The following is a 55,898-nucleotide window of genomic DNA, read 5'->3' as shown; positions in this document are numbered from 1 at the left end:
CCGTGGAGGTCCTGCACGCCAACGGCCAGGACAACGACGAGCGGGTCCTGACCCTGGACGCGGACGCCGTGGTGGAGACCGTGGCCAAGATGCGCCGGATGTCCCGCTGGAACGCCGCGCAGGAGCGGTTCACGGTGAACAAGGTGGCCGTGATCGTCGCCCGGGACGCCCAGGGCGAGCGGGTGTGGGTGCGCGGAGAGGCCGCCCCGATCCGGGTGGACTTCACCGGCGCCCCGATCGCGGAGGACGCCCCCGCCGAGGCCGGCACCGTGGACATGGCCGCCGTCCTGGCCGCCACCCGGCCGCTGCGCCGCCGCGCGGAGGTCCAGCGCGTCATCGACAACCGCACCAACGCCATGGCCCAGAGCGCCCCGGCCGCGACCCCGGTCCAGGAGCCCGCCCCGGCCCCCGTGGTCGAGGAGACCCCGGAGCCCGCCCCGATCGAGGAGGACGTCACCTACGACGCCCCGCAGTGGCGCACGCTCAAGGGCCTGGAGGCACCGTTCCAGCTCTACGGCACCCGGTCGGGCAAGTGGTTCCGCCCCTCCGGCGACCGCAAGCAGTGCACCGGGGACCCGCTGGACATCGTCCGCACCTGGGTTGCGACCGGCGCCCGCTACGCCCAGGACGCGGCCGGCGACACGCACAGCCTCGGTGGCACGGCCACCCGCTACTGGATCGCCACCCCCACCGCCTGACCACCCGGCACCGCCACGGACGCCCCGCCTCGCCCGCCGAGGACGGGGCGACCGGCCGTTCAGGGGTGTTCAGAGGTGTTCAGCGAACACCGGCGAACAGTGCCGAACACCGCACCGGTGACGCCCGGATGACCCGCCCGGGTGAAAGGCCCCGCACCCCCTTCTTGCAACTTGACGTTGCATCCTCATGTTGCAACACTATGGGTATCGGGAAGGGCGAGGGGCCTGGACCAGACGGAAGGACGACGGGATGAACAGCACCGCCAAGACCGCGCAGATGATGGCCCGCCTCGCCGACGCCGAGACCGCCGCGAAGGTCGCCGGCCGCGAGGAGACCCGCACCGCCACCCGCGCCGACCGCGCCGCCGCCCGCCTGACCGCCGCCCGCACCGCCGCCGCCACGGCCCGCCGCGAGCTGCGCACCGCGATCCGCACCGGCAAGGGCCAGGCCGCCGCCGAGCGCCGCGTGGAGCGTCTGACCGCCCGCTGCGCCACCCTGGCCACCGTCGCCCAGGACGCCAAGGCCGAGGCCACCGCCGCCCGCCGCGCCGCGCGCACCGCGACCCGCCGCCTGGACACCCTCGCCCGCCGCGCCGCCCGCAGCGCCGCCCACACCGTGAGCGAGATCGCCGAGCGCCTGGGCCGCACCGCCCTGACCGCCGCCCCGGCCGCCGACCCGGTCCTGCCCGCCGAGGAGCTGCCCGCCGTCGAGGAGATCGAGGAGCACGCCGACCGCTTCGCGGAGCTGGACGCGAAGGCCAAGACCTACGCGAAGGCCGCCGACGCCGAGAAGAAGTGGCTGCGACAGATCCCGGTGGGCACCTTCGGCCGCGTGACCGTCGCCCGCACCCCCGGCGGCAGCGTCCTGGACGGCGACCAGGTCGCCCTGGACTACGCGGACCAGGGCCTGATCCCGCCGCGTAAGGGCCGGAAGGACACGTTCAAGGTCGCCGTGGCCGCCGCCCCGGCCCCCCTGGTCCTCGCCCCCGCCGCCTGACCCACCCCGTCCGGCCGGGCCCCGCACCGGGGCCCGGTCCCCCCACCCTCCGGAGAGGACACCCGCCATGACGACCCAGACCTTCACCTTCCCGTCCGGCGCCACCGTGGAGCTGCCCCAGGGCATGACCGTGTGCCAGAGCCCGCAGACCGTCACCTACGACTGCGCGCGGGTGGTGCCGGTGGCCAAGACTCCCGCCGGACGGTCGGTGTTCACCTCCTTCTCCTGCGCCGCCTACTCCCGCGCAGCCGACGTCCTGAGCCAGCGCAAGGAGGTGGCCGAGCGCGAGCGTTACGTGCACCTCGCGGCGAGCAGGGGCCGGCGAACCGACCGGCTGGAGGAGTACCGGGACCACCACGCCCGGGTCCTCGACCGGACGCTCGCGGAGTACGCGCGCGACCCGGCCCCCTGTACCTGCGCCTGACCCACCCCGGCCGGGCGCCCCACCGCGCCCGGCCCTCACCCCGAGGAACGGAGAGCCCCCGATGTCGCACCTGCCCCGCACGATCCCGGCCGCCGCGCTGGACAGCCTGACCGCCGCCCTGGCCGCTGCCGGTCTGGAACTGGGCCCGATCAAGCCCGGTACCCGGGTCACCCGCACCGTCCAGCACGCGGGCGCCTGCTGGGAGCTGACGTACATGGGCGCCCGGTACGGGTGGCGCCTCGTCGGCCCCGGCGCGGAGCATGGCGTCGGCGTGCTGGACGGCGAGGAGGCCGCGGAGCGCATCACCGCCCCGCCGGCCGTGGAGCTCCCGGCCCGCACGGTCCACGTGCGTATCGGCACCCACCGCACGGCCTACCACCCGGACTCCGCCTGCCCGGCCTTGAACGGCAAGCCCGAGATGTACCGGGGCCAGGAGGTCATGCCCGAGCACCATGCGCAGGCGCGCGGCCTGGTCCTGTGCGGCCAATGCGACGCCCTCCTGACCACCGTCCCCCGCACGTACGCCGGAGTGCCCGTGCCGGCGATGGTGCGCGGGTCCTGGACCGCCCCGCTCGCGGACGGGTGGCGCCTGGGCGTCCGCTCGACCCTCGCCGCCTCCTGACCACCCCACACCCCCACCGCCGAGAGGACCCACCATGGTTGCCGCCCTGTACTCCGTGAGCGCCGTCCGGATCGAGAACGGCGAGCGCGCCGCCCTGCTGCGCTTCGACACCACCACCGCGCTCCCGGACCTGCCGGAGCTGCTGGCCGCGTACGCCGCCCACTACGCGGACCAGGACGACGTCCTGGTGGACGTGTCCGCCGCCCCCGCCGCCTGACCCGCCCCGGGCCGGGCGTCCCCTCCGCCCGGCCCTTCCGGCACGCACCCCCATGTCGCAACTTGACGTTGCAACATGAGGGTGCAACCATGTGTGTGGAGGGAGGCACCGAGCCCCCCGGAACCAGGAGCAGCGCCATGACGACGTACATCGACGCCCGTTACGTGTCCGCCGAGCTCAAGCGCCAGCTGACCGCCGCCTTCCCCGGCGCGAAGTTCTCCGTCCGCCGGGGGAAGGGCACCGGGTCCGCGAGCATCGACGTGACGTGGACGGACGGCCCGTCCGACACCGACGTCGCCGCCATCGCCCGCCCCATGCAGGGGTCCTCCTGGAACGGCTACGACGAGCGTTACGAGTCGACCGGCAACGAGGTGACCGTCACCATCGACGGCAAGCGCGTCACCGGGAAGCCCGTGGTCGACCACATGAGCCTCCACCAGGAGGTGTCCGACGAGGCGCGCGCCGAGGCCCTGGCCCTGTGGAAGGCCGCCAACGGCGAGGACACCGACACCCAGGCCACGAACGGCGGCTTCACCTGCGAAGGCGAGTTCATCGGCGGGTCCTGGGGTGTGAACCAGGTGCTCGACATTGCCCGGAAGGTGGTCCTGCCGCGCCGCTGGAAGGCCGCCCAAGAGGCCGCGGCCGTTGCCGCCCCGGAGCCCGCCGCCCCGGCCGAGCCCGCCCCCGCCGCGCTGTTCGGCCCCGGCATCGACGCGACCCACACCGAGGAGGAGGGCATCGTCGTGCGCGGCACCCGCCGGGGCGACGGGTCCGCGCCCGTGCTGCGCGACCAGGGTCTGAAGTGGCACCGGAAGGAGGGGTACTGGTACCTCCCCGGCACCCGGGGCGCGGCCGGCGCCGAGCGGCTGGACGCAGTCCGCGACGCGCTCCGCGCGGCCGGCCTGTTCCCGGCCCCGACGGGGGTCCTCGAGGCGGCGCCCGCCGCCGACCCGGCCGAGGAGGCGCCCGCCGTCGAGGAGGTCGCCAGCGACGCCCCGGCCGAGGAGCCGGGCAACGGCCTGGAGGCTGGGGCGCACCGGATCACGAACACCGGGGAGGGCATCGACGGGCCCGGCAGCGCGTACGCGTTCCGGTGCCTGGTGTGCGACAAGCGGGCCCGCCTCGTGGAGTTCGGGGACTTCCCGTGCACCGACGAGGCGGAGGACGCCTACCTGCTGGAGGTGGCCGCGCGCCTGCTGGACGACGTCGGCCTCCGGGGCGCGGACGTGTTCCACGTGATCGGTGGCCCGGAGGACACGGCCCCGCTGCAGAGCCGCGCGGAGGCGACCCGGTTCCTGGCCGCTCAGCTCCAGTTCGGGGCCACGCATCACTGGTACGAGGGGGAGCTGAGGCTGGCCCGGGGTGGCAGGACGGCGGCCTACATCAAGCCCGCCCCGGCCCCGCAGCCCTGCGACCAGCGGGCGCCGGAGACGTACCGGGGCGTGCCCGTGCCGGCGCACGTGGCCGGTGCCTGGGGTGAGCAGGGGGCGGGGGCCGCGTGGCGTGAGGGGGTGGACGCGGCCCTGACGTTCGCGGTCCTGGCCCGCGCCGCCAACTGACCCCACCCGACACTCCGAAGCACCACGTTGCAACTTGACGTTGCAACGTGGTGTTGTCATTATGTGGGGGTGAGGACGCGCACCGCGCCCCCGCCCCCACCTGCGAAGGAGCCCCCGTGGCACTGATGACCGCCCCCACCACCCCGACCGTGGCCATCGCCCGCGAGCTGCGCCGCCTCGGCCTGGCCCAGGGCGCCGGGAAGGACTTCCGGGTCACCGGCCACTACGTCAACGGGGAGCGCAGCCACACCTACGTGCTGCTGCTCACCCGGCACGCGCAGGAGGTCGTCACCGCGAACGCGGACCTGATCGAGGAGCGCATCGGCGAGGGCCCGTTCCCGTTCCGGGTGTCCGTCCGGTACTTCGGCACCGACCGGCCGACCGCGAGCATCGCCAACGCGGGCGACCGCGTCCGGGAGACCCCGGCCGCCGCCGAGGAGCCCGCCCCGGCCGTCGAGGAGGCGCCGGCCGCCGCGCCCGCCGCCCCGGCCGCCCAGTTCCGCACCGGCGACATCGTGGCCGTGGACGGGCGCCCCGGCGACTGGGAGCTGATGACCCCGGCCGGGGATGCCTGGGAGGTCGAGCCCGCCCAGGACGGGGACCGGGAGCGCACCATCGTCCCGGCCGCCGCGCTGCGCCCCCTCGCCGATGCCCCGCACGTCCGCCGGGGTGACCTGGTGATGCAGAACTACGCGGAGCAGTGGCAGGCCGCCGTGGTGGGCAACGTGTACCGCCTCGGCCGGTGGGTCGCGGTCAAGGCCCACCCCGCCACCGAGCACGCCCCGGCCTGGACTCAGTTGGACGACGTGGAGAGCCTGGTCGTGGTCACCGCCGAGCAGGTGGAGAGCGCCGTCCGGCTGGACGTGGTGGCCGGCGACCACCGGGGCCGGATCATCCAGGCCGTGGTCACCCGCCACGCGGGGAAGTTCCGGGTGACGTGCTCGTGCAAGGACGGCCTTGAGGTGTGCCGGACCGGCCGTCAGGTCGGATGGTGCAGCAGCCTGGAGGCCGCCCGGGAGCTGTGGGAGTGGCACGCCGCCGGGAGCGTGGGCCCGGCCCCGGCCGACCGCCTGCCCGCGCCTGCCGCCCCCGCACCCCTCCCGGTGAGCGAGACCCCCGGGGAGGAGCTGCCGACCCCGCACGCCCCCGCCGAGCCGGTCCCGGCCGTCGACTACCGGGAGCGGTACCGGCAGGAGGAGCAGGCGAAGGCCCTGGGGTGGTCCACCCGGCACGCGGACGCCGTCCGCTGGGCCGCGGCCGGGGAGCTGCTGCGCGCCGAGGACGGCAGCGCGCGCCGTGTGGCCCCCGGCAGGGCCGGGCGCAGGGTGGCCGCGGCCCTCCTGCCCCCGCTGGTCGCGGCCGGGTTCCTCGCCGACGTCGAGCGGGACGGCGTGACCGGCGTCGAGCCGACCCCGGACGGCCGCCGCGCCCTGCTGGTGTGGGACCTCCACCGGCCGGAGCCCGTGGAGCGCCCGCGCAAGAAGGAGGGTCTGCCGCTGCAACCCCTGCGGGGTGGACAGGAGGCCGCGCGCCGCTCGGCAGCGTTCCGGGCCGACGAGCAGCGGCGCCGGGTGGAGCGGGAGCGCTGGTACGCGGAGTTCGAGCAGCGGCAGGCCGCCGAGGCGTGGGAGGACCGGCTGTGGGACGCCTGGGCGCGCGTCGCCGGCATCACATACCGACTCGGTCGTAAGCGGCCCCCGGGGTGGGCCCCGACCGACGAGGAGGCCCGCCTCCACGGCCTGGATGCGGAGGTCGTCGCGGCACTGCGCGCGGAGGCGCCGGCCGCCGTCGAGGACGAGGGCCACCCGGCGGACGGGGAGCACCCCCGGCGCCACCCCGACACGCCCCACACATCCCCACGTTGCAACTTGACGTTGCAACGTGGGAGTGCAAATATCGGGGTGTCGGGGAGGGCAGACAGCCCGACCAGGAAGGGGAACGGCCATGAGCCGCACGATCCGGATTACCGGCACCGAGGACGCCGTCGCGACGACCGCCCCGGCCGCGCCCGCCGACGCGGAGGAGATCACCACCGACCCGGCGGGGGTCCCGCACCGCGCGCACGGCGCGTGCACCGCGACGTGGCGCCGGGTGCCGGTGAGCCGCAACCGCCCGGAGCTGGGCACCGCGACGGAGTTCGGACACAAGGAGTGCCGCGAGCCCGCCGCCGTCGACCGGTTCGTCCAGGTCGCCCAGAGCGGCCGGTACCGCCCCGTCTACGCCTGCCCGGCCCACGCCCGCAGCTGACCCGCCGGGCCCCGCCGCTCCCCCACCGGGGAGGGCGCCGGGCTCCCGCCCACCACCACCAGCAGCCACCCGGAGGACGACATGCGCACCGTGACCGCCCACACCCTGTCCCAGTTCACCGGCCCCGCCGGCACCGCCGGCCTGTCCTTCCGCGACGTAACGGTTCTCCTGGTGCGCATGACCGCCGCCCAAGTCCAGGGATGGAAGTGGATCGGCGACGAGTGGGCGGGCGAGGACCCCGTGGAGGGCTACGAGGTCCGCGACACCACCGGCGCCCTCCTCGGGGCGGTCCTGCCGATGGGCCACCGCGCGACCCGCCTGCACGCGGAGTTCTACGACCCGCAGGTGGACGACTTCTTCCCGGCCGGGGAGACGAACGCCGCCGTCATGACCCAGGGCATTGCCCGCGTCATCGACGCCCGCACCCGCCACGTCGGCACCGTCCCGGCCGGGGGCGGCTTCGACCTGGACGAGCCCCGCTACGTCCACCCCTGCTGGATCGGCACCTGCCCGCCGGACTGCCCGCTGTGTGACTGCGGCTGGTGGGAGCGCCAGGGCGCCCGCCCCCGCCGCCTCCAGCCCGCCAGGAGCTAACCCGCCCCGCCCTCCACGCCGGGCGCCCCCGCGCCCGGCCCCCCACACCGCACCGCCAGGAGGACCCGTGTTCCGAGAGACCATCCAGCACTCCACCGGAGTCACCGAGGGCACCGCGAGCGAGCAGCACGCCACGATGCTGCTGACCTCCGCCGTCCGCCGGGGCTACGACGTCGAGTTCACCCCGGCCGGGGGCGCGCTCATCACCTGGACCCGCCGCCTGTTCGGCGCCACCGAGAACGGCGTCGTCCGCGCAGAGAGGTCCATCAGCCTGGAGCCGCTCATGCCGGTCGGCGCCCTGTCCGCGACGACCCGCATTGACCTGGACCTGGTCGCCGGCGACCCTCGCGCCCGGTACGCGGAGAACGACGGCCGCCGGGTAATCGCTGGCCTCACGTGGGAGATCCCCGCATTCACCACCGCACGCCTCCGCGCCCGGGGCCTGGTGGTCGAGGACGGGGACCGGCTCCGCCTGTCCCTGACGGCCCGCCTGGGGCTCCTCGCCCAGGCTCACCGCACCCGCACAACCGACCCGCGCGGCTGGTACCGGCCGTCCGCCGGCGACCCGTACGGCGCGGCCGGGCTCAACCGCCCCGGCGGCCGGGCCGGGATGCTCCGGGACGGCAGCAGCTCGGCGACGTGCGCGTGCGGCGCCCTGTCCGGGTGGGGCGGGGACCGGGACGAGGCCCGTCGACTGACGCGCGATCACCGGCGCGCCGTCGCGACCTCGTTCGTTGCCGAGCACCTCGCCCGCGTCCCGGCCCCGGCCCGGTGCAACTGCGGCGGATGCGCGGAGTGCATGACCGGCTGACCCCCTAGTAACCGTCCCGCCAACGTCACCCGCGTGCCCTTTGTTGCAACTTGACGTTGCAACATAAGGATGCAAGTATCGAGACATGAGGGAGGGGCACACAGCCCGCCCCGGAAAGGACCGCCATGACCATCACCGCCACCGCCCGCGACGCCGCCACCCGCGCCCGCGCCCTGGCCTACGTCGTCCTTAGCCGCACCCCCCTCCACCGCGCCCAGGACGTGCTGATGCAGATGGTGACGCTGCTGGACACCGCCGCCGACGCGTTCGAGACCGAGGACGCCCCGGTCATGGACGGCATCACGATCACCAACACCACCCCCTTCGACGCCGCGATGGCCCTCCTGGAGTGCCAGGCCCTGGCCGAGGACAACCCGGCCGCCGGCATCGCGGACGCGGTCTTCTACTACGTCACCGCCCCCATCGGCCGCCGCCCGGTGGAGCTGCCCGCGCTCAACCCGGTGAGCCCGCAGCTCGCCCGGCAGGAGATCAGCCTCCTGACCCGCATCGCCCTGGCCGTCCACGACCTGGACGCCAGCAGCCCCGCCGACGAGACCACCCGCATCGCGTACCTGAGCGTCCTGGTGGACCTGCACCGCCAGTTCGCCCGCCTCGCGGCCACCGTCGCCGTGGACAACGCCCGCCCCTGCAACCGCCGCTGACCCCCCCCCGGGCTGCCCCACCCCGGGGCGGCCCGCCCCCGCCACCGCAGAACGGAGCAGGACCATGCGCACCTACGCCACCGCCCAGCACACCGGCACCGACCCCGGCCAGTGCGACGCCACCGCCGTCCGCACCGCCCCGGACGGAACCCGCGCGTACGTCCTCCTGGACGGCATCGGCCGCCGCGAGTCGACGCACCGCTGGGCCCTCGGCGCCGCCCGCCAGATCGCCGGCACCGCCGCCCGCCTCGGGGACGCGGAGGCCGGTCTGCGGAAGGTCTACAACCTGTGCCGGGAGGACGCCATCCATTACGGCTCCCGCCACAAGGCCGCGGCCGTGGTCGCCGTCAGGGCCCCCGGTAAGCCCCTGACGGTGGCCTGGTGCGGCGACTCCCGCGCGTACCTGCTGGAGCGCGGGATCGCGGTGCGCCTCACCGACGACCACAACAAGCGCCGCGTGTACCCGCCCACCGCCACCTATCCGTACGGCGGCGACCGGAACCACATCACCTCCTGCCTCGGCGCGGAGGCCACCGACGAGGACGTGACCAACCGCTACGGCCACCCCGCGATCGAGACTCGCACGCGGGAGATCACCGGCCCTTGCCGCCTGCTGCTCGCCTCGGACGGCGCGTACGAGCCCCACGAGGACGCCGGGCACTGCCTCTACACCGAGTGCGACGGCGACGACCTGATCCCCACCGTGCGGGACCTGGTGAACCTCGCCGTGGACACCGCCGTCAAGACCAGCCGCGCCCTGGACCCGAACCGGGTCTACGCGGACAACGCGACCGCCCTCCTAGCCGACCTGCGCCCCTGACCCCTTGTCCGGACAGTGTCCGGGCCTGTCCGCCCCCAGGACGGACAGGCCCGGTCACCCGCCCGAGCACCATGGACGAAAGGCGCCACGCATGGCAACGATCAAGATCAGCCACACCCCGGAAGACGGCACCCTGGTGGACGGCGACACCGTCAAGGGTGACGGCACCGGCGACATCCTGAAGCGCTACGGCTTCACCTGGTTCCGCTCCCTCCGGCAGTACGGCCACCGCAACAGCCGCGACCGCGCCCCGCGCGTCGTCGCCATGGAGGCCGCGGCCGAGGAGCTGCGCGCCGCCGGCCACACGGTCACCGTCGAGATCGCCGAGGAGGTCCGCCCCAACGACGTCGTGCGCGCCGACAAGCACGAGCGCCTGGAGGACCGCCGCGAGGCCCTGACCGCCAAGGGGGACAAGCTCACCCAGGAGGCCGAGGCCCTGAGGCGCCGGTCCGACGCCATGGTCGAGCACCTCCCGCTGGGACAGCCGGTCATGCCCGGCCCGCGCGGGCGCGCGCACCGCCGCCTCCTCGACCGCAGCATCGACACCGCGATCCGCTCGGCCCACACCGCCCAGGAGGCCGAGCGGATGCCCTCCCGGGTCGAGGGGTCCCGCCGCGCCGAGGCGTACAAGGAGCGCCCCGACGTCACCGCCCGCCGCGTTGACCGCCTGGAGACCGAGCTGCGCGCCCTGGACCGCCGCATGGCGAGCCTGTCCCTGTACCCGCAGACCGGCTCCGACGCGCTGCGCCGCCAGTACGAGGGAGAGCGCGCCGTCCTGGTCGAGCGGATCGCCGGCGACCGCGCCGTCCTCGACGCCGCCCGGGAGGCCGGGACGTTCGGCCGCTACTCCAAGGAGAGCGTCCACCGCGACGACCGGGTGAAGATCCGGGGCCAGTGGCGCACGGTCGCCCGCGCCAACGGCAAGACCGTGAGCGTGACGACCGGCTACTCCTGGACGGACCGCTACGGCTGGGAAGAGGTCAAGGACGTGCGCTGCCCCCACGTCCAGGACACCCCGGACAGCTGACCGGACCACGGGGCGGACGGTGCCCGGACACTGTCCGCCCCGGTTGTCCGGGGGTTGTCCTGAACAACTCCGAACAACTCCCGGGACACCCCCTGTCCGGACACTGTCCGCCCTGTCCCACCAGCAGGAACGCCCGCGCGCGGACACCCCGTCACCCTCCTGTTCCCTACCTGTCCGCCCCTGCCCGGACACCGAGTCCGGACCCGTGAAAGGACCCGAACGTGACCCTCCTGACCGTCGCCCTCCTGGCCGCTGCCTGGTGGTTCTGGAAGTGGCACCGCACCCGCACGAGGACCGGGGCCGGCGCCTCGGCCGCCGCTCGCGCCCGGCAGCTTCGGACCCCCCTGGTCCGCCTCGCCGACGCCGTCGGCATCGACACACGGGCCGGTCGGCAGGCACGCAACTGGAAGGCCGGAGCCGTGGGCGAGGAGCGCGCCGCCGCGCGCCTGGAGCCCCTCGTCAGGCAGGGCTGGACGCTGCGCTACGACCGCGCCCTCCCGCCCGGCGAGGGACCGGCCAACGTGGACGCCCTCGCGATCTCGCCCAACGGCGGCGTGTTCGTCCTGGACCCCAAGCTGTGGACCAGCCGCTACCCCGTGACCGTGCGCGTCGGCCGCGTGTGGCACGGGGACCAGGATGTCTCCGACCGCGTCACCAGCGCCCGGGACGAGGCCGCGGCCGTCGCGCGCGCCCTCGGCGTGCCGGTCGCCGCGATCGTCGCCGTCGAGGGCGCGCCCCTCGTCGGCCCCCACGGGCGGCCGGCGAGCGAGCTCGTGTTCCGGAACGTGCGCATCGTGCCGGCGGACGTGCTCCCGGCCGTCCTGCGGGAGGCCGCGCGCATCCCCGGGCAGCGGCGCGCCGCCGACCTGGTGGCCGCAGCCGACCGTGCGCTGCCGCCGTACACCCGCCGCTAACGGCGGCCTCCTCGCCCGCACCGCGCCCCACGCCCGGTGCGGGCTTCCCTGTGCCTGACCTGCCCGGACATCCCCGCAATGCAACTTGACATTGCAACCTCATGTTGCAAATATGGGTGTGTTGGAGCCCGCACCACCAGGCAGGGAGCAGCGCCATGGACTACCGCGAGACCACGGTCACCGTGTACGGCACGACCCGCACCGTGCGCACCGAGCGCACCGGCACCGTCCGCCAGATGGAGACCGCCCACACCCGCGCCGTCCGCGCCACCCTGGAGGAGCTGCACGCCGCCGGGAAGGGCAAGGCGCTGGCCGCGGCCAAGCGCGCCGCCCGCGACGCCGACGCGAAGGCCCGTAACCACCACAGCGGCCCGGACCTCATCGCCGCCCAGGACGCACACCGCGCCGTCGCCCGCATCGAGAAGCGCAAGTTCGAGGCCCCGTCCTTCCCCAACTTCAAGGCCATGACCCGCCCGCACCCCCCGGTGAAGTTCGACCTGGACCCCACCGACGCCCTGTTCGCCGACTGCCACGAGTTCATCGACCCCGACGCCCCGACCGAGGAGCCCCCGGCCGTCGAGGAGCCGCGCACCCCGATGGGCGCCCAGAACTTCCTGGCCTCCCTCCTCGCCTCCGTCCAGCCGCCCGCCCCCGTCGAGGAGCCGGCCGCCGAGGACCCCCTGGACCTGGAGGCGTTCCTGAACGACTTCTTCGACCCCGCCAAGTAGCCACCCCCGGGGCGGCCCACCGGCCGCCCCCGCCCGGCTAGCCTGACCCGACCGCACGACAACAAGGAGCTGACCATGGGAGCCCAGCAGGAGCCCACCGAGGCCATGGGCCAGTACCGGACGGAGATCCGGGGGGAGTCCTTCTACCTCACCGTCTCCGGCCCGACTGCCGAGTTCGCTCCGGAGCGCGTCGACCGTCACGTCCTCCGAATCCCCGTCGACCACGCCCCCCACATCCTGGCCGCGCTGGACCAGGTGACCGCACACAAGGGCTGGACGGGCTGGACCGGCATCCCCCGCACGGACGCACTCACCGTTGGTCGCGTCGGGGACGTTCTCGAACTGCGCCTTCCGGGGGCCGTCTACGCCCAGTCCTGGGACGACGAGGGCGGACGCGACACGTCCATCTCCACGGAGATCGCATACGCCGACGTCGCCCACCTCCACGCGCTGCTCACCCTGCACACCTGACCCGCAGTAGCCCGACTCCCGAGGGCCCGCACGCGCACACAGTCGTGTGCGGGCCCCTTGCCATCCCACAGGACGGCCACCCCCGCCGCGGCCTGCCAGTCCGGCCACGGGAAGCAGGCGCGCGTCTGCCCTTATCCTTCTGCGCCCTCTCGACCCGCGACCAGGGGATAAGCCCATGACCCAGGCCACCTACGTCCGCACCGACACGATCCCGCTCGCCCAGCTCGTGCCGTTCCCCGGCAACGCCAAACGCGGCGACGTCGGGACCATCCTCACCAGCCTGTGCCGGAACGGGCAGTACCGCTCCCTGGTCGTCCGGGAGGTCGAGCCGGACCGGTACGTCATCCTCACCGGCAACCACACCACTCAGGCCCTGGCCGCCCACGGCCCCGGCGACTGCGGCATGACCGTCAAGGTCGGGGAGGAGGAACGCCCCTGCGGAGTGTGCGGCAATGAGATGTGGGATCCGGTCGCCCGCTGCGAGATCGTCCAGTGCGATGAGGAGACTGCCCGCCGTATCAACCTCGTGGACAACCGCTCGGCGGACCTGGGCACGTACGACGATCAGGCCCTCGCGGAGCTGATCGCTGGCCTGGATGACGTCCACGGCACCGGCTACACGGACGAGGACCTGGCCGACCTGCTGACCGCCATCGAGGAGGCCGCCGAGGAGGAGGAGCCGCCCGAGGAGCAGCCGGCCCCGGCCGCCACGGCCGGCGCCCCGGACACCGTCACCTCCGCCACCCCGGCCGCGGCCGGTGACTCCACCCCGCCCACGCCCCCGCCCCCCGGGCACGTGATCATGACGCTGACCTACCTCCCCCCGGACCGCGACGAGGCTGCCCGGCTGGTGTCCGTCGCCCGGGAGATGTTCCCGGCCGAGGGAGCCCCGGAGATCGTGCTCCGCGCGCTGCGCACCCTCGCGGCCGTCCTGGACTCCCGGCACGCCCACGACGGCGTGGTCACCGTCTCCGCGCTGCTCAAGGCCGCCGGGGTCGAACCCTCATGACCGCCGTAGCCCTGGAAGCGCCCCAGGTTCGCCGGCGACTGCGGCGCCCGCAGCGGCTGCTCACCCAGAACAGCGAGCTGCGCGAGGAACACATCTGGAACTGGACCCTGCCGGCCCTGGCCACCCGTCTTCGGGATGGACGGGTCGTCAAGACCTGTCCAGCGGCCGGGGTCTGTGCACAGGCTTGTTACGCGCGGAACGGTACGTACAACTTCCCCGGCGTCATCGACCGCCACCAGGCGAACCTGGCCTACGTGCTGGACGACCTGCCCGGGTGGCAGCGCCAGATGGCCGCCGAGCTCGCGCACCCGCGCCATCGAGGCGGCTGGATCCGCATTCACGACGCCGGCGACTTCTTCAGCGACCACTATCTGTCCGCGTGGCTGCGCCTGATCGCGTTCCGCCCGGCCGTGAACTTCTACGCCTACACGAAGGAGGTGAGCCGCTTCCGTCGCCTCGTGGAGCCGGCCCCGCCCCGGAACTTCCGTTGGGTGTTCAGTTACGGGGGCATGGAGGACCACCTGATCCGGCCGGGCGACCGCGTCGCGGACGTCTTCCCGGATGAGGCCGCCATCCTGTCCGCCGGCTACCACTCCCAGGACGCGAGCGACCTCCTGGCCGTCCTCGGCCCGGCGCCGGTCGGCATCCCGGCAAACAACATTCCCCAGTTCAAGCGGCGTATGGGTGACCGGTCCTTCCGCCAGTGGCAGGCCGAGCGCGACGCGAGGCGCCGAGGCCGCTGACTCCCGACCGTCCGGAGATGTTTTCCAGTCACGCCCCTGTTGCTGTGGCTGAAACCGGTGCCATGCTGAACGCGCGCCGCCCGAGCCTCCCCCCGGCCGGGCAGGTGCATTGGCCTCGCCGTGCCTGACCAGCACGCGGGGCCGCGCCGCCTCCCGGTCCTCCCCTCGGGAGGCCAGGCGCATGTCCGGCCCGGCCCGTCGATGGGTTCCGGTTGCCGATGCGAAGGTGATCAACTCCCTTTCTGATCAGTGGAAATAGTCACCCCAGGAGGCCGGTCCGCCCCTCCGCTTATCCTCTTGCGCTGCCATCACGCGACGAGGGGACCAGGGCATGTCACAGGCCACGTACCAGGGGACGGCACTCGTGCCGCTCGCCGACCTCACCCCGTTCCCCGGTAACGCCAAGCGCGGCGACGTCGCCACCATCCTCGCCAGCCTGCGCCGCCACGGGCAGTACCGCTCCCTGGTCGTCCAGCACATCGAGCACGAGCCCGAGGTCGGCGTCGACCTGTCCAACCCCCGTACGCACGCGCCTCGCCGGCGCCTCGTCGTCCTCGCCGGCAACCACACGATGGCCGCCCTCGCGGAGCACGGCCCCGGCGACTGCCGACGCACCTTCCTCGACCAAGGCCAGCAACACCCCTGCGGCATCTGCGGAAACGACCCTGCATGGGAGCCAGCCGCCCGCTGCGAGCTGGTCGCGTGCGACGAGGACACCGCCCGCCGCATCAACCTCGTGGACAACCGCGCGGCCGACCTGGGCGGCTACGACGCGGACGCCCTGGCCGAGCTGCTGTCCTTCCTGGACGACGACTACGGGGCCACCGGCTACCAGGAAGCCGACGTGCTGCGCCTGCTCGCGCCGCCCCCGTCGCTGGAGGAGCTGGCCGACACCTACCGGCACCCGGAGGACGAGGACATGTGGCCCGTCCTGCGCTTCACCGTCCCCCCGGAGGCCCGGGACGACTTCTACGACCTCACCGCCACCTGCTCCAACCCCAACGACGACGCCACCCGGTTCCGCTACCTGCTGGACCGCGCCCGCGCCGCCCCCACCCCGTGACAGCCCGCGTCCTCGAGTCCGCCCACTACCAGCAGGAAAGAGCCCCGCATGACCGCACAGGCCACCTACGTCCGCACTGCCGACGTCGCCCTGGACGAGCTGACCCCGTTCCCGGGCAACGCCAAACGGGGCAACGTCGACACCATCCTGGAGAGCCTCCGCAGGAACGGGCAGTACCGCTCCCTGGTCGTGCGGGAGATCCCCGACGGCCCGCTGATCGTCCTGGCTGGCAACCACACCATGCAGGCCCTCGGCGCGCACGGCGCCGGCGACTGCGGCAAGACCGTCAAGACCAGCAGCAGCACCAGGCCGTGCGGCATCTGCCAGAACGACCCAACATGGCAACCCGGCGCCCGCTGCGAGATCGTCCAGTGCGACGAGGACACCGCCCGCCGCATCAACATCGTGGACAACCGTGCCGCCGACCTGGGCGGCTACGACTACGAGGCCCTGTCCGAACTCCTCGCCGGCCTGGACGACCTGGACGGCACCGGCTACACCCCGCGCGACGTCGAGGACATCACCGCCCTGCTCACCGCACCCCCGGACGAGCTCGCCGAACTCTCCGACCACCACGGCGAGCCCAACGAAGACATCTTCCGACCCAAGATCAGCATGACCGTGGACGCGGAAACCTTCGACCGGTGGCGCCTCGCGCTTGACGCCCACCCCGGCAAGGACGACGAGGCCAAGCTCGACGGCCTGCTGGACGAGATCGAGAGCACCCGGGCCGCGGCCGCCACAGCAGCGGAGGCCGGGGCGTGAGCGTCCACCTCGGCGGCCTGGACCAGGACTTCAAGGCCCTGACCTCCTTCGCGTTCTGGCGCACGAAGGACATGCGCGACTTCACCAACAAGCTGGCCACCCCGGTCAACATGATCTTCGGGGACTCCGGCGCCCACTCCGCGCGCACCATGGGCATCCACCTGACCCTGGAGGACTACGCCGCCTGGTGCCAGAAGTGGGACACCCAGCTCACCCTGTACGCCAACCTGGACGTCATCGGCGGCCCGGAGGCCACGTGGCGCAACCAGAAGGAACTGGAGCTCGTCCACGGCCTGGAGCCCATCCCCGTCTTCCACACCGGAGACCCATGGGAATGGCTGGAGCGCTACCTGGACGAGGGCTACACCTACATCGCCCTCGGCAAGCTCCTGGGCAACCCCGTCAACGAGGTCCTGCCGTGGATCGCGAAAGCCTTCAAGATCGCTGACGGCCGGGCGGTCTTCCACGGCTTCGGCATGACCGTGTGGCGAGCGCTGCGGGAGTTCCCGTTCTACAGCGTGGACTCCTCCACCTGGGGCTCCGGCTTCCGCTTCGGCGTGATCAAGCTGTTCGACCCAGCGAACGGCTCCTGGACCAACCTGATGATGCGCGACCGGGACGCCCTGCTCAAACACCGGGAGCTGGTCCGCGCCCACCACATCAGCCCGATGAGCCTCGCCACCCGGGCCACCTACAACCGCACCGACGCCACCGTGCTCGCGGCCGTCGCGTGGCGCCGCGCGGAGGAGTACATCCGCGCCCGCCACGGCCCCATCACCATCCCGCCCGGACCCCACAACCCCGTCACCCGGGGCGGCCCCCGGCAGGCACCCCCCGGCCTCCACCTGTACCTCGCCGAGGCCACCACCACGAATCTCTACCGAGCCGCGGCCGGCATCCAGGCCGCCCGACAGGAGGCCAACACCTCATGACCGGCACCTCCACCACCCCGCCGCCTGGCGACGGGCCGGCCCTCATCCGCACCGTGGACGTCGGCCCCTTCGCGATCTACTTCACCAACGTCAACAAGGCCATGGGCCTGCGTGCCCACTCCCACACCGGGTCCGTCACCGTCGTCTACGACACGATCGGCCGCCACGGCTACCCCTCCTTCGCCGAGACGAACGCCGCGCTGGAGCGCCGGATCCACGAGCTGACCCGCCGGGTGTTCAAGGACGCCACCAACGAGGACATCGCGGACCGCCTGTGGGCCCACCTGGACGGCTACGTGGCCCCGGAGTGGGAGCCCTGGGGCGGCCAGTACCGGCTGCGCGCCGTCCACCTGGACGTCATCGGCGTCCACGACGACATCGGCCATGACAACTCCACCACCCGCTACACCGTCGCCCGCCCGCACGAGCAGGGAGCCCAGTAATGCCGCACTCCGTGAGCGTCCGCCACAACTTCGAGACCGGCCACCGCCTGCCGCACCTGCCGGGGAAGTGCCAGAGCCTCCACGGCCACTCCTGGTGGGCCGAGGTCACCGCCGAGGCCCCGTCCCTCGCCGGCGGCCTGGTCGTGGAGTTCGGCCCGTTCAAGCAGCAGCTCCGCCGCTGGATCGACCAGCACCTGGACCACGGCCTCATGCTCGGCCCGGACGACCCGATGCTGCCCGTGCTCCAGCAGTACGGCATGAAGATCCACCAGGTGCCCGGCTGGCCCACCGTCGAGAACGTCGCCGGCCTCATCGCCCACGTCGCGCAGGACGCCCTCCAGGACCTGGTGCGCGCCCCCGGCGCCCGGGTCACGACCGTCCGCATCTCCGAGACCCACGTCAACGCCGCAACCTGGACGGCCCCGTGAGCACCGTGACGATCGCCCTGGACCACACCCTCGTCGTACGGGAGGTATTCGGACCCACCGTCCAGGGCGAGGGACCGAGCTGCGGCCGGCGCTGCGCGTTCATCCGCCTCGGCGGCTGCAACCTCACGTGCGATTGGTGCGACACCCCGGAGACCTGGGACGCCCGCCGCTTTGACCTCCGGGCCACCCTCACCCGCCGCACCGTCGAGGACATCACCACCCGGGCCCTGGACGGCCTCCCGGACCTCGTGGTCATCACCGGCGGAGAACCCCTGCTCCACCAGCAACAGGACGGATGGCGCTCCCTGCTCGGCACGCTCCGGGCCGCCGGAGTGGAGACCGAGGTCGAGACCAACGGCACCCAGGAGCCCGACGCGCTCACCGCCCAATGGGTCACCCGCTTCAACGTCTCGCCCAAGCTCGCCCACGCCGGCGACCCGGAGGACAAGCGCATCCGCCCGCAGGCCCTGCGCGCGCTCCATGACACCGGGAAGGCCGCGTTCAAGTTCGTGTGCCAGGCCGCGGCCGACGTCCAGGAAGTCCGGCAGTTCGCGGACACCCATGCCCTGGACCCGTCCCGGGTGTGGGTCATGCCCGAAGGCACCGACAGCCCGGCCCTGTGCGCCCGGCTTGCCGAGATCGCCGACCCCGCCATCGCGGCGGGCTTCAACATCACCACCCGCCTCCACGTGCACGCGTGGGGCGACGAGAAGGGACGATGATCATGACCGCCACGACCACCGCCGAGCTGTACGCGGGTAACCCCGCCGTCGCCCGCGCCGCCTACGTGGACGGCGTCCGCGCCTGGCTCGCCGGCCGCGGCCTCGACCCGGACAGCCCCGCCCTCGTGGACACCCCGGCCCGCATCCTGCGCGCCCTGGAGGAGATGACCGCCGGCTACGACGAGGACCCGGCCGTCCACCTCGCCCGCACCTTCCCCGTGGACCACGACGGCGGCCCCATCGTCGTCACCGGCGTGCCGTTCACCAGCCTCTGTGAGCACCACATGCTGGTGTTCACCGGGCACGCGGACATCGCCTACCAGCCCCGCCCCGGCGACCCCGTGGCCGGACTGTCCAAGCTTCCGCGCGTCCTGGACGTCTACGCCCGACGCCTCCAGACACAGGAACAGCTCACCCAGCAGGTCACCACCGCCCTAGACACCCACCTGTCCCCGGCCGGAGCCGCGTGCATCATCCGCTCCGAACACGGCTGCCTGGCCACCCGAGGCGCCCGCAAGCCCGGCTCCGTCATGGTCACCGCCTCCTACACCGGCGTCTTCCGCGACGACCCCACCGCGCGCGACGAGCTCCACCGCCTCATGGCCCGCTGACCGGGCGGACGTGCGAACCAATAGCGACATGCGAACGGAGGTCACCCGGTGAGCGCCAGCAAGGCCAAACGCGCCCAGGTAGCGGAGCGCCGGAAGAACGCCATTCAGATGGTGCTCGCCGGCCTGGACTACGAGACGATCGCCGAACGCCTCGGGTACGCGTCCCGGGGCGCAGCGCATACGGACGTGGACCGGGCACTTCGGGCCAACCTCGCGGACCTCAAGACGGAGGCCGGGACGCTGCGGGAGGTCCAGGCACGCCGCTATCACCGGCTGTTGGCCGCCGTGTGGCCCAAGGCTCTGAAAGGCGACCTCAGGGCCGTGGAGACGGCCGCCAAGCTGACGGACCGGGTGGTCAAGCTGTACGGCCTCGCGGAGCCGGACAAACTCGACCTGGACGTCACCGGGCAGGTCACTGCCGAGGACCTGATGGAGATCATCCGCAACGCCCCGGCGGGTGAGGACGGCGATGCTGACGCGTGACGCCGAGGCCGCGTACCGGCGGCTCTCCCGCGCGGACCGTATCCGGCTCGCTCGGGGGGCGTCGGCGGAGCTGCGCCCCCACCTCGCCGCCCTGGAGCGCCGTGTCCAGGCACAGGAGCGGTACATGTATCGTCCGGCGGCCTGGGCGCGGGAGGTCATCGACTGGCAAGGCGGGGAAGGCATCACCGCCTACCAGGGCGACATCATGGAGGCCCTGGCCGAGTACCGTCGCGTCGCCGCACGCGGACCGCATGGTCTGGGCAAGACCGGCATGGCCTCCATGGTCGTGCTCTGGTTCGCGACCACGAGGGACGCGGCCGGGGTGGACTGGAAGGTCCTCACCACCGCGAGCGCGTGGCGTCACCTGTCCGTCTACCTCTGGCCGGAGATCCACAAGTGGGCCCGCCGCATCCGGTGGGACGTCCTGGGCCGGCCGCCGTTCAACGACCTGACCGAGCTGCTGACCCAGAACCTCAAGATGGAGCACGGCGCCGCGTCCCCGGTGGCCTCCAACAAGGCCGAGCTGATCGAGGGCGCGCACGCCGACAGCCTGTTGTACCTGATCGATGAGGCCAAGATCGTCCCGGATGCGACCTGGGATGCGATCGAGGGCGCGTTCTCCGGTGGTCGCATGGACGGCTTTCCCGAGGCGTTCGCCCTGGCCATCTCCACCCCAGGCCCGACCACGGGCCGGTTCTACGACATCCACCGGCGCGCCCCCGGACTCGAGGACTGGTACACCAGGCACGTCACCCTCGCGGAGGCCGTCGCCGCTGGCCGTATCAGCGAGGACTGGGCGAGGCAGCGCGCCCGGCAGTGGGGCGAGGACTCCGCCCTGTACGCGAACCGCGTCCTGGGGGAGTTCCGGGCAGCGGACGAGGACAGCGTCATCCCGCTCGCCTGGCTGGAGGCGGCCGTGGAGCGCTGGCAGGCATGGGACGCGGCCGGCCGTCCGGAGGTGGAGGGCCGGCGCATCCTCGGCGTGGACGTCGCCCGGTCCGGTGCGGACTCCACCGTGTTCGTCCACCGTCGCGGCCTCCTCGTCGCGGAGCTGGTCGCGTACGACCGGCAGGACACCATGCAGACCACCGCCCGCGTCCAGGCCGCCGTGGGCGAGGACGGGGAGGAGGGGACCGGCCTGGTGCCCGTGGTCGACTCCATCGGCGTCGGTGGCGGCGTGGTGGACCGCCTCCGTGAACTCGGCGTGCCCGTCCTGGCGTACACAGGCGCCGCGAAGACCAAGCAGCGCACCAGAGACGGGGAGTGGGGGTTCACCAACGTACGGTCCGCCGCCTACTGGCGGATGCGGGAACTCCTCGACCCCGCGTTCGGCGCGGAGCTGATGCTGCCGCCGGACGACCTGCTGCTGTCCGACCTCACCACCCCCACGTGGGACGTGACCACGGGCGTGCCGCCGAAGATCCAGGTAGAGCGGAAGGAGGACGTCGTCGCCCGCCTCGGCCGCTCCCCGGACCGGGGCGACTCCGTGGTCATGTCCTTCTGGGCGGAGAACCTCGCCTACTCCACGATCCAGTCCCCGGCGCAGCGCGCCGGCCGGCCGACGGCCGCGGCCTCCCGGTACGGGCGCAGCTTCGGCGGTAGTACGGCCAGCGGGGTACGGCGCCGATAGCGCCCCTACTCCTCGCCCTGGGGCTCCTCCATCGACAGGTTGGGCAGGGCCTCCGCCATCCTCTGACCCTCACGAGCGAACTTGAGGAGCGCCGCCTCCATCCTCGTGAGATCGGGGGTGAGCTGGGTGAGCTGGGTGAGGCCCCGCAGCAAGCTCTCGAAATGCGGACTGGCGGCCATCCGGTCGAAGGCCCTCGCGGCCAGCAGAGCGTCCTCCGGGCTCAAGGCGGCTTCCGGCACCTTGAGGATGTCCTCGGGCGCGATGGGGGCGGGGGGCTTGGAGTCCAGGACCGTCAGGGCCTTGTCCGCCGTCGGGCTCAACAGGATCCGCGTCTCCCAGGCGTACGCGACGGGCTCGTCAACGTATGCCAGGTGGCTCTCCGCGAGCAGCCACCGCACCGACGCCGTGAACCAGTGGTGGCCGCCGACCTCTCGACCGCTCACCCTGAGCACCCTGTCCAGCGCCACCGCCGTGGGCTTCCAGGACGGCGACCCGTACGGGACCAGCCTGGGCAAACCCGATTCTGTTGTGAGGCGCGAGCCGCGTACCAGGTGGTAGCGCGTGGCGGCGGTTTTGGCGGCCTGCAAGACCGTCGTGCGGACGTCCTCAGTGTCGAGCAGTGCCTGAACGTCCGCGACGCGGGCGTCCAACTCCGTGGCGAACTTGGTCAGGACACCGTCGAGCGACGTGAACAGGAAGAACCGATGCTCCATGCCGTGGATGTCGCTGTCCATCGGCTCGGGGAAGGACGTGCCGTCACCGAAGTCCTCCGTGTTGTTGCTGACGAAGTACACCACCTCGTCAGGGTGGGCGCGCGCGTACTCGACTGCCGTCAGCCAGATCGCGGCGTCCCGAGCACCGGTCTTGTTCTTGCCGCTGTTGACGGTCTTGCACGGCGCGATCAGGTTCGTCTCCCGAAACATGGCCTGCTGGTAAGCCTCGGGGGACGTCTCGATGACGTCCGTGATAGAGGAGTACCGCTCTCGCCAGTGCTTGCGTACGTGCTCGGCCGACCACCTCTTGGGGTGGGCGATGTGCGCCCAGGGCGTGGCCTTCCGCAGCTGGTCCACAGCTGCCATGGCCGAGTCGTGCTTGTCGCGGTAGGCCAGGGCCTGCTGGGCAGCGAGCTCCTCGACGGCGATCCATGGGGCTGCCACGCGCTCGACACCCACAGCTCGGATGGCGCGGAGTACGTCGGCGGCGGGACCGCGCAACGAGGTCGACTTGAGGATGTTCGCGTCCAGGATGATCAAGGGGTGTGGCTCCGTCTTCCTCGGCTCCGAGTCGTACGGGCACACCCTCTCAACTTCTGATCATCGGGGTGGGGGGATTCGACGCCTCCCGGTCCTGGCCCGCTGTTCTGCCGGGCTACACCTTGCCGACCCACCCGGTCACCGGCGGACGCTCGCCGGCTGCCACCACGTAGTCCAGGACGTCACCGACGCGGTCGGCGTCCTCGCCGCGGCCGTCCTCTTCGAGCTGGGTGGACAGCATCCCGAGCACCGGCACGGCGTCCTCCGTGATCTCGCCCGTCGCGTACAGCCGCGAGATCGTGCCGCCATCCCGGTGCTCCCGGAGGATCGCGCGCACGTCGTCGTCAGTCAGGTCGCTCATGTGGCCAGGCTATGGCCGGTGAGCAGCAGCGCGCGGGGGTTGGCCGAAGGTCATCCCAGGGGTGGCTAGGACTCCTCGCCCAGCAGTTCCGCCGGCACGAACAGAACGCCCACCACGGGAAAGTGGGGGCCGGGACCGTAGGCGATGCCCTCCCGGCCCTCCTCCGTGTCCAGCTCCACCAGCCGCAACGGCTCCTCGTCGCAGGGCGCCGGGTGATCAGCCATGCATCCACGGTAGAGCGCCGACTCCGGCCAGGCAGGGCTTTACGCCCGTCAGAGGCAGCGCACCGGGGGCGCCGGCGGCCGCGGGGTGCGTAGTCCCGCGCCGTCCGGACACTGCATCGGCATCACCACCGACGCCCCAGACCGGCACCCTACTGACCCGCCGTGATCAGAACTCTCGTACTGACCAGGGCATTTGCCCCAGACCCCCGGTCCGAGGTGTGGCCTATGATGCTCCGCCGATAACCGGAGGACCGCATTCCGCCTGGGGGCGAACCATGATCGACCTGACCGCACTCGCCCTACTCGGCTTCGCCGGGTACCGGGCCACCCAGCTCGCCGTTCACGACACGATCCTCGACCCCGTCCGCGACCGGATGCACGCCTGGCACGAGCGCCGACCGGACTCCACCGCCCGGGAGTTCGTGATCGCCCTCATCTCCTGCGTCTACTGCATGGGCTGGTGGCTCTCCGGCGCGATCCTGGCCACCTACCTGCTGCTCACCGGCCAGTTCGATGACGCGCCGCTCCTCATCCACGGTCTGGAATGGTTCGCGGTCGCCGGCGCTGCCGTGTTCCTCAACCGCGTGGACGACACCCTCGGCCGGGTGGGCTGATGACGCAGCCGCACAAGACGCTCAAGGCCGCCGCCGCCCGGTACACCCAGCGCACCGCGAAGACCTCCGCCCAGAACCCGGCACGGGCCCGCCAGGAACAGGCGTGGTCCTTCTACCGCACCCCGGAGGTGCGCTCCTTCGCCAACTGGATCGGCAACGCGATGAGCGGGGCCCGCCTCTACGCGGGCCGCCTGGGGCCGGGCGACAGCATCGTCAGAGCGCCGGACAACCACCCGGCCACACGCATCGTCTCCGAGATCGCCGGCGGCCGGGACGGACAGTCCCACCTCCTGCGGGAGTACGGCCGGCACCTCGCGGTCGCCGGGGAGGGCTGGACCGTCATCCGCCCGCGTGAGGGCGCCCCGCCCACCTGGCACGTCGTCTCCGTCCTGGAGATGAGCAGCAAGGGCAAGGGCATGGAGGCCCAGATCGACGGCAGCCCGGTGCCCATCCCGGCCGCGGCCGACAACGGCACTGACGACGCGGCCAACTCCCTGGACCCCGTGGCCATCAGGGTCTGGGACCCGAGCCCCGAACGGCACCTGGAGGCCGACTCCCCGGTCCTGGCCAGCCTCAACGAACTGGAGGAGCTGCGCCTCCTCGGCGCCGCCGTCCGCGCCGTCACCCTGTCCCGGCTCATCGGTCGCGGCGTCCTGGTCGTGCCGAAGGGCACCCGCTTCCCCTCCACCCCCGTCCAGGGCAGCGAGGAGGACGACCTGATCGACGTGTTCATGGAGGTCGCGGAGACCGCGATCCGTGACCCGTCCAGCGCGGCCGCCACGGTGCCGATCATCCTGGAGGTGCCGGCCGAGATGGTGGGCCTGATCCAGCGCCTCACCTTCGAATCCGACTTTGACGAGTTGGCGATCAAGCTCCGCGAGGAGAACATCCGCCGCTTCGCCACGGCCGCCGACATCCCGGCGGAGTTCCTGCTCGGCCTGGGCGACGTCAACCACTGGGGCGCCTGGGAGCTCACCGCAGAAGCGATTCGCCTGGGCGTCGAGCCCCGGCTGTCCGTCGTCTCCCACGCCTACACCGAACACTGGCTGCGCCCCCTGCTGGAGAGCGAGAACGTCCAGGACGCCGAGGAGTGGTCCGTCTTCGCGGACTCCTCGCCCCTGCGCGTGCGCACCAACCGCAGCGAGACCGCGCTGCGCCTGTTCGAACTCGGCGCCATCTCCAGCCGCGCCCTCCGCCGGGAGACCGGGTTCGAGGAGGCCGACGCCCCCACCGCCGAGGAACGCGAGCGCACCGACGGCGACCAGGACCAGGATCAGGAGCAGGAGGACCGCACCGTGCCCACCCCGCTGCCCGTAGACGAGGCCCCCGGCGAGCCGGACACCCTCCCGGCCGCGGCCACCCCACGCCCCACCGACGGCGCCCTCGCCGCCGCCGACGGCCTGATCTGGGCCGCCCTGGCCGCCGCCGGCCGGAAGCTGGAACGTACCCCCGCCTGCCCCCGCAGCGAGCGCGCACGGGCCCGCGAGATCGACCCGGCCCAACTCCACACGCTGCTCACCATCGACACCGCACAGGTTGACCAGTGGCGACTGCTGGACGGCGCGTGGGCCCGCGTCCCGGAGATCGCCGCCCGCTATGGCCTGGACCCGGACTGCCTCACCGCGAGCCTGGACAACTACTGCCGGGAGCTGATCGCGGCCGGGGTGGTCCACACCTTCGACGTCGTGCCAGCCGCTATCGGCAGGTGCACGGCAAGGACGACAGCGGCATGAGCGGCCCCCACAAACCCCCCTCGGCGCCACCTGATGCCGTGCTGCCGCTCACCATCACGTCCACCACCCCCACGGAGGAGTGGTGCACGACGTGCAAGGCATACACCCGCCTCACGGGGGAGCTGCTGGCACTCACCACCTACGGCGTGACCGCCCTCGGCCCCTGGACGTACTGCGACATCTGCGATGACGACCCCACCACCCCGAACGACCGGAGGCCCACCCGTGGATGAGGCCCTGCAGCGCGCCCTGGACGCCGCCGAGGAGGACGTCGCCGAAGCTGTCGCCGCCGTCCTCGCCGAGGTGGCCGCCGAGTACGCCGACGCCCTGGACGCCGCGACGGAGCTGGTGGCCGCCCGGTTCTCCGTCTCCCGCATTGCCGCCATGTGGACCACCCGCGTGCCGCGCCTGGTGCGCCGGCTCCTCGGCGTCGCCCAGTCCGCCGCCGAGCAGGCCGCCGAGGACGTCGACACCCCGCTGCCGGATGGCTGGGACGACCTCCCGGCCCGCTACGACGAGGACACCCTCCCGCCACAGCTCGGGGACTACGTGGAGAGCACCGAGCACCTGCTGCGCGCGGTCGGGGACCGCCTCGCCGCCGTGGCGGTCGAGGAGCTGGCCGCCGGGGTCAACGCGGGCGAGGACGTGGAGCAGCTCCGCGCGCGGCTGCGGGCAGCGTTCGCCCGTGAGGGGGCGCAGCTCGGGGAGGTCCGCGAGGAGCGCATCGCCCGCACGGAGTCCGCGCGCGCCTGGAACATGGCCACCCTCGCCGCGGCCCAAGCCCTCACCGGCCCAGACCGACCCCTGGTCAAGCAGTGGCTGACCCGCCGTGACCCGGACGTACGCGACGCCCACGAGCGCATCAACGGCCAGCTCCGGCTCCTCGATGAGCCGTTCACGGTCGCCGGCGTCTCCATGGCCGCCCCCGGCGACCCGACCGCCCCGCCGGAGCTGGTCATCAACTGCCGCTGTGCCCTGGCACTCGCAAGAGCAGACCGGGCCGCGGCCTACGAACCGTCAGACCCCGAGCGGGGCCGAGCCTTCGATTCCGAGGAGAGCACCGTGCACCCTGTGACGGCTGCCGCCGACGGCAGCCACCGAACCGGCGCCATGATCGCGCTCATGCCCACCGAGGAGGACGCTGCTCGGCTCGCCCTCGATGGCGGGGAGCCACCGGAGCAGCTGCACCTGACCCTCTTCTTCCTCGGAGAGGGCGCCGACTGGAACAAGGACCAGCGGAACGAGCTGATCGCCAACCTCCGCACTCAGGCCCAGGAACACGGCCTCGCGGACGGCCTGGTCCACGGCCGCGCGTTCGGCGCCAACCACTGGAACGCCGGCACCGACACCCCGTCCTGGGTGTGGGCCGTGGGCGACGACCGCGACCGCCCGGACGGCACCCCCACCCTGGAGTCCGCCCGCTGGGCCGCCACGTACGCCCTTGAGGACCGGCACGGCCCGGACATCCCCGCCCAGCACTCACCTTGGCAGCCCCACGTATGCGCCGCCTACAGCGACGACGCGGCGCTCCTGGCCGCCCTGGAGGAGCGGCTCGGCCCCATCACCTTCGACCGGCTGCGCGTGGCGTTCGCCGACGACCACACCGATATCCCCATCGGCCCCACGGAGGCCCCCATGGAACCCACCGAGACCACGGCCGCCGGGATGCCGACGCGCTCCTGGTCCACCCCCGATGACACCGCCCTCGCCTTCGAGGGCGAGGAGACCGGCGACGGCCGGATCTTCGCCGCTGGCTCCCTGTACTGGGAGAAGGGCCCGGCCCCGCTCCAGTACGCGGACGAGATGCTGATGGGCCACGAGGGCGCGGAACTCGCCGGCTCGATCGAGTCCTTCGGCCGGGACGGCTCCCGCATCACCGGCAAGGGCGTGCTCTACACCAGCCGCCCGGCCGGAGCCGACGCCACCATGCTCCTGGAGGAAGGCGCGCCCCTGGGCGTGAGCGTCGACCTGGACGACGTCGACGTGGAATTCGTGGACCGCACCATGAGCGAGGACGAGGACGGGTTCCTCGTGCTGGCCGCCTCCCTGCCGTCCATGAGCGTCATGCGCCTGCCGGACGACGCGTGGATGATCACGGCTGCCACCGCCCCGGAGTGGACCGCCTCCGGGGCAGCCCTGTCCCGCGCCCAGCACGCCGTCCAGCTCATCACCGGCCCCGGCGGCACCGTCTCCGCCGACGCGCTGCGCGCCGCATTCACCACCACCGGCGTCCTCACGGCCGCGGCCGGCGACCCGGACGACCCGGACACCGGCGTCGTCGTCCACAGCGAGCGCACCGGGGACTTCCTACTGCGCATCACGAAGGGCCGGGTACGCGGGGCAACCCTCGTCGCCATGCCCGCCTACGACCGCGCCCGCATCGTCCTGGACCCCCTGGAGGACGAGGAGGACCAGGCCGCAGCCGCCGTGACCGCCGCCGCCCCCAGCGAGGCACACCAGCGCGTCGTGGCCTACGTGGCCGCCTCTCCCGTGCCGGTCGGCGCCCGGGAGGTCGCCACCGCTCTCGGGATCAGCATGGAGTCCGCGCGCGGCCACCTGTCCCGCGCCGTGGAGGCCGGCCGCCTCGTACGCCTGGCCCCGGGCCTGTACGTCGGCTCCTCCACCATCCCGGAAGGCCCCGAGGCCACGGCTGCCGCCCTCGCAGCAGACGGAGAGGACCCAGGGCTCACCGAGCTCGTCGCGTCCGCCTGGACCGCGATGCAGGACCTTCCGCCCATGCCCGCCGACTGGTTCCGGGAGCCGACCGACGAGGAGCTGCCCCCGGGCAGCGGCGGCGTGCACTACGCGGCCGGCCGCATCTTCGGATGGGTGGCCCAGGCCGGGGAGCCGCACGCCGGGATGCCCGGCCAGAACCTGACGATCGAGAGCCTGGGCGAGATCGACACGACCCACTTCCTGCGCGCCCGCTTCAAGCTGGACGACGGCAGCCTCGTGCGCGCGGGGGCGTTCACCATGAACGTCGGCCACCACCGCGACGGCGCGGAGTGCGAGACCGCGTCCTGCCAATGGGACGACACCCGTACGGTCGCCGGCATCGTCACCGTCGGCATGAACGAGCGCGGGCTCTGGTTCTCCGGCGCGGCGGCCCCGTGGCTTGCCGAGTGGGACCGCACGGTGTTCGCCGGGTGCCAGCCCAGCTACCACATGCGCCAGGGCTCCGGGGGGAAGTGGCAGCTCCGCGCGGTCCTGTCCGTCCCCGTACCCGGCCACTCCTCGCCGCTCCTGGCCTCCGTCGCGGAGCGCTCGAACCTGGCCCTCGCCGCGTCGGCCGCCGCCGTCGCGGACACCCCTGCGGACACTGTCCCCGGACACCCGGACACCCTGTCCGCGCCCCTGTCCGCCCGGCCCGTGTCCGCCATCCCTGACCAGCACGGACACCGCCCGGACACCGTGTCCGGACAGGGCGCGGAAGTGGTGGACGCCGTGGCCGCGCTGCTCACCAGCCCGGTGTTCCTGGACCAGTTCGCCGGCGCCCTCGCGGACCGTGAGGCCGAGCGCGCCGAGGAGGCACGGGCCGAGCTGGAACGGCTGACGGCCGCCGTCGCCCCGGCCCGTGAAGAGATCGCCGCCGGCGTCGCCGGCACCAACCCGAAGGGACAGAGCTGATGCCCTGCTCGTGCCAGAAGAACAAACAGCAGTACGAGGTCGTGGCCGAGAGCGGGAAGGTCGTGTTCACCAGCGCGTCCAAGCCCACGGCCGACACCGTCGCGAAGCGCTACCCGAACAGCGAGGTCCGGGCAAAGGCCAAGACCGACCCCACGACCGTGAAGTAGGGCCCGCCGCTTGACACCTGCCCGCCGGGTTGCCCGGAGGGCTAAGATTCACCGCAGACGACTGCTGGTTATGGGCCGGGTCTCCAGATCACATCAATGGAGATCCGTCCCATGGACCCGTTCGAGCTTCCCGAGGACATCACCGCACTCAACGACGAGGAGCTGAGCGAGCTCCTGGAGGGGGCGGTCGCCGCCTTCGACGCCCGGTCCACGTCCAGCGTTGTCACCCCGAAGGACCTGGAGCAGCTCCGCGCGCTGGCCGCTGGTGTCGAGAGCATCCGCGCCGAGCAGGCCGCCCGTCACGAGGCCGCCACCCAGGCCGCGGCCGAGATCGACGCCCTGGCCGCGCAGGTCCGCGGAGGTGACCCGGAGCCGGAGACCCCCGCCGAGCCCGCCGAGCCGGCCGAGCCCGTCGCCGCCGACCCCGCCCCCGAGGCTCCGGCCGAGCCGGCCGAGCCGGTCACCGCGACCGCCTCCCTCGTCACCCGGCCCGCGCTGGACCTCTCCCAGGTGCGTCGGCGTCAGCCTCGTGTCCTGCCCCCGCCGCCGGCCCCGGGCACGCACATCACGGCCGCCGTGGACGTCCCCGGCTACACCCCGGGCGCGGCTCTCAACTTCGATGACGTCGTGCGCGGTATCAACTCCCGCGCGACCGCGCTCAAGACGGCCGGCGGCGGCGTCGGCCAGGTCATCAGCTACCGGCACCCTTACCCGCAGGAGACCATCGTCACGGACTCCTCGTCCGCGCCCGAGGGCACGACGGTGGCCATGACCGCCTCCGCGCAGAACCGTCTCCCCAAGGGCGACCTCGTCGCCTCGGGCGGCTGGTGCGCCCCGTCCGAGACGCTGTACGAGCTGACGGACAGCTCCTGCCCGGACATGCTGTGGGACGCCCCGGAAATCCAGCTCGCCCGAGGCGGGCTCAGGTACTACAAGCCGCTGTCGCTGGACGTCTCGTCCATGACCTGGGTCCACACCGAGGCCGACGACATCGCCGGCAACACCAAGCCCTGCTTCCGCATCCCCTGTCCGGACCCGGTGGAGGTCCGCTGTGACGCGGTCGGCGTCTGCCTGGAGGCCGGCATCCTCACGGCCCGGCACTTCCCGGAGCTGATCGGGTGGTACCTGCGCAACGCGATGGTGGCCCACGAGATCCGGATCAGGCAGGTGCTTTTCCAGCAGGCCCTGGCCGCCGCGACCCCGGTCAGCGTCCCGGCCACCATGGGAGCCCTGTCGGCCGTCTACGCCGCCATCGCCCTCCAGGCCGCCGACATGATCGAGCGCCACAGCCTGTGCGAGACCACGGCGCTGGAGGTCGTCCTGCCGTGGTGGAGCCGGAACCTGTTCCTGGCCGACCTCGCGCGCCGCAACGGCGTCAGCGTGGACGAGGTCACCACGGCCCAGATCCAGGCCCTGTTCACCCCGCTCGGCGTGCGCATCCAGTGGGCGCGCGGCCTGTCCCCGGCCGTCCCGACCGACATCGGCGCCCCGTCTCCGGCGCTGGACTGGCCGTCCACCCTCAAGTTCCTCATCTACCCGGCCGGCAGCCTCGTCATCGGCCGCGGCGAGGAGGTCAACCTCGGCGTGATCCACGACAGCAGCAAGTTCGTCACCAACGACTACACGGCCCTCTTCGCGGAGGAGTGCATCGCCCTCGTGGACCGGTCCGTCGACACCCGCGTCGTCACCGTGCCCGTCTGCCCGAGCGGTGAGACCGGCGCTCAGACCGCCATCCTCTGCCTCGCCGACGAGAGCTGACCACCTCCGTCCCACAACCGCGTGCCGGGCCCTCTCGGGCCCGGCACCGCGCCTGACACCCCTGGAGGTGCGTGATGCCGTCCGCCGGCCTGCGCAGCTACGTAGAGGCGATCCCGGGCACGCCGCTGCCGCACGGCATCCTCGGCGCCTCATGCACGACCATCACCGACGTCACCGAGGACCGCATCCACGAGCTCAACGGGGTGGAGTGGCTGGCCCTGGGCTGCTGCCCCGTCCTGGACTGGCCCGACCCGTGCGACGAGGAGAGCCCCGGCGAGGAGTCGCCCGGCAGCCCGGCACAGAAGGAGTTCTGCCGTCCCACCACCGAACACGCTGCCCCCATCACGGTCTACGCCGGCTCGGAGTGCTCCACCCTCGGCTGGACCTACGCCGAAGCCCGAGCCCACGCCGAGGCCACCATGGCTCTGGGCGAACAGCACGCGCTGGAGGCCGCGTTCTGGCGGACCAAGCTCGCCATGGACGCCGTCGACCTGACCCCTGCCCAGGGCCCGGTGAGCGTCGCCCAGGGCGTGGCCGCGCTGGAGGGCTGCCTGGCGGCGTCCTACGGGGGTATCGGCACCCTCCACGTCCCGGCCGGCGTCGCCGCGCTGCTCGGCTGCTGCAACGTCCTGCGGGAGGACCCGGAGTCCGGTGCGCTGCGCACCCTCGCCGGGAACTGCGCGATCATCGGCGCCGGCTACTCCGCCGCCGGCCCGGGGAACATCCCGGCCGAGCCCGGCACCGCGTGGCTCTACATCACCGGCCCCCTGGTCATCCGCCGCGGCCCGGTGGACACCATCCCGGACCAGGCGGGTGCCTCCGTCAACTACCGCACCAACGACCGGAAAGTCCTCGTCGAGCGGACCTATGTGGTCGGCACGACGTGCACCGTGTGCGCGATCCAGGTGGTGACCTATGACTGACCTCATCCACGTCCAGCCCACCCCGGCGCAGCGGCGCGCGTTCGCACAGTGGGCGGTCGACCAGACCCCCAAGCTGCGCACCGTCGGCCCCAACGCGTTCGCCGTCCCGGCCGAGCTGTTCACCCAGGCCCCGGAGGAGATCCTGATCGGCTCCCTCGTTGACGGCCACCGGTACATCTCCCCCCAGGAGGACGCCCAGGAGGGGAGGGCGGCCCCCGGGGAGCTGCTGGGGGTGGCCACCCCGGAGGGACTGGCAGAGCCCGGCACGGGGGAGCCGAGGGACGCCGTGCCCGGCGAGCCGCTGCCGGAGGTACCCGCCTCCGCGTACGGCCCGGACTCCGTGCCCCTCGACGTGGCCGGCGACGAGGCCGAGGACAGCGACTCAAGCGACCAGTCCGCCGAACTCGCCCAAGACACCGGACCGTTCCCGTGCGACCTGTGCGAGCGGGAGTACGCGACCGAGCGCGGCCGGGACAGCCACCGCCGCCAGAAGCACCCGGAGGCGTAGCGGCCCCCTGGCGGATGGGACGCCCGCGACCAGGGGCACCGTCCATGCCCAGGCCATCGAGCCGTAAGGAGCACCATGCGCATCCTGGCCATCCTGCCGGTCTACGACCAGGTGCCCCCGGCAGGCGCACACGTCACCACGCGCGAGTACATCCAGCACCTGGCGGCAGCCGGTCACGCGGTCCACGTGGTGACCACCGTGAAGGATCCGACGGGCGAGCCGCGCACCGAGGGCGGCGTGCGGGTATGGCCGCTGCCGTACTGGCTGCGCGCTGTCCGCGTGGCGCAGCCCGATGTGGTGATCTCCCACCACCGGGACCGGAAGGCCGCGCGGATCGTTGCCCAGACGCCCGGTGTGCCGCACCTGCTGATGGTGCACGGTATGGCCGACGACCTGAACCTCGGTCGGCCGGCCCTGGCCTGGTACCCGTCCCATGCCTGCCGCGCCCACTACCCGCACCGAGGCCGTTCCATCGTCCTGCCGCCGCCGATCGACCCGGAGCGGTACCGCACCGTCCCCGGCGAGCTGGTGACCCTGAACGGCTCCACGGCCGCGAAGGGCGCCGACGTGGTCGCCCAGCTCGCCGGCCGGATGCCCGACACCCGATTCCTCGTCGTGCGCACCCCGCGACGCGACGACCCGCCGATGCCCGGGAACGTTGAACTGGTCGACCGCGCGGACCCGATGCAGGTGTACGCCCGCACACGCATCCTGCTCATGCCGTCCACGACGGAGTCGTACGGGCGCGTCGGCGCCGAGGCCATGCTGTCGGGTATCCCCGTTCTCGCCTCCCCGCTGCCCGGGGTGCAGGAAGCGCTGGGCACGGCCGCGACGTACATCGAGCGAGAGGACGTCACCAGGTGGGCGAGGGAGATCCGCCGGCTGTCCGGCCCGGCCGCCTACGCGGCAGCGTCCGCCGTGGCCGTTGCCCACAGCGAGACGCTCGACTACGCGGGCAGCCTGAGCGCCTTCGAGGAGGCGTGCGCCAGCCTGCTCCCCTCCCGACCGGCCAGAGCCCGCCACCACCAGAGCCCCCCGCGCACCCCCGCAGGCGCGGCCTCAGCCGGGCCTCCGCCGACGGCTGAGGTGGTGGCCTGGGTGCACTACGGCGTGCCCTACCGGCGTGCTGGCTCGGAGACCATGCTGCACACGATGATGCGGGCGTTGAAGGACGCGGGCACCAGTGTCCTGGTCATCTGCTCCGAGATGCCCGAGGCGCCCGCCGTGTGGGACGTGGACGGCGTCCCCTACGCCCAGCTCACCCCGGCCGCGGCCGAGGCAACGATCCGCCGTATGCGGCCCAGGGTCCTCGCCACGCACCACCACTTCGCCTCCGACGCGATCACCCTGTCCAAGAAGGTCGGGGCCCGGTCGGTACTGCTGCTGCACAACGACCACGAGCAGCCGGCCGTAGCGCTCGGCCCGGACCTGTGCGTCTATAACACCGACTGGGTGATGAAGTCGTTGGCCGCGCGCTACCCGCAGCTCGACCAGGCCCGCGCGCTGGTCATCCACCCCCCGGTGATCGTCGAGGAGCACCGGGCGCCGAAGACCGGCGACCACGTCACCCTGGTCAACCTGAATGCCAACAAGGGCGTCGCGACCTGGCGCGGGGCAGCGGCCCTCCTGGGCTCCCTGCCGTTCCTCGGGGTCACGGGCGCCCACGGCCGGCAGGTGACCCGCCACGCCCTCCGGAACATCCGAGTCATCCCGCAGACCTCCGACATGCGCCGGGATGTGTGGAGCCGGACGCGGGTCCTCACCGCGCCGAGCATCTACGAGTCGTTCGGCATGGCCGCCGTGGAAGCCCTGGCCTCCGGCATCCCGGTCATCGCCCACCCCACCCCCGGGCTCCGGGAAGCGCTCGGGGATGCCGGCACCTTCCTTGACCGGTCCGACGTCCGAGCCTGGGCGGCAGCGATCCGCACCCTGTACCACGACGGCCCCGCCCGCGACCGGATGGTGGCCGCGGCCCGCGCTCGCAGCGCGTTCCTCGCCGACCAGTCGCGTCACGAGCTGGAGCTGTGGGTGGAGGCCATCAGCACGCTCGGGGGCGGTACGAGGCCGCGCCTCCTCGCACCGGACGGCGCCCAGACCGAGGTGACCGCCCAGGAGCACCAGCAGTCCCAGGCCGCGGCGGAGGCCCAGAGCGCGGCCGGCTAGTGGGCCGAGCACGGCGCTCTGGCGCCAGCCGAATGAGCCGCGCGGTGCCGTCGGCCCTTCCCGACGGCACCGCGCACTTCGCGGCCAGGAGCAGCAAGGGGCGCGCGGCTATGCTGTTGACGTCGCCGCTGGTTGTGGGCCGGGCCGACCAACACGCAGAACTGTTGGAGGCCCGCAGTGCCCACTCCTCTGATCGCCAACGCCGACACCATCCGCGTCACCCGGCTCGACGGCTGTGGCCGCCCCGTCTGCGGCGTTGACAACGGCTTCACCTTCGACTGCTTCGCGAGCCTCTCCATGAACCCGAACACGGATGAGGGCGAGGACGTCGAGTACCGGGCCGCCAACGGCAGGATCTGCGGCTTCAAGCGCGGGTGCCCCAGCTTCCGCGGCTTCGACGTCGAATTGAGTTTCTTCGCCATCAGCCCCGAGTTCATCGAGATCACCACTGGCAACCCCGTGGTGTACGGCTACAACGGCCAGCCCATCGGCTACGACGACTGTTCCGTCCAGTGCAACAGCGGCTTCGCGATCGAGCTGTGGGCCGAGGTGCTGAGCGAGGACGCATGCGCCCCGGGCGGCGGGGACGGGGCGTGGATCTACTTCCTCCTGCCCTGGGTGACGAACGGGCAGCTCGGCGACATGGAGATCGGTTCCGAGTCTGTCTCCCTCACCCTCTCCGGCGCCACGCGCGCGGGCGGCGGGTGGGGCGTCGGCCCGTACGACGTCATGCCGATCGACGCCGCCGGCACGCCGGGCACCCTGCTCACCCCGCTCGGGTCGACCTGCCACCGCAGGACGTTCGTCACGACCGTGGCCCCGCCGGAGGCCGTCGGGGACTACACCCCGGTCGCCGGCGACATGTGCCTGGCCTCCTGACCGTGAACGCGCCGGACATCGTGGTTCCGGTGCGGGAGGGGGCCGTCAACGAGCAGCTTCGCTTTGCCCTCCGCTCGTGGGCGGCCCACCTGCCTCACGGCCGGGTGTGGCTGATCGGATACCGACCACGATGGGCGGCCGGTGTCGAGCACATCGCCACCAGGCAGACCGGAACGAAGTACCAGAACACCACCCTCGCCGTGCGCGCGGCCTGCCAGCACCCGGGGGTCTCCGACGTGTTCCTCCTCGCCAACGACGACATGTTCGTCATGCACCCCTTGCCGGACGGAATGCCGGTGCTCCACCGGGGCCCGGTCAAGGCTGTGGAGGCGTACTACGCGGCCCGAGCCTCCAGGCAGTACCTGCGGGGGATGCGGGAGACCAGGGCGCTCCTGGAGAGCCGCGGCCACCCCGAGCCGCTGTCCTACGAGCTCCACGTCCCGATGCCCGTCCAGAAGACCGCGATGCTCGCGGCACTCGAGGAAGCCAGGCACCTGGACGTGGTCCACAAGCGGACGCTCTACGGCAACCTCGCCGGCCTGGGCGGCAAGGAGATCCCGGACGTGAAGATCCTCCACCGCGCCCCCCACGGGTACGGCCCCAACAGCCGCTTCCTGTCCACCATGCCGGACTCCTTCGCGGCCGGGCACGTCGGCCAGTTCATCCGCCGCGCCTTCCCCGACCCGAGCCCGTACGAGACCCCCGGGAGACGCTGATGCCGCTGCAAGTCGGGCCGTGCGACCCGTGGGAGGTAGACCTGTGCTGCCAACTCCCGGAGGACCTGGACCAGGCGGTCATCGACCGGTGGACACGGGTGGCCTCCCAGACCCTTTGGCGGCTGTCCGGGATGCGGTGGGGACCGTGCCCGGTGACCGTGCGGCCGTGCCGCCGCTCCTGCCTGGACTCGGCGCCCGTCTCGTTCCAGGCCGAGGTGGGCACGGGCCCCTGGGTGCCGTACATCGGGACGGACGGCCTGTGGCGCAACGCGAGCGTCTGCGGCTGCATGTCCTCGTCGGACTGCTCCTGCGGGGAGCTGTGCGAGGTCAAGCTCCCCGGCCCCGTGTACGACGTCATCAGCGTCAACGTGGACGGCGAAGACCTCGTTCCGGAGGCTTACCGGGTGGACGCACCCGGCCGCCTGGTGCGCACGGACGGGGAGTGCTGGCCCACCTGCCAGGACATGGCCGCCCCGTCCGGGACGCCGGGCACGTTCACCGTGGAGTACCGGTGGGGGCTGCCGCTGGACGAGTCGGCCATCGCCGCCGTCTCGGAGCTGACCTGCCAGCTCATCCTGGCCTGTCTGCCCCCGGGCACGAAGGGGTGCGGGGAGTGCCGGCTGCCCGGCAACGTGACGAGGGTGGTCCGTAGAGGCGTCGAGATCGAGATGGTCGACCCCACGGTCATCTTCGCCGAGGGGCGCACCGGCCTGCCGCTGGTGGACCTGTGGCTCAAGACGGTCAACCCCCACGGCCTGGCCTCGCCCTCCCGCGTCTACAGCCCCGACTACCGGCGCCCGAGGGTGACGACATGGCCCTGAACCTGCTCGCCGTGCACGACCTCGCGGAGACCGTCCTGGGGTGCGTGTGCCAGGCCCTGGAAGAGACAGCCGCGACGGTCGAGGACCAACCTGGATGCCCCTGCCGTGCCTGCGTGGTCCCCGGCCCGCCCGCGTGGGACGGCTGCAATGACCCGTGCGGCGTGGACGGCCAGGGCGCCGGCGGACAGCTGACCGTCCACGTCGCCCGGATCTTCGCCACCAGCTCCTTCCCGGTGGACGACCGGGTGGTTCAGGGCGGGCGGAACTGCGCCCCGCCGGCCGCGACCGGGGTGGAGCTCGTCGTCACCCTGCTGCGCTGCGCTCCGGTCGTGGACGATCGCGGCTGCCCGCCCTCGTGCGAGGAGCTGGCGGCCGCGGCCCGGACGGTCCACCTGGACGCGGCCACGATCTACAACGCGCTGCTGTGCTGCCTGCCGACCACGGGCACCAGGCGCCGGGGCCCGATGTTCTTCCTCGGCGCCCAGCGCGTGCTGGAGCAAGAAGGCGGCTGCATGGGGGTGGAGCAGCGCGTCACGGTGGCACTGCCCGGCTGTGGGTGCCCGAGCGAGGAGACGTCACCGTGAAGATCAGCGACTTGATCCCGCGTTTGCACCGGATGTGGGAGGAGCACGGCGACCTGGACGTGCGGGCGTACGACTACTCGGATATCACTCCGAGCGCAGTGGAGACGCCCGAGGTTGAGTCCAACAAGCAGGGCGAGACGTACGTCCTACTTCGCCCGTAGAGGAGGTCTGCGGTGTCTGTTGAGGTAAGGATCGACCCAGGGCGGATCGTCCGGCTGCTGCGGCTGCGTGGAGGCATCGCGGAACGAGGGCTGCGCCGGCGAACGGAGCGCGTCGCCAACCTCGCGGAGCGGAAGGCACCCGGGTCCATGGGTGACTACGTGTCCTGGAAGATCGGGCAGGGGCCCAACGGCCTCCAGGGCGTGGTCACCTGTGACCACCCGGCGGTGCGGTTCGTGCTGGACGGCACCCGTCCGCACGTCATCCGGCCCCGTCGGGCGAAGGCGCTGCGCTTCGACATGGGCGGGCGCATGGTGTTCGCCAAGAAGGTCACCCACCCGGGGACGAGGGCGAACAACTTCCTGGCGGAGGCGTTGCGCGAGGGCCGGTAGGACGTGTCCGGTCGATCAAGTCCGACCGCTCGGCGATCGCCGTGGCTGGACCACCGGTCGGTGTGTCTGCGCTCTGCCGCTGATAACAGCAGCATGCATAGGATGCGCGCATGGGCATGCGGAAGATCATCGAGGACCTGGTGGAGGAAGCCGAACGGCAGATCCGTGATCAGGCGTGGGACCTGTCACCCACCGACCGTACCGTCGCCGCGAAGGCCGCCGCTGACCTCCACTCCGCCGTCGGTACCCCACAGTCCCAGCAGACCTTGACCGAGGTCGACCGACTGGAGCGCCTGCGCGAAGCACTCGCCGCACTGGCCATCGCCCTCGCTCACGTCCACGGACGGCTGGCCTGGTTCCTCGGCGCAGCCGCTACCGCTCTGACGCCCGTCCTGCACTGGCGAGCTCTGCCCGCCGGAGACGGCCCTACCTTCGGCGCCGTCCAGCCGGCCCCTCAGGAGTACAAGGAAGCCGAAGAGGCGATCCGCCGGCTCCAGAGAACCCTCGCCAGCATCAAAACCGCCTGAAAACATCCGGCCCAGCCAGGGAGCGTCGTGATCGCCCGTCTTGGCGGCTGCCGACGGCCCCGGCCCGGCCGCGGCTACCCTTCGGGGTACGCCGCTGGTTTTGGGCCGGGCGACCGCGCGGGAGTGGAAGGGCATACCCGTGGCCAACAAGAAGTTCGCGCTCAACACACAGCCGCACGAGGCCGAGATCGGCGACGACGTGACGCTGCTGTTCCTGCCCGAGGTGATGGGTGATGAGTTCCTGGACGCGTACGGGCGTCTCCAGGAGACGATCAAGAAGCTGAACATCGACCTGAGCGACGCGGTCAGCGTGGACCTGTCCGACGTCCGGGAGGCGAACGTCGCGCTCCGGGTGTTCCTCGCGTCCCTCATGCTGCCGGAGTCCGCCGAGCAGTTCGCCCGGTGGGAGGTCCGCGTCGGCGGAAAGACCGTTGGCTCCTACCGCGACCCGGAAGAGGCTCGGGAGGCGGCGGAGGGCCGGAAGGGCGGGAAGGTCGTGGACGCTGGTATGCGGCTGCCGGACCGCGTCCTGGTCGAGCTGATGGAGTGGGTAGTCGAGCTGTACGGAGGTGCGGGCGGCCAGCGCCCTCCTACGTCGTCGAACGCCTCTGCCTCAGCATCTCCCGGTCCTGGTCCGCGTGGGAGGGCCGCCTTGCCCTCCAAGGCGTCGACATCCACACGTGGCCGCTAAGGGTCATGCTCTCCGCCGCCGAGGCCGCGATCGATGACGCAGCCGAGGACGAGGCACAACGGGAGCGCAACCGCGCCGAGCTGTACGCGCCGCCCCGGGCGGCTGGTCCCGGCGGCCGGCGCATGAGGCCGCCACCTACCAGGCGCCTGGACCCATCCGGGGCCCAAGCCCTCATGGCCCAGCTCGCCGCCGAAGACGCACAACTCGCCGGACGGCGCACCGGCTAGTCTGGACATCGCCGCTGGTTTTGGGCCGGGCAACCACCGCACACGCGTGGGGTTGCCTTGGCCGAGGAAGAGGACTACGGCGTCGGCCGTATCCGCATCGAGCTGGACGATGCGGGTGCGGTCGCCGACGCACGGGACCTCGGCGCGCGAATCCAGAGAGCGCTAGACCGCAGCACCCGCACCGTCGGCGCGCAGATCCGGCGAAACGTCCAACGCGGGCTGAACGCGGCCGGCGCCGTCAGCGTCCAGGTCGAACCGGACGTACGGCGGTTCGGCCGGCTGCTCACCACGGGACTGCGCGGCCTGTCGGCCGTCAGCGTCCCCGTCACCCCGGACCTGTCCCGGTTCCGGGGGCTCCTCGTCGCCGGCCTCCGGGGCCTGGACGCCGTGGCGGTGCCAGTCACCCCCAACCTGTCCCGGTTCCGGACGCTCCTCGCCACCGGTGTCCGCGCCCTGGGCGCCGTCAACGTCCCGGTGGCCCCGGACCTGCGCCGCTTTGACCGGGAGCTGCTGCGCGGGCTGCGTGGCCTGGACGGGATCAACATCCCCGTCCTGCCAGACCTGAGCCGCTTCGACCGCGGACTCCTCCGGGGCCTGCGTGGCCTGGACGGGATCAACATCCCCGTCCTGCCGGACCTGGACCAGTTTGCGGAGCGAGTCCGCGCGGCCCTGGACGGCCAGGAGTTCACCATCCGGATCGTCCCGGACCTGGACGGCCTGGACGAGCGGATCCGGGCGCACAACGCGCCGGACATCAACGTCAACGCCGACGTCGACACCGGACGGTTCGGCCGCGCCCTGGGTGCCTTGGGCGGGATCGCCGGTCGGGTCGCTGGTGCCCTGGGCGGATTGCTCAAGATCGGCGCCATCGGCATCGCGGCAGCCGGCGCCGCGACGGCTGTCGGCGGGCTCGCCGCGGCCCTGGCCCCGGCGGTCGGCATCATCGCCGCGTACCCGGCGGTCATCCTCGGTTTCCAGGCCGCGCTCGGCGCGCTGCGCCTGGCCCTGATGGGCGTCAAGGAGGCTTTCGGCGCAGCGCTGACCGGCACGGCTAAGGAGTTCCAGAAGTCTCTGGAAGGACTGTCACCGGCAGCCCAGGCCGCAGCCCGGGAAGTACGCGCGCTCAAGCCCGCCGTCGAGGCACTCCGATCCTCGGTACAGGACGCGTTCTTCTCCCAGTTGAAGGGGGAGATCACTGCGGTTGCCGGGGCGCTGCGGGGGCCGCTGCAGAGCGGGCTGACGGGCATCGCCGAAGGCTGGGGGCGCGCCGCGCTCGGGGTGACCGGCTATCTCAAGGGCGTCCGGGGCGTCAGCAACATCAAGAGCATCCTCGGTGCGGCGGAGCAGGCCGTCGGCGGTCTGAGCTTGACCACGAACAAGCTGACCGCCGGGTTCCTCCAGATGGCTGCGGTCATCTCCGACCGGTTCGGCGCCGAGCTGGCGTCGGGAATCTCCGGCTTGGGCGAGAGGTTCGGGACGTTCCTCCAGCGGGCTGCACAGGGCGGCGACGCCGTGCGGTGGGTGGACCAGGCCCTCAACGCTTTCGCCCGGCTCGGGGACCTCCTGGGCAACGTCGGCTCGATCATCGCCGGTGTCTTCCGGGCCGGGGAAGTCTCGGGCGGCGGGTTCCTCGGCAACTTGCAGGAGATCACCCGGTCCATGGCGGAGTTCGTCAACTCCGCCCGTGGCCAGGAGGCCATCGCCGCCGTCTTCCGCACGGTGGCCACGGTCGCGGCCCAGCTCGGCCCCATCCTGGCCGCCCTGATCACCCAGGTCGGCGCCATCGCGCCAGCCCTCGCCCCCATCTTCACCGCGCTCGGGCCGGCGATCGTCGGACTGATCAACTCCCTCGGGCCAGCCCTGGCCCAGATCGCCCCGGCGCTCGCAACCGTCGGCTCGGCCCTGGCCGAGGCGTTCGCCGCCGTCGGCCCTGCCCTAGGCCCAGTCGGCGCCGGGATCGCGGCCGTGTTGCGGGCCTTGACCCCGCTGCTGCCGCTCGCCGGACAACTCGTCGCCACCCTGGCGGGCGCCCTGGCCCCCATCCTCCAGGCCCTCGCCGCAGCCCTCGCCCCGGTCATCTCGGCCCTGGTCAGCGCCCTGATGCCGGTTCTGCCGCCCATCACACAAGCCTTCGTTGCCCTCGCGACCGCGATCACCCCGCTCGCGGCCGTCCTGGGCCGGCAACTGGCCGCGCAGATCGGGGTCCTCTCCCCGCTGCTGGCGTCCGTCGCTGACGTCCTGCTCCAGGTCGCGACGGCCCTCGTCCCGGTCATCTCCGCTCTGACGGACGCGCTGCTGCCGGTCCTGCCGCCGATCATCGAGGCGTTCACGGCCGTCGTCCAGGCCGTCATGCCGCTCCTGCCGCCGATTGCGCAGCTCGTCGCGGCTCTCGCCCCGCTGGTGGTGCTGGCCATGCGGCTGTTGGCGCCGCTGCTGGCGGTCGCGGCCGGGTTCGCCTCCTGGGCCGTGATCAACACTGTGGTGCCGATCATCTCCGGGGTGGTCGGCGTCGTCGCCGGCCTGGTGTCCGGCCTCGCGTCCGCGATCACCTTCGTGGTCGGGCTGCCGGGCCGGATCGTCGCCGCCCTGGGCTCCCTGGCCTCCACGGTCAGCACGTTCTTCTCCAACCTGTTCACGTCGCTGGGCACGACCCTGACCAGCGGCTTCACCGCCGTGGTCGGCTTCTTCACCCGGCTCCCCGGGATGATCATGGCCGGACTGCGGGCGCTCCCGGGGCTGCTGGTCGACCTGTTCGTCAACGCCGTCGCCGCCGTGGGCATCGCCCTCTTGACCGCCGTCGCGGCGGTGATCTTCATCTTCACCGTGCTGCCGGGCCGGATCTACAACGCCCTGGCCTCCCTGGGCTCCCGGATGATGACCGCCTTCCGGAACGCGTTCAACTCGGCGCGCGCCGCGACCTCCTCGTTCCTGTCCTCGACGGCCACGTTCTTCGCCCAGCTCCCGGGCCGGGTGGGCTCGGCCCTGGCCGCACTGCCGGGGCGGGTCCGGTCGATGTTCACCTCCGCCGGCTCCTCGGCCCTGTCCGCGGCCCGCTCGCTCGGCTCCTCGGTCGTCTCGTTCTTTTCACAACTGCCCGGCCGGGTCGGGTCTGCCTTGTCGTCGGTCGGCTCCCGGATCGCGTCCGCGTTCCGCAGCGCGGTTGGCAGCGCGAGGAGCGCGGTTTCCTCGCTGATCTCCTCCGTGGTGGGGCTGTTCTCGACGCTGCCCGGCCGGATCGTCAACAGCCTGGGGAACATCGGCAGCCGCATCGTGAGCAAGATCAAGGGCGGGCTTCCCTCGGCGGTCCGCAACCTGTTGCCCTTCGCCAACGGCGGCATCGTCACCAGCCCGACGGCCGCACTGATCGGCGAGGCGGGCAAGGAGGTTGTCCTGCCGCTCACCAGGCCGGCCAGAGCCGTGGAGCTCGCCGAGAAGTCCGGGCTGCTGGACCTGCTCGCCAAGAGGGGCGTTATCGCCCGCGACGGGGGCGGAGGCGCCGGCGGCGTGAGCCGCACCGTCACCCACAACTGGAACATCAGCACGCCGGCACAGGACCCCCGCGTCCTGGCCGAGCACCTGTACGGCCAACTGGCCCGAGCGGCAGGGGTGTGACGTGATCAGCGATTACGCCGACTTCGGGTGTACGGAGATCATCAACTCCGCCAGGGCCGCGGCCTACGCGGAACCCTCCTGCCTGCTGACGAGCTGCAACACGTGCCCGGACATCGCGGCAGCGCTCAACGATGCCCCGTACGTGGACCCCGTGACCGACCCTGCGCCCTGGTATGACGCGGCCGTGCCGGAGTCCGCCGACTTCCTCGGCGTCATGGGGATGAACGTGGTCGGGTTCTCCCAGTCCACGCTGTCCCGCGACCCCGTCCAGCTCGTAGGCGACGGGGCCGCCCTCGGTATCGCGCGCCGCTCCCACCGCGAGATCACGTACACCGTCCTCCTCCTGGCCCTGGAGGAGTGCGCGCTGGCCTACGCCCTGGAGTGGCTGGCCTCTGCGCTGCGCGGTGCCCCCTGCGAGGGGAGTTGCGGCGGGGACGAGCTGGGGGTGTTCGCCTGCTGCCCGACCGGGGACGGCACCGGGGAGCTGCGCCATCTGTACGGCGTGGGGCTCATGAACGGCCCGCAGATCACCACCGTCCGGTACTACCCAGAGGGCATCATCGCGGAGGCCACGTTCACGCTCGCGGCGTCGGTCCCGTATATCTACCGCGAACCGCTCCAGACCCTCACGAACTGGGTGAACCTCGCCAGCGGTGACCTGGTGACGGTTGACCCGGACGAGATCTACGGGGACTGCGTGGAGGCAGCCCCGTGCCTCGAGGATCCGTTGTGCCCGCCTCCTCCGCTGCCGATCCGGGCACCGGTGCCCGTGGACGCGTGCTACCCGACCGGGTCGGCGAGTTTCCGCCGGTCCGTCGTCGCCTTGTCCCCCCAGGATCAACCGGAGTGGCTGGAGGCCGTGCCGGTCCTGGAGCTGGAGACCGGCGCGAGCGCGCTGCGCCGCCTTGTGGTGCGCTTCTGGGCCAACCCCCTGGGCGGGGACTGCCAGGAGGTTGCGGACCCCTGCGCGGCGTGCACGGACATCCAGATCCCTTACCTGCCGGCCGGGGCCAAGCTGATCGTTGACGGCCGTACGCAGACGGCAGAGGTGGAGTGCAACGCCGGATCGCTGGACGCCTCCACCAGCGAGCCGATCCTCTACGGGCCGTTGGGCCAGAGCTTCGAGTGGCCGGTCTTCTCGTGCCCGACCGGCGTGTGCATCGAGATCCTGTCCACCTCCGCGACGACGGCCGCGGACGCCCGTGCGCGGGTCCTCCTCGTTCCCCGATCGGACGTGGGCTGATGGCCACGCTTGGGTGCGCACAGGAGTACCGCGCCGTCATCCACTGGCGCGGCGGCAGCCTGCCGTTCACCTCGCCGGGCGTCTCCGCGCTCACGTCGGTCTCCTGGAACCGGACGCTCAACGACACGTCGGAGGCGTCCATCACGATCGCCAAGGGAGCGGCCGGCGCGGAGTGCTGCGCGCAGCTCGGGCAGATCGAACCCTTCGCGCACGACCTGTCCATCTACCGGGACAGTGAACTCGTCTGGCAGGGGCCCGTCTTCCGGGTGACGGAGAACCGTAGTCGCTTTCTGATCGAGGCGCGCGACGTCACGGAGTGGCTGGCCCGCACGGTCAACACCACGTTGCTGCGGTACGTCAGCACGAACCCGCTGGACGCAAAGCACCAGGGGCCGGTGCAGGAGATCGCGGAGTCGATCATCCGGGAGAACCTGCTGGGCGGGCTGTTCGCCTCCGGGCCGGACTGGCCGGGCATGGTCGACTACATCGTCCGCCAGGACGACACCGTGAACGCCCGGTACGAGAAGGACGGCAGTGCCGACACCGAGATCTGGATCGTGCCGATTCTGCGGATCTTGGACGAGGAGCTGGTTCCGCGCGGCCTGGAGTACACCACGGTCGGCCGCGCCCTCGTTCTCGGCAGGCCGCAGACGACCGCCGATCCAGCCCAGGCCCGCCTGACGCTTGACGCCTTCGCCGGCGACGTGGAGATCGTGCGGGACGGCACGAACGCGGCCTCCTTGGTCTGGGTCACCAACCAAGAAGACCAGGACATCACCGGCAGCCAGTACGGGGTGTCCGGTGTCGTCAGCGCCTACTACGGGCGCTTGGACCACCTCATCCGCACGACCGCCGAGGGTCTGACGGCGTACGACCTGTGGCAGCTCGCCCGAGGCTCCTACACCGGCCGCAACCCGGTGCCCACGTCGCTGCGCATCCCGGACGGCGCCGGCCTTGCCGCGACCGCCCCCGTGTCCATGCGGCAGCTCGTGCCTGGTGTCCGTATCGACGTCGCGGCCACCGGCATGTGCATGGGCCTGTCCCAGCCGTACCGGCTGTCCGACGTGGACGTGGACTGGGGCGACAACGGCGAGAACGTCGGCATCTCCCTCATCCCGCTTGGCGACCCGTTCGTAGGAGACCCCCCATGACCGCCCTTCCAGGACAGCGCGCTGCCCAGCGCACCGTACGCGCGATGACGTCGAGTCAGCGGGCCCTCGGCCGCTCCGCTCAGGCCGCGGCCGGCGGTCTGGCCACCGCGATCGGGTGGGGGTGGGTCGACGGCCAGCACCTGGTCGTAGACCTCGCCGCGCAGCCCGGACAGCAGACCCGCCCGGCGGCGCTCGCGTGCGGGTGCGCCGGCCGCTGCCGGGGCGAGTGCCCGCCGCCCGAGGACGGCGAGGACACCCAGACCGACACACAGGAGAGGCAGGGATAGAGATGGCCCGATGCGGATGCCAGGGGGGATGCTCCTGCGCGATCACCGGCGCCGGGGCGGTCGACGTCACCGGGAACGGGTCGGCTTCGAGCCCCTTCGTGGTGAGCGTCGACCGTGCCGAGCTGCTCCAGGCCGGACCCGGGATCACCTACCACCCGGGCACAGGCACGATCAGTGCTCTGCCGTCGACCGACCCCGGGAACGCGCTGACTTTCGGTAGCGATAACGGCGTCTTCGTGTTCCCGGGCGCCATCGACTTGTGCGCCGAATACTTCACGACCGACGGCGCGGGGGACACCTGTCTCAAGCCCGGCAGCATGGGGCTCCGCCAGATCGTTACCTACTCCACGGCCGGCACCTTCAACTTCACCAAAGCGGACTATCCGTGGTTGGCCCGGGTCAGGGTCAAGGTCCAGGCCGGCGGCGGAGGCTCGGCCGGCGCCTCGGCCGCGGCTGCCGAGTCCATCTGGCGAGCCGGTGGAGCAGGGGGCGGGTACGCGGAGGCATTGATCAACGTCGCCTCGCTCGCGGCCGTGGAGACCGTCACGGTCGGCGTCGGCGGAGCGGCAGGCGCGTCCGCCAACGGCGCAGGCGGCGCGGGCGGTAACAGCAGCTTCGGCGCGCACGCCACCGCCCTCGGCGGCACCGCTGGCGCGGCCACCATGGCCACGGGCTCCACCATCACCACCGCGAGCGGCACAACCGGTCCCGCAGCCGGCACCGGGTCCTGGGCCATCGGCGGCGGTGCCGGGGAGGGCGCGATCCGGCTGAGCGGGAACGCCGGTATCGGCGGCGCTGGCGGCTCCTCGCGCATGGGCCACGGCGGTGCCTCGCGGGCAACTGCCGGTGCGGGCATCGTGCCGCGAGGCTACGGCGGAGGCGGAGGCGGGGCCGTCTCCGCGAACGGCGCCGCACAGGCCGGCGCAGCCGGCGAGCGCGGAATCGTGATCGTGGAGCTGTACGGATGAGCCCCGGCCACTGCCCTCCGCCGACCTGTCCGGACATCCCCTGTCCGGACACTGTCCGCGCCCTGTCCCCGCAGGTCACCGCCGTCCCGCTTCCGTGCCCGGACGCGAGCACGGACACCCCTCGCCCCGTGTCCGGACGCTGTCCGCACAGGGCTGTCCTCACCCCCTTGGAGGTCCCCATGTCCCTCATCCCGACGACCGTCGGCAGACCCGCCGTCGGAGCCTCCCGCCGTCATCTGGAGCGTGCGTAATGGCCACCCCACTCTCTGCCGACCGGTTCCTTCGTGCCCTCCTCGAGGAGGGCCTGGACGTCGTCCAGGTCTCCGGCTGGGAGACTCACAACAGGAACAGCCGCGGCCCCTGGGGGCCCGTCCACGCCGTGATGATCCACCACACCGTCACCCGAGGCACGGCATCCACCGTTCGCATCGTGCGTGACGGATACTCCGGCCTCCCCGGCCCGCTGTGCCACGGCATGATCGCCAAGAGCGGGCAGGTCCACCTCATCGGTTACGGGCGCACGAACCACGCCGGGCTGGGCGATCCCGACGTCCTGCGCGCCTTGATCGCAGAGGCCCCCCTACCGGTGGATGACGAGGCCACGGTCGACGGCAACCGGCACATGTACGGCTTCGAGTGCGAGAACGCCGGCGACGGCACCGACCCCTGGCCGGACGTGCAGCTCCTTGCAATCGAGCGGGCGTCCGCGGCCCTGTGCCGCGCCCACGGCTGGGGAGCGCGCTCGGTCCTCGGTCACCTGGAGTGGCAGCCCGGCAAGCCGGATCCGCGCGGTTTCACGATGCCGTCCATGCGGGACCGGATCGCGGCCCGCCTCGGTCACCCCCTGCCGACCACACCGCTGCCCACCCCGTCCCGCCCGGTCGTGTCCCTGTCCCGGCTGGTGGCTGCCGCGCGCAGCAACCCCCGCATGATCGGCACCCCGGTCACCTACGCCGGGGTCATCACCGTGGAGGCCGCCCTCGTGAACGAGGGCCTGCTGTCCAAGAAGTTCCAGGACGGCCACTACGGCACCACCACCGTCACCGCCATGAGCGAGTGGCAGGAGGAATGCGGCTTCCGTGGCCGCCAGCCCGGACAGCCGGCGGACGGCATCCCCGGCCGGACCAGCCTCACCCGCCTCGGCGCGAAGCACGGCTTCGACGTCGCCGCCTGAAAAGGAGTACACCGTCATGGACACCACCCTGGACGCCGCCTACTGGTACGGCCTGCTGCTCTCCTTCGTCCTGCCCGTCCTCGTCGGCCTGGTGACCACCCGCGTCACCCACGCCGGGACGAAGGCCGTGGTGCTGCTGGCCCTGGCCGCGGCCGACAGCTTCATCACGGAGCTCGCGGCCGGCGGCCCCGGCTGGGACGCCAGCAACGCGCTGGTGCTCACCCTGGTCAACTTCGTGATCGCGGTCGCCTCGCACTTCGGCCTCTGGAAGCCGACCGGCGTCGCTCGCCGGGCGCAGGACGCGTTCGTCAAGGCGGCATGATTCTGTGGCTGCAACCGGAGTTCCCGCCCTGGACACGTTGCTGGTGTGGGGCGGTGCCGTCACCATCCTCGCCGGCGCCGGGACGGTGGCCTGGCGCGTGGTCCGAGGCGGTATACGGCTCGGGCACCGCGTGGATCACTTCATTGACGACTGGTACGGAGAGCCGTCCCGCCCAGGCATCCCGGCCCGGCCCGGAGTGCTGGAGCGGGTCGGCGCGATCGAGGACCGTCTCGGCCGCGTCGAGCACGAGCTCTACCCCAACAGCGGCGGGTCACTGCGGGATGCCGTGGACCAGGCGAACGCACGGCTCTCGCGTCTGTGTCTGGACCTTGAGGAGAGTCCTCCGTTAGGCCCGCCGGACGAGACCGACCCCCCGCCGCCTGCCGCGGTCCCGTGACCGAGCGCCCGCCCCTACGACTCCGGGGCGGGCCGTGTGCGCCTCGCCCCCGACCTGCCGCCTGCTGGGGCACCCCGGACCGGGCCGGTGTCATACCCGGGCACTAGCTTCGGACCCGTCCGTGCTGGTGCTACTCGGACCCCTTGTGCGCCCTGTCCGGCGGTGGAACCCGGGCGGGGCGCACTCCTGTGTCCGGACGCCCGGTCCGTGGTGTCCGGACACCGTGTCCGTGGCCCGGCCGTGATGAGAGTGTCCGCCCCCTGTGACGTGCGAGGACACCTGTCCGGACAGGGTGTCCTCCTGGTGGTCAGGCGACGGGCTGCCGGGGCTCGGGGCGCCAGTCAGGGTTCTCGACGTTCCGAGCCACCGTCCAAGTCTCCTCACCTCTGCGGCACGTGAAGATCAGGCGCATGGGGTGCCCCTCGTACTCCTGCTGCCACGAGTCGTACGTCTTCCCCGTCATCCAGGTCCCCGGACTCGTGCGGTCGAGCGCGAGCGGCCGGCCGCGGCCCACCTGGAGGTCGGTGAAGGTCAGTTCTCGCCCGTCGTCGTCGGCCTCGTCCACGCGGGGCCGGAGGCGGAACGGGCCCCAGACGTGTGCCGCGATCTGCTCCGGCGAGGGGCTGTGGGGGCTGAGGAAGCCCAGACGTTGCTGGGTGGGGGTGTGGTCGTAGTCGTCATCACCGACCCGGACCGTGACCGAGTCCAGGCGACCGAGGGCGTCCGGGCCGGCGAGGTGCACAAGGAGCTTGGCCGCGTGGTCGCCTTCCTTGGTCAGCGTGAACTCGAACTGCGGAGTCAGCTCCGCGAGCCACCGATCCCGCTCGATCCGAGCTACAACCTCGGCCGTCTTCCGGGCCTCCTCGGCCGTGTCGCTCGCGCGGCCGGTCGCCTCCCACGCGGCGGCAGCGGCCACGACGCTGAGGAACGCGGCGACGAGCGCGGCGCGATCCTTGCCCAGTTGGTCCAGAGCGGTGAGCAGCACCACGCCGCCCACGGTGGCGATGAACGCGAGCACGAGCAGCAGGCGGCGGCGTCGCCTGCGTCGATCTATGTCCGTCATGGAGGGAGGGTAGGGCCGGGGTCCGACACGTGGCCCCGGATCAGGCGGCCTTGACCATGTCGCTGCGGGTGGCCTCGGCCCACGCGATGAGCAGCCGCCGGTACTCCTCGGCCCGCCGGTCGTCGTCGGGCTGCTCTATCAACTGGCGGATCGCCTCATTGATCTGGGCAGCGGCAGGGCGCAGCGGGCCGTCAGGCCGAGGGTGGGGAGGCACGGGCGCCACGTTACGGGCCGGGTCTGACAGCGGGATGAACTACGCCCCCATACGGCTCGGGGCTGTAAGGGGGCGCGTTCCGGAGTACCGTCCTGAGTGTCGAGGTCAGAACGGAGTACGGAGTTCAGTATGCCCCTTCCCACTGATGAGCACATCGGCACGCGCGTACGGATCGCCCGGAACGCGGCTGGCCTCACCCAGGTAGAACTGGCCGGCTTCCTGTCGCGTACGGAGTCCTGGGTTGCCAACGTCGAGAGCGGACGGCAGTCCCTTGACCGGTACAGCGTCATCACGGCCATCGCGGAGCGCTGCGACGTGGACGTGGTCTGGCTGCTGGGCCAGCCGTACCGCCTCCAGCGCAGCGGGGGTAGCCTGGCGCACGCTCACATCCCGGCTCTGCGCACTGGGTTGCGGCGGGCCGGGCTGATCCTGTCTGGGCACCCAGGGCTTACCCCCCAGGGAGGGCCGGTGGACATGGTGGCCATTGCCGAGCGCACGAACAAGGCCAATGTTGCCCGGCAGGCCGCGAACCTTCCCCAAGTCGCAACCCTGCTCCCGCCACTGGTCGAGGACCTGAACACGGCTGTTCTCACCGCGACCGGCACCGCGCGGGAGGAGGCTTTGCGTCTGCTCGCTGACGCCGCCCGTACGGCCCGGATGTGCCTCAACCAGCTCGGCTACCCGGACCTGGCGTGGTCGGCCGCCGAGGTGGCCGCCGGCGCCGCCACGGCCCTTGACGACCCGGTGGTCAAGGCCGCCGTCGCCTGGGACCGATGTGGCGCGCTGCTGCACCAGGCGTCCCTGCGGGAGACCATCGCGGTCGCGGACGCCGCGCTGCGGGACCTGGAGCCCCACACAACTGGCCGCGGCCGGGATCAGGTGGCGGTGTCCCTGCGTGGCGCGCTGCACCTCCGGTGCTCGATCGCCCATGCCCGAGGCGGGCAGAAGGATGACGCCTGGGCGAGGATCGACGCCGCGCTGCAGGACGCCGATCAGCTCGGCCCGTCCTGGTACGACCTGGAGCGGCACACGGTGTTCGGCCGGGGTACGGTCGCGGTCCACGCGGCGGAGGCCGGGGTGGAGGTCGACCAGCCGGACGCCGGGCTCAAGAAGGTGCCGAGGGTGAACATCGGCGAGATTCCGAGCAAGGAGCGGCGCACGCACTTCCGGATCGATGAGGCCCGCGCGCTGCACCGCATGGGACAGAGCCCGTCGGCCGTGGTCAAGCTCCGGGAGGCCGCTGCTGCCGCGCCGTACTACGTGTACGCCGACCCGATGAGTCGGGCCCTCGTGTCTGACCTCGCGCGGGTGGGCGTCCCGTCCCAGGCCGGCGCCCTGTCTGGCCTCATCAGGAACATGGAACTGGCTGGGTAACTCAACCCGTGAGTCGAACAGTTGACGCCCCCTAGATTTTCTAGGGGGCGCGCTGCCGCCCGCCCGTCACCCTCGGAAGGTCACTGCCCGTGCATGTGTGATCACCCCAGGGAGTAGCGGCGATGGAGCCGATCGATACCCGACAACCGGGCGCCGCAGTACGCGCATACGCCAGCCTGCTGGACTGGCCGTTGACTGTGGGCTACCGGCACCGGCCGCGGCAGGGGTGCACCTGCCAGGCTGAAAAGTGTCGGACGCCCGGCGCACACCCGGTGCCCGGCTCTCCGACCTTTCGGGGTATGGAGGAGACCCTGCGGGAGCTGGACTCCTCGCCGGGCGCCGGCCTCATCGCCTGGACCGCCGCGTTCGACGCGCTGGTCGTCCCACGCGCCCTGGGCCTGGCCGCCATGGTCTCCCTGGACCGTGTGGCTCCCGTCCCCTGCCTGATCACCGCCGACCACGCCGTCCTCCTGGTACTGCCGTCCACCGGCCGGTACGCCGTGGGGGACGTACCCGGTGAAGTGCGCTCCGGCCCGGACCAGTGGATCGCGGTCCCGCCGACGCATGACGTGCGCTGGGACACCGCCCCCTGGGTCGAGCACACGGCAACCCCGGTGCCCCTGCTCCACGGCCGGGACGTCGGTCAGCACCTACGGGAGGCCAAGCACGCCGCCGTGGCGGAGGTACAGCGATGACGGTCCAGCACGTGACCAGCGGGGCGGAACGGCAGCTCGCGACCCAGCACTGGCTGTCCTCGGCATCCCCTGACCCCGCGCAGACGCGCCGGGAGTGGCAGGAACGCCCCGTCGCCATGCTGTCGTGCGGGTCACTGTTCGCGGCCGTACGCATCCCTGCCGACCTCGTCCAGGCAGCCGCTCAACAGACCGACGAGGCGCTGATCGACGTCTACCTCGCCGGCGCCCTCCACAACGGGCCGGTCATCTGCGACCGCTACGCCCACTGGTACTACGCCCTCGTCCCGGCGAGCACCGCCCGCCGGTGGGACGTGCCGCACACGGTTTGCCTCGGGAGGAAGTCGAGCCTTGGCGTCCCTCGCCCGGGCATCAACAGGGCGTCCGGTGAGCGTCTGTACTGGTCAGTTCCGATGGATTCCGCCGCGGCGCTCTGCTCGCCCTACGCGGTGGTCCAGCTCGTGATGCACGGCCGGTGAACGGCTTATGGACCTGGATGGACCGGCAGCGATGGGTGGATCGGCGGTGGGGGGTGGGGTGGCGGCAGTGGATCTTCTGCACGCTCATGGTCCTGCTCTGGCTGGGCGTGATTGCGGCGTACGTGTTGGCGACTGAGTGGGATGAGGATGGCCTTGGAGCACAGCAGAGCGGCGGAGTCGACGAGGTTGCCCGTTCGCATGCCACAGGAGGAGCTGAAGCGTCGCAGGGTCCTCGCAGAGCTCGCGCCCGTCACGGTGGACCTGTTTGCCGCTGCGGGCGTCGAGCACCTGCCGGCGGACGCAGTGGGTGGGGACCGACTGTCCCGTCCGGGTGGTACGGCGTGAGCGGGCTGCCGACCCTGCCCGACGCCCTCGGCCTGTCCACCCGTGTACCGGGCGACCCGATCGAAGCGCTGCGTAAGCGGATGTGGTGGGATCACTTCTACTCCGCCCGGGAACCCGAGGAGAATCTCCCCTTCACGAAGCAGGAGCTGGCCGGCATCCGGCGGCACGTGCTCGGTGCGGGGATGAGGACGGCAGTGGACATCGGCAGCGGCTGGGGCGTGCTGACGACGGCACTCGCACGCGAGGGGCTGCGTACCACCGGCTATGACTGGTCGCCGGTCGCGGTGGAGCGCGCCCGCGAGTTCTGGTCCGGCGAGAAGCGTCTGTCCTTCGAGGTCCACGATTTCCTGACCGACACCGCGCCCCGGACGTTGACGCCGGGCAGTGTGGACGTCCTGTCGTGCCGGCTGGTGCTGCCGTACCTGGACGTGCACCGCTTCATGACGGATGCCCGGCGCTGGGTCAAGCCCCGCACGGGCGTGGTCTACGTCGTGGTCCAGGTGTGGGAGAAGCAGCCCGACGGCTACTTCCGCGGCTACCCGGACGAGCTGATCGAGCAGTTGCGGAGGGGCTGGCTGCACACGGAACGCTGGGACCTGGACTGGTCACCGGAGTTCACCGCGCTGGCCCTCACCGGCCCGACCGGGTATTGAGCCAGCCCACCTCCCCACCTACATGCGAGGAGACGACGTTGCCCGCCCCCGACCCCGAGTTCCTCCCCGGGATCGTGGTCGGCACCCGTGACACCGGAGCGGAGCGCCGGTCGTCACGCTCTACCAGCGGGACGGGTTGGGGGCGCTGTGAAGATGCTCCAGCTGATGAGCGAACGGTTTCAGCCGATCTCCGGGAGCTATCGCACCACGCAGCGCATACCCCGGTCGCGGGGGCGGCGGCCTGGCTAGCGTCGCCGAACACCGTCCCAATGCCGCGCGGCAGTTCTCTACGTACGGCGCGCCCCGGCCCACACCCCGTGAGGGGCTGGTCAGCTCGGGGCTTCCAACCGCTCCACCACGACAAGAGACAGGTAACCGAATGACCCATCTTGAAACTGCCGATCCCGAGGCGCTGCGCACCGCGATGGTGGACCAGCTCGTCAGGGCGGGCACCATCCGCAGCAAGCAGGTCGAGGCCGCGTTCCGGACCGTTGCCCGTGACGAGTTCGCCCCCGATGCACCTCTCGTTCAGGCGTACGCCGCGCACGAGGCCGTGCCCACGAAGAAGAACGAGCACGGCATCACCATCAGCTCCGTCTCGGCCCCCGACGTCCAGGCGATGATGCTGGAGCAGGCTGAGGCCCAAGCGGGGATGCGGCTCGGTGAGATCGGCTCCGGGGGCTACAACGCAGCCCTGATGGCAGAGGTGGCAGGACCGGGCGGCACGGTCGTCACCATCGACATCGACCCCGAGGTCACCGACCGCGCCCGACAGCTGCTGGACGCGAACGGATACGAAAGGGTTCGGGTCGTGCTCGCGGACGCCGAGCATGGGCTCCCCGACGCCGGCACCCTGGACCGGCTGATCGTGACCGTCGGTGCCTGGGACATCCCCCCTGCCTGGACCGATCAGCTCGCAGAGGACGGCCGGCTGGTGGTGCCGCTGCGTATGCGCGGACTGACCCGCTCGATCGCCTTCGACCGCGACGGCGAACGCCTCGTGTCCCGGTCGACGGAGGTCTGCGGCTTCGTCACCATGCAGGGCGAGGGCGAGCACACCGAACGCCTGCTGCTGATCCGGGGCAAGGAGATCGGGCTCCGCTTCGACGACGGATGGCCCGCGGACCCCGACGCCCTGAACGGCGTGTTCGACACCGACCGGGTGGAGAAGTGGACGGGGGTCACCGTCGCGCCGGCGGAACCTATCAAGGGCATGCAGATGTGGCTGGCCTCGGCGCTCGACGGGTTCTGCCTGATGTCGGTGGACGCCGAACTGGACACCGGCCTTGTCGCCCCGCAGAACAAGCGGGCCAACATCACCCTCCTCGACGGCGACTCCCTCGCCTACCTGGCCATCCGCAAGACCGCCGACGGCGCCGAGTTCGGCGTCCACGGCTACGGACCGAACGCGGAAGCCGTGGCCGACGCCCTCGTGGAGGAGCTCCAGAGGTGGGACCGCGATCACCGGCAGGACGAGCCGGTCATCTACGCCTACCCGGCCAGTACCCCCGAAGCCGACCTGCCCGCCGGGCGGGTCATCACCAAGCGGCACCGCCGCATCGTCATCTCCTGGCCCCAGGAGGGCCAGGCCAGCAAGAGCACCATCACCGAAAAGGAGAAGTGATCATGGTTCAGCAGATCCAGCACGCCACGACCGGTGCCAACGAGTTCAGCCTCGACGTGCGGGTGGTCGAGGCCGGAGCGCCCATCGCGAGCCTGCTCCAGGACACCGGCGACGGCTGTGGCAGCACCTGTGCCAACGGGGCCACGGCCTGCGTCTCCCTCGGCGGCGACACCGCCTGACCCGGGCCGCTGTGAGGTGAGGTAGGGCACCAGCCGGCCGCGGCACTGCACCTCACCTCCCACCACCCGCCGCCGGGCACACGTGCCGCTGCCCACCCTGGCGCAGGCCGCGGCCCCCGCCGAGCTGCTGGCCTCCCGCACGAGCGAGTCGGCCCGGGCTGCCCTGCGCATCGC

The 55,898-nt window shown here is 72.3% G+C and carries 63 protein-coding genes (1 of these 63 running past the window's edge); 57 read left to right on the top strand and 6 right to left on the bottom strand.

Going from position 1 to position 55,898, the window contains the following annotated elements:
- The 6 genes from AB0D45_RS02615 to AB0D45_RS02590 form a co-directional block, all read left to right on the top strand.
- Positions 1–698: the 3' portion of a hypothetical protein gene (locus AB0D45_RS02615; RefSeq protein ID WP_362454955.1), read on the top strand. Its footprint begins 454 nt before the window's first position; 698 of the gene's 1,152 nt are visible here — the last part of the coding sequence; its start codon lies beyond the left edge, outside the window; it ends in the stop codon at positions 696–698.
- A 250-nt stretch (positions 699–948) separates the two neighbouring features.
- Entirely contained in the window at positions 949–1,695 is a 747-nt protein-coding gene (locus AB0D45_RS02610; protein ID WP_362454954.1) for a hypothetical protein, read from the top strand.
- 67 nt (positions 1,696–1,762) lie between these two features.
- Positions 1,763–2,119: a hypothetical protein gene (locus tag AB0D45_RS02605; protein WP_362454953.1), complete on the top strand. Its 357-nt coding sequence runs from the start codon at positions 1,763–1,765 to the stop codon at positions 2,117–2,119.
- Positions 2,120–2,180: 61 nt separating this feature from the next.
- Positions 2,181–2,741 carry a hypothetical protein gene (locus AB0D45_RS02600; RefSeq protein ID WP_362454952.1) on the top strand — a complete coding sequence of 187 codons (561 nt, stop codon included), beginning with the start codon at positions 2,181–2,183 and terminating at the stop codon, positions 2,739–2,741.
- Positions 2,742–2,775: 34 nt separating this feature from the next.
- A complete protein-coding gene (locus AB0D45_RS02595; protein ID WP_362454951.1) occupies positions 2,776–2,958 on the top strand; it encodes a hypothetical protein in 183 nt (60 codons plus the stop codon).
- A 137-nt stretch (positions 2,959–3,095) separates the two neighbouring features.
- On the top strand, positions 3,096–4,517 hold the full coding sequence (locus AB0D45_RS02590) for an LPD29 domain-containing protein (RefSeq protein WP_362454950.1): 1,422 nt from the start codon (positions 3,096–3,098) through the stop codon (positions 4,515–4,517).
- Between the two features lie 250 nt (positions 4,518–4,767).
- Here the strand turns inward: AB0D45_RS02590 and AB0D45_RS02585 are convergent, their stop codons facing one another.
- Complete coding sequence (locus AB0D45_RS02585) at positions 4,768–5,022, bottom strand: hypothetical protein (RefSeq protein ID WP_362454949.1); 255 nt, start codon at positions 5,020–5,022, stop codon at positions 4,768–4,770.
- A gap of 1,439 nt (positions 5,023–6,461) precedes the next feature.
- Here AB0D45_RS02585 and AB0D45_RS02580 point away from each other — a divergent pair.
- The 20 genes from AB0D45_RS02580 to AB0D45_RS02485 all read left to right on the top strand — a co-directional run bounded on the left by AB0D45_RS02580 (position 6,462) and on the right by AB0D45_RS02485 (position 21,620).
- Positions 6,462–6,764, top strand: a complete 303-nt coding sequence (locus AB0D45_RS02580) for a hypothetical protein (protein ID WP_362454948.1) — start codon at positions 6,462–6,464, stop codon at positions 6,762–6,764.
- 81 nt (positions 6,765–6,845) lie between these two features.
- Positions 6,846–7,358 carry a hypothetical protein gene (locus AB0D45_RS02575; protein WP_362454947.1) on the top strand — a complete coding sequence of 171 codons (513 nt, stop codon included), beginning with the start codon at positions 6,846–6,848 and terminating at the stop codon, positions 7,356–7,358.
- A gap of 67 nt (positions 7,359–7,425) precedes the next feature.
- Positions 7,426–8,169 (top strand): hypothetical protein, encoded by a 744-nt coding sequence (locus tag AB0D45_RS02570; RefSeq protein ID WP_362454946.1) that lies wholly within the window; start codon positions 7,426–7,428, stop codon positions 8,167–8,169.
- A 125-nt stretch (positions 8,170–8,294) separates the two neighbouring features.
- A complete protein-coding gene (locus tag AB0D45_RS02565) occupies positions 8,295–8,831 on the top strand; it encodes a hypothetical protein (protein WP_362454945.1) in 537 nt (178 codons plus the stop codon).
- Between the two features lie 64 nt (positions 8,832–8,895).
- The gene (locus tag AB0D45_RS02560) at positions 8,896–9,651 is read left to right on the top strand and encodes a mucin-2 (RefSeq protein ID WP_362454944.1); all 756 of its coding nucleotides are present in this window, start codon (positions 8,896–8,898) and stop codon (positions 9,649–9,651) included.
- 91 nt (positions 9,652–9,742) lie between these two features.
- Entirely contained in the window at positions 9,743–10,678 is a 936-nt protein-coding gene (locus AB0D45_RS02555) for a DUF3560 domain-containing protein (protein WP_362454943.1), read from the top strand.
- Between the two features lie 221 nt (positions 10,679–10,899).
- The gene (locus tag AB0D45_RS02550) at positions 10,900–11,592 is read left to right on the top strand and encodes a nuclease-related domain-containing protein (RefSeq protein ID WP_362454942.1); all 693 of its coding nucleotides are present in this window, start codon (positions 10,900–10,902) and stop codon (positions 11,590–11,592) included.
- Between the two features lie 155 nt (positions 11,593–11,747).
- A complete protein-coding gene (locus AB0D45_RS02545; RefSeq protein ID WP_362454941.1) occupies positions 11,748–12,320 on the top strand; it encodes a hypothetical protein in 573 nt (190 codons plus the stop codon).
- 75 nt (positions 12,321–12,395) lie between these two features.
- Positions 12,396–12,791, top strand: a complete 396-nt coding sequence (locus AB0D45_RS02540; RefSeq protein ID WP_362454940.1) for a hypothetical protein — start codon at positions 12,396–12,398, stop codon at positions 12,789–12,791.
- 175 nt (positions 12,792–12,966) lie between these two features.
- Entirely contained in the window at positions 12,967–13,800 is an 834-nt protein-coding gene (locus AB0D45_RS02535; protein WP_362454939.1) for a hypothetical protein, read from the top strand.
- Entirely contained in the window at positions 13,797–14,543 is a 747-nt protein-coding gene (locus AB0D45_RS02530) for a hypothetical protein (protein WP_362454938.1), read from the top strand. Before AB0D45_RS02535 ends, AB0D45_RS02530 begins: the two co-directional genes overlap by 4 nt.
- Before the next feature lie 331 nt (positions 14,544–14,874).
- Positions 14,875–15,606 carry a hypothetical protein gene (locus AB0D45_RS02525; RefSeq protein WP_362454937.1) on the top strand — a complete coding sequence of 244 codons (732 nt, stop codon included), beginning with the start codon at positions 14,875–14,877 and terminating at the stop codon, positions 15,604–15,606.
- A 48-nt stretch (positions 15,607–15,654) separates the two neighbouring features.
- A complete protein-coding gene (locus AB0D45_RS02520; protein ID WP_362454936.1) occupies positions 15,655–16,371 on the top strand; it encodes a ParB/Srx family N-terminal domain-containing protein in 717 nt (238 codons plus the stop codon).
- Complete coding sequence (locus AB0D45_RS02515; RefSeq protein WP_362454935.1) at positions 16,368–17,303, top strand: hypothetical protein; 936 nt, start codon at positions 16,368–16,370, stop codon at positions 17,301–17,303. The genes AB0D45_RS02520 and AB0D45_RS02515 overlap by 4 nt, the downstream gene beginning before the upstream one ends.
- Complete coding sequence (locus AB0D45_RS02510) at positions 17,300–17,746, top strand: hypothetical protein (protein WP_362454934.1); 447 nt, start codon at positions 17,300–17,302, stop codon at positions 17,744–17,746. Before AB0D45_RS02515 ends, AB0D45_RS02510 begins: the two co-directional genes overlap by 4 nt.
- Positions 17,746–18,174, top strand: coding sequence for a 6-carboxytetrahydropterin synthase (locus tag AB0D45_RS02505; RefSeq protein ID WP_362454933.1), 429 nt, complete (start codon positions 17,746–17,748; stop codon positions 18,172–18,174). Before AB0D45_RS02510 ends, AB0D45_RS02505 begins: the two co-directional genes overlap by 1 nt.
- Positions 18,171–18,896, top strand: coding sequence for a 7-carboxy-7-deazaguanine synthase QueE (locus AB0D45_RS02500; RefSeq protein WP_362454932.1), 726 nt, complete (start codon positions 18,171–18,173; stop codon positions 18,894–18,896). The genes AB0D45_RS02505 and AB0D45_RS02500 overlap by 4 nt, the downstream gene beginning before the upstream one ends.
- Before the next feature lie 2 nt (positions 18,897–18,898).
- Positions 18,899–19,507 (top strand): GTP cyclohydrolase I, encoded by a 609-nt coding sequence (gene folE, locus AB0D45_RS02495; protein ID WP_362454931.1) that lies wholly within the window; start codon positions 18,899–18,901, stop codon positions 19,505–19,507.
- 48 nt (positions 19,508–19,555) lie between these two features.
- The gene (locus AB0D45_RS02490) at positions 19,556–19,990 is read left to right on the top strand and encodes a hypothetical protein (protein WP_362454930.1); all 435 of its coding nucleotides are present in this window, start codon (positions 19,556–19,558) and stop codon (positions 19,988–19,990) included.
- Entirely contained in the window at positions 19,977–21,620 is a 1,644-nt protein-coding gene (locus AB0D45_RS02485) for a hypothetical protein (RefSeq protein WP_362454929.1), read from the top strand. The genes AB0D45_RS02490 and AB0D45_RS02485 overlap by 14 nt, the downstream gene beginning before the upstream one ends.
- Positions 21,621–21,625: 5 nt before the next feature.
- Here AB0D45_RS02485 and AB0D45_RS02480 read toward each other — a convergent pair whose 3' ends face one another.
- The 3 genes from AB0D45_RS02480 to AB0D45_RS02470 form a co-directional block, all read right to left on the bottom strand.
- Positions 21,626–22,873 carry a PIN domain-containing protein gene (locus AB0D45_RS02480; RefSeq protein ID WP_362454928.1) on the bottom strand — a complete coding sequence of 416 codons (1,248 nt, stop codon included), beginning with the start codon at positions 22,871–22,873 and terminating at the stop codon, positions 21,626–21,628.
- A 115-nt stretch (positions 22,874–22,988) separates the two neighbouring features.
- The gene (locus tag AB0D45_RS02475) at positions 22,989–23,234 is read right to left on the bottom strand and encodes a hypothetical protein (RefSeq protein WP_362454927.1); all 246 of its coding nucleotides are present in this window, start codon (positions 23,232–23,234) and stop codon (positions 22,989–22,991) included.
- 65 nt (positions 23,235–23,299) lie between these two features.
- Positions 23,300–23,458 carry a hypothetical protein gene (locus tag AB0D45_RS02470; RefSeq protein ID WP_362454926.1) on the bottom strand — a complete coding sequence of 53 codons (159 nt, stop codon included), beginning with the start codon at positions 23,456–23,458 and terminating at the stop codon, positions 23,300–23,302.
- 275 nt (positions 23,459–23,733) lie between these two features.
- On the opposite strand from AB0D45_RS02470, the gene AB0D45_RS02465 reads away from it, so the two are divergent.
- From AB0D45_RS02465 to AB0D45_RS02345, 25 genes are all read left to right on the top strand, one after another.
- A complete protein-coding gene (locus tag AB0D45_RS02465; protein WP_362454925.1) occupies positions 23,734–24,072 on the top strand; it encodes a DUF1360 domain-containing protein in 339 nt (112 codons plus the stop codon).
- Positions 24,072–25,805 (top strand): hypothetical protein, encoded by a 1,734-nt coding sequence (locus AB0D45_RS02460; protein WP_362454924.1) that lies wholly within the window; start codon positions 24,072–24,074, stop codon positions 25,803–25,805. The genes AB0D45_RS02465 and AB0D45_RS02460 overlap by 1 nt, the downstream gene beginning before the upstream one ends.
- The gene (locus AB0D45_RS02455; RefSeq protein ID WP_362454923.1) at positions 25,802–26,038 is read left to right on the top strand and encodes a hypothetical protein; all 237 of its coding nucleotides are present in this window, start codon (positions 25,802–25,804) and stop codon (positions 26,036–26,038) included. Before AB0D45_RS02460 ends, AB0D45_RS02455 begins: the two co-directional genes overlap by 4 nt.
- The gene (locus AB0D45_RS02450; RefSeq protein WP_362454922.1) at positions 26,031–29,432 is read left to right on the top strand and encodes a phage minor head protein; all 3,402 of its coding nucleotides are present in this window, start codon (positions 26,031–26,033) and stop codon (positions 29,430–29,432) included. Before AB0D45_RS02455 ends, AB0D45_RS02450 begins: the two co-directional genes overlap by 8 nt.
- Complete coding sequence (locus AB0D45_RS02445; RefSeq protein WP_362454921.1) at positions 29,432–29,599, top strand: hypothetical protein; 168 nt, start codon at positions 29,432–29,434, stop codon at positions 29,597–29,599. Before AB0D45_RS02450 ends, AB0D45_RS02445 begins: the two co-directional genes overlap by 1 nt.
- 111 nt (positions 29,600–29,710) lie before the next feature.
- On the top strand, positions 29,711–31,357 hold the full coding sequence (locus AB0D45_RS02440) for a major capsid protein (protein WP_362454920.1): 1,647 nt from the start codon (positions 29,711–29,713) through the stop codon (positions 31,355–31,357).
- A gap of 74 nt (positions 31,358–31,431) precedes the next feature.
- Positions 31,432–32,280 carry a cupin gene (locus tag AB0D45_RS02435; protein ID WP_362454919.1) on the top strand — a complete coding sequence of 283 codons (849 nt, stop codon included), beginning with the start codon at positions 31,432–31,434 and terminating at the stop codon, positions 32,278–32,280.
- Entirely contained in the window at positions 32,273–32,788 is a 516-nt protein-coding gene (locus AB0D45_RS02430) for a hypothetical protein (RefSeq protein ID WP_362454918.1), read from the top strand. The genes AB0D45_RS02435 and AB0D45_RS02430 overlap by 8 nt, the downstream gene beginning before the upstream one ends.
- 75 nt (positions 32,789–32,863) lie before the next feature.
- Positions 32,864–34,951 carry a glycosyltransferase family 4 protein gene (locus tag AB0D45_RS02425; protein WP_362454917.1) on the top strand — a complete coding sequence of 696 codons (2,088 nt, stop codon included), beginning with the start codon at positions 32,864–32,866 and terminating at the stop codon, positions 34,949–34,951.
- Between the two features lie 177 nt (positions 34,952–35,128).
- Entirely contained in the window at positions 35,129–35,830 is a 702-nt protein-coding gene (locus tag AB0D45_RS02420; RefSeq protein WP_362454916.1) for a hypothetical protein, read from the top strand.
- 2 nt (positions 35,831–35,832) lie between these two features.
- On the top strand, positions 35,833–36,546 hold the full coding sequence (locus AB0D45_RS02415) for a hypothetical protein (protein ID WP_362454915.1): 714 nt from the start codon (positions 35,833–35,835) through the stop codon (positions 36,544–36,546).
- Entirely contained in the window at positions 36,546–37,367 is an 822-nt protein-coding gene (locus AB0D45_RS02410) for a hypothetical protein (RefSeq protein ID WP_362454914.1), read from the top strand. The genes AB0D45_RS02415 and AB0D45_RS02410 overlap by 1 nt, the downstream gene beginning before the upstream one ends.
- Positions 37,358–37,951 carry a hypothetical protein gene (locus tag AB0D45_RS02405; RefSeq protein ID WP_362454913.1) on the top strand — a complete coding sequence of 198 codons (594 nt, stop codon included), beginning with the start codon at positions 37,358–37,360 and terminating at the stop codon, positions 37,949–37,951. Before AB0D45_RS02410 ends, AB0D45_RS02405 begins: the two co-directional genes overlap by 10 nt.
- Before the next feature lie 11 nt (positions 37,952–37,962).
- Positions 37,963–38,112 (top strand): hypothetical protein, encoded by a 150-nt coding sequence (locus AB0D45_RS02400; RefSeq protein WP_362454912.1) that lies wholly within the window; start codon positions 37,963–37,965, stop codon positions 38,110–38,112.
- A gap of 12 nt (positions 38,113–38,124) precedes the next feature.
- Positions 38,125–38,502, top strand: coding sequence for a hypothetical protein (locus tag AB0D45_RS02395; protein ID WP_362454911.1), 378 nt, complete (start codon positions 38,125–38,127; stop codon positions 38,500–38,502).
- Positions 38,503–38,612: 110 nt separating this feature from the next.
- Complete coding sequence (locus AB0D45_RS02390; protein WP_362454910.1) at positions 38,613–39,029, top strand: hypothetical protein; 417 nt, start codon at positions 38,613–38,615, stop codon at positions 39,027–39,029.
- Positions 39,030–39,168: 139 nt separating this feature from the next.
- Positions 39,169–39,720 (top strand): hypothetical protein, encoded by a 552-nt coding sequence (locus AB0D45_RS02385; RefSeq protein ID WP_362454909.1) that lies wholly within the window; start codon positions 39,169–39,171, stop codon positions 39,718–39,720.
- A 284-nt stretch (positions 39,721–40,004) separates the two neighbouring features.
- Positions 40,005–43,559, top strand: coding sequence for a hypothetical protein (locus AB0D45_RS02380; RefSeq protein WP_362454908.1), 3,555 nt, complete (start codon positions 40,005–40,007; stop codon positions 43,557–43,559).
- Position 43,560: 1 nt separating this feature from the next.
- Positions 43,561–44,802: a hypothetical protein gene (locus AB0D45_RS02375; RefSeq protein WP_362454907.1), complete on the top strand. Its 1,242-nt coding sequence runs from the start codon at positions 43,561–43,563 to the stop codon at positions 44,800–44,802.
- Complete coding sequence (locus tag AB0D45_RS02370) at positions 44,802–45,953, top strand: hypothetical protein (RefSeq protein ID WP_362454906.1); 1,152 nt, start codon at positions 44,802–44,804, stop codon at positions 45,951–45,953. The genes AB0D45_RS02375 and AB0D45_RS02370 overlap by 1 nt, the downstream gene beginning before the upstream one ends.
- A gap of 44 nt (positions 45,954–45,997) precedes the next feature.
- Positions 45,998–46,240, top strand: a complete 243-nt coding sequence (locus AB0D45_RS02365) for a hypothetical protein (protein ID WP_362454905.1) — start codon at positions 45,998–46,000, stop codon at positions 46,238–46,240.
- A gap of 101 nt (positions 46,241–46,341) precedes the next feature.
- On the top strand, positions 46,342–47,208 hold the full coding sequence (locus AB0D45_RS02360; protein ID WP_362454904.1) for a hypothetical protein: 867 nt from the start codon (positions 46,342–46,344) through the stop codon (positions 47,206–47,208).
- A gap of 250 nt (positions 47,209–47,458) precedes the next feature.
- The gene (locus AB0D45_RS02355) at positions 47,459–48,382 is read left to right on the top strand and encodes an N-acetylmuramoyl-L-alanine amidase (protein WP_362454903.1); all 924 of its coding nucleotides are present in this window, start codon (positions 47,459–47,461) and stop codon (positions 48,380–48,382) included.
- 16 nt (positions 48,383–48,398) lie between these two features.
- The gene (locus AB0D45_RS02350) at positions 48,399–48,704 is read left to right on the top strand and encodes a hypothetical protein (RefSeq protein WP_362454902.1); all 306 of its coding nucleotides are present in this window, start codon (positions 48,399–48,401) and stop codon (positions 48,702–48,704) included.
- Between the two features lie 4 nt (positions 48,705–48,708).
- The gene (locus AB0D45_RS02345) at positions 48,709–49,101 is read left to right on the top strand and encodes a hypothetical protein (protein ID WP_362454901.1); all 393 of its coding nucleotides are present in this window, start codon (positions 48,709–48,711) and stop codon (positions 49,099–49,101) included.
- A 307-nt stretch (positions 49,102–49,408) separates the two neighbouring features.
- Here the strand turns inward: AB0D45_RS02345 and AB0D45_RS02340 are convergent, their stop codons facing one another.
- Positions 49,409–50,164 (bottom strand): hypothetical protein, encoded by a 756-nt coding sequence (locus AB0D45_RS02340; protein WP_362454900.1) that lies wholly within the window; start codon positions 50,162–50,164, stop codon positions 49,409–49,411.
- 40 nt (positions 50,165–50,204) lie between these two features.
- Complete coding sequence (locus AB0D45_RS02335; RefSeq protein WP_362454899.1) at positions 50,205–50,378, bottom strand: hypothetical protein; 174 nt, start codon at positions 50,376–50,378, stop codon at positions 50,205–50,207.
- Positions 50,379–50,507: 129 nt separating this feature from the next.
- Here AB0D45_RS02335 and AB0D45_RS02330 point away from each other — a divergent pair, with 129 nt between their 5' ends.
- The 6 genes from AB0D45_RS02330 to AB0D45_RS02305 all read left to right on the top strand — a co-directional run bounded on the left by AB0D45_RS02330 (position 50,508) and on the right by AB0D45_RS02305 (position 55,724).
- Entirely contained in the window at positions 50,508–51,752 is a 1,245-nt protein-coding gene (locus AB0D45_RS02330; protein ID WP_362454898.1) for a helix-turn-helix domain-containing protein, read from the top strand.
- Positions 51,753–52,051: 299 nt separating this feature from the next.
- Positions 52,052–52,447 carry a hypothetical protein gene (locus tag AB0D45_RS02325; RefSeq protein WP_362454897.1) on the top strand — a complete coding sequence of 132 codons (396 nt, stop codon included), beginning with the start codon at positions 52,052–52,054 and terminating at the stop codon, positions 52,445–52,447.
- Positions 52,444–52,923: a hypothetical protein gene (locus tag AB0D45_RS02320; protein ID WP_362454896.1), complete on the top strand. Its 480-nt coding sequence runs from the start codon at positions 52,444–52,446 to the stop codon at positions 52,921–52,923. The genes AB0D45_RS02325 and AB0D45_RS02320 overlap by 4 nt, the downstream gene beginning before the upstream one ends.
- Positions 52,924–53,264: 341 nt before the next feature.
- A complete protein-coding gene (locus AB0D45_RS02315; protein WP_362454895.1) occupies positions 53,265–53,921 on the top strand; it encodes a class I SAM-dependent methyltransferase in 657 nt (218 codons plus the stop codon).
- A gap of 379 nt (positions 53,922–54,300) precedes the next feature.
- Positions 54,301–55,545 (top strand): methyltransferase, FxLD system, encoded by a 1,245-nt coding sequence (gene fxlM / locus AB0D45_RS02310; RefSeq protein WP_362454894.1) that lies wholly within the window; start codon positions 54,301–54,303, stop codon positions 55,543–55,545.
- A 2-nt stretch (positions 55,546–55,547) separates the two neighbouring features.
- Positions 55,548–55,724 (top strand): FxLD family lanthipeptide, encoded by a 177-nt coding sequence (locus AB0D45_RS02305; RefSeq protein ID WP_362454893.1) that lies wholly within the window; start codon positions 55,548–55,550, stop codon positions 55,722–55,724.
- The last annotated feature ends 174 nt before the right edge of the window (positions 55,725–55,898 follow it).

The sequence above is a fragment of the Streptomyces sp. NPDC048352 genome (assembly GCF_040651895.1).
Classification (GTDB): Bacteria; Actinomycetota; Actinomycetes; order Streptomycetales; family Streptomycetaceae; genus Streptomyces.
Note: the sequence above shows the minus strand (reverse complement) of the source record. Positions and strands in the feature narration are given on the sequence as shown.

Excerpts from the sequence above, each read along its gene's own strand:
- AB0D45_RS02340 (WP_362454900.1), bottom strand. The coding sequence starts at position 50,164 with ATGACGGACATAGATCGACGCAGGCGACGCCGCCGCCTGCTGCTCGTG.
- AB0D45_RS02390 (WP_362454910.1), top strand. The coding sequence starts at position 38,613 with ATGGGCATGCGGAAGATCATCGAGGACCTGGTGGAGGAAGCCGAACGG.
- AB0D45_RS02320 (WP_362454896.1), top strand. The coding sequence starts at position 52,444 with ATGACGGTCCAGCACGTGACCAGCGGGGCGGAACGGCAGCTCGCGACC.
- AB0D45_RS02455 (WP_362454923.1), top strand. The coding sequence starts at position 25,802 with ATGAGCGGCCCCCACAAACCCCCCTCGGCGCCACCTGATGCCGTGCTG.
- AB0D45_RS02610 (WP_362454954.1), top strand. The coding sequence starts at position 949 with ATGAACAGCACCGCCAAGACCGCGCAGATGATGGCCCGCCTCGCCGAC.
- AB0D45_RS02330 (WP_362454898.1), top strand. The coding sequence starts at position 50,508 with ATGCCCCTTCCCACTGATGAGCACATCGGCACGCGCGTACGGATCGCC.
- AB0D45_RS02545 (WP_362454941.1), top strand. The coding sequence starts at position 11,748 with ATGGACTACCGCGAGACCACGGTCACCGTGTACGGCACGACCCGCACC.
- AB0D45_RS02530 (WP_362454938.1), top strand. The coding sequence starts at position 13,797 with ATGACCGCCGTAGCCCTGGAAGCGCCCCAGGTTCGCCGGCGACTGCGG.
- AB0D45_RS02435 (WP_362454919.1), top strand. The coding sequence starts at position 31,432 with ATGCCGTCCGCCGGCCTGCGCAGCTACGTAGAGGCGATCCCGGGCACG.
- AB0D45_RS02470 (WP_362454926.1), bottom strand. The coding sequence starts at position 23,458 with ATGGCTGATCACCCGGCGCCCTGCGACGAGGAGCCGTTGCGGCTGGTG.
- AB0D45_RS02355 (WP_362454903.1), top strand. The coding sequence starts at position 47,459 with ATGGCCACCCCACTCTCTGCCGACCGGTTCCTTCGTGCCCTCCTCGAG.
- AB0D45_RS02525 (WP_362454937.1), top strand. The coding sequence starts at position 14,875 with ATGTCACAGGCCACGTACCAGGGGACGGCACTCGTGCCGCTCGCCGAC.
- AB0D45_RS02600 (WP_362454952.1), top strand. The coding sequence starts at position 2,181 with ATGTCGCACCTGCCCCGCACGATCCCGGCCGCCGCGCTGGACAGCCTG.
- AB0D45_RS02460 (WP_362454924.1), top strand. The coding sequence starts at position 24,072 with ATGACGCAGCCGCACAAGACGCTCAAGGCCGCCGCCGCCCGGTACACC.
- AB0D45_RS02560 (WP_362454944.1), top strand. The coding sequence starts at position 8,896 with ATGCGCACCTACGCCACCGCCCAGCACACCGGCACCGACCCCGGCCAG.
- AB0D45_RS02505 (WP_362454933.1), top strand. The coding sequence starts at position 17,746 with ATGCCGCACTCCGTGAGCGTCCGCCACAACTTCGAGACCGGCCACCGC.
- AB0D45_RS02485 (WP_362454929.1), top strand. The coding sequence starts at position 19,977 with ATGCTGACGCGTGACGCCGAGGCCGCGTACCGGCGGCTCTCCCGCGCG.
- AB0D45_RS02510 (WP_362454934.1), top strand. The coding sequence starts at position 17,300 with ATGACCGGCACCTCCACCACCCCGCCGCCTGGCGACGGGCCGGCCCTC.
- fxlM (WP_362454894.1), top strand. The coding sequence starts at position 54,301 with ATGACCCATCTTGAAACTGCCGATCCCGAGGCGCTGCGCACCGCGATG.
- AB0D45_RS02540 (WP_362454940.1), top strand. The coding sequence starts at position 12,396 with ATGGGAGCCCAGCAGGAGCCCACCGAGGCCATGGGCCAGTACCGGACG.
- AB0D45_RS02555 (WP_362454943.1), top strand. The coding sequence starts at position 9,743 with ATGGCAACGATCAAGATCAGCCACACCCCGGAAGACGGCACCCTGGTG.
- AB0D45_RS02605 (WP_362454953.1), top strand. The coding sequence starts at position 1,763 with ATGACGACCCAGACCTTCACCTTCCCGTCCGGCGCCACCGTGGAGCTG.
- AB0D45_RS02405 (WP_362454913.1), top strand. The coding sequence starts at position 37,358 with ATGGCCCTGAACCTGCTCGCCGTGCACGACCTCGCGGAGACCGTCCTG.
- AB0D45_RS02520 (WP_362454936.1), top strand. The coding sequence starts at position 15,655 with ATGACCGCACAGGCCACCTACGTCCGCACTGCCGACGTCGCCCTGGAC.
- AB0D45_RS02440 (WP_362454920.1), top strand. The coding sequence starts at position 29,711 with ATGGACCCGTTCGAGCTTCCCGAGGACATCACCGCACTCAACGACGAG.
- AB0D45_RS02580 (WP_362454948.1), top strand. The coding sequence starts at position 6,462 with ATGAGCCGCACGATCCGGATTACCGGCACCGAGGACGCCGTCGCGACG.
- AB0D45_RS02425 (WP_362454917.1), top strand. The coding sequence starts at position 32,864 with ATGCGCATCCTGGCCATCCTGCCGGTCTACGACCAGGTGCCCCCGGCA.
- AB0D45_RS02325 (WP_362454897.1), top strand. The coding sequence starts at position 52,052 with ATGGAGGAGACCCTGCGGGAGCTGGACTCCTCGCCGGGCGCCGGCCTC.
- AB0D45_RS02590 (WP_362454950.1), top strand. The coding sequence starts at position 3,096 with ATGACGACGTACATCGACGCCCGTTACGTGTCCGCCGAGCTCAAGCGC.
- AB0D45_RS02475 (WP_362454927.1), bottom strand. The coding sequence starts at position 23,234 with ATGAGCGACCTGACTGACGACGACGTGCGCGCGATCCTCCGGGAGCAC.
- AB0D45_RS02410 (WP_362454914.1), top strand. The coding sequence starts at position 36,546 with ATGCCGCTGCAAGTCGGGCCGTGCGACCCGTGGGAGGTAGACCTGTGC.
- AB0D45_RS02365 (WP_362454905.1), top strand. The coding sequence starts at position 45,998 with ATGACGTCGAGTCAGCGGGCCCTCGGCCGCTCCGCTCAGGCCGCGGCC.
- AB0D45_RS02445 (WP_362454921.1), top strand. The coding sequence starts at position 29,432 with ATGCCCTGCTCGTGCCAGAAGAACAAACAGCAGTACGAGGTCGTGGCC.
- AB0D45_RS02305 (WP_362454893.1), top strand. The coding sequence starts at position 55,548 with ATGGTTCAGCAGATCCAGCACGCCACGACCGGTGCCAACGAGTTCAGC.
- AB0D45_RS02595 (WP_362454951.1), top strand. The coding sequence starts at position 2,776 with ATGGTTGCCGCCCTGTACTCCGTGAGCGCCGTCCGGATCGAGAACGGC.
- AB0D45_RS02465 (WP_362454925.1), top strand. The coding sequence starts at position 23,734 with ATGATCGACCTGACCGCACTCGCCCTACTCGGCTTCGCCGGGTACCGG.
- AB0D45_RS02430 (WP_362454918.1), top strand. The coding sequence starts at position 32,273 with ATGACTGACCTCATCCACGTCCAGCCCACCCCGGCGCAGCGGCGCGCG.
- AB0D45_RS02575 (WP_362454947.1), top strand. The coding sequence starts at position 6,846 with ATGCGCACCGTGACCGCCCACACCCTGTCCCAGTTCACCGGCCCCGCC.
- AB0D45_RS02535 (WP_362454939.1), top strand. The coding sequence starts at position 12,967 with ATGACCCAGGCCACCTACGTCCGCACCGACACGATCCCGCTCGCCCAG.
- AB0D45_RS02565 (WP_362454945.1), top strand. The coding sequence starts at position 8,295 with ATGACCATCACCGCCACCGCCCGCGACGCCGCCACCCGCGCCCGCGCC.
- folE (WP_362454931.1), top strand. The coding sequence starts at position 18,899 with ATGACCGCCACGACCACCGCCGAGCTGTACGCGGGTAACCCCGCCGTC.
- AB0D45_RS02350 (WP_362454902.1), top strand. The coding sequence starts at position 48,399 with ATGGACACCACCCTGGACGCCGCCTACTGGTACGGCCTGCTGCTCTCC.
- AB0D45_RS02370 (WP_362454906.1), top strand. The coding sequence starts at position 44,802 with ATGGCCACGCTTGGGTGCGCACAGGAGTACCGCGCCGTCATCCACTGG.